Below are 56,923 nucleotides of genomic sequence, written 5' to 3' on the forward strand. Positions count from 1 at the left end.
TGAAGGACAATGAGTTCAAGTTCTACACTGCTATTATACTTATAGCGACAGTTATTTTGACCTTCTCTCTTTGGAAAGATATGGGTCAGTCTGTCGGGACCGCATTCAGGTATGCTGTATTCCAGGTCGTCTCCATTATCACCACTACAGGCTACGCTTCTGCGGACTTTGATATATGGAGTGACTCTGCGAGGATCGTGCTGCTGGCTGTCATGTTCATAGGCGGATGTGCAGGATCCACAGCAGGCGGGATAAAAGTTGTCAGGGTCCTGCTCTTATTGAAATATGGAAGAAACGTCCTTTTTAAATCCCTGCATCCCAAGGCTATAAAGCCTGTGAAATATAATGGGAAAGCCGTCCCTGAGGATATCATGCATTCCATAGTATCCTTTGTTGTCCTCTACATGATGATATTTGCAATATCTACAGGAATCCTGGCTCTTATGGGAATGGACCTGATAAGCTCCATCACTGCATCCATTACAACATTGGGAAACATCGGTCCCGGGTTCAATGCTGTCGGCCCGATGGCTAACTTTGATGTAGTTCCGGATCTCGGCAAACTCCTGCTGATAGCTAACATGTGGATAGGCAGGCTTGAGGTATTCACAGTAATAGTGATGCTGACGCCTGAGTTCTGGAAAGACTGAACTTTATATATAATTTTAATCAAAAAATACATAAAAATGTGTGATCGGCATTAATTGCCGGTCAGCGTTCAAAGTCCAATTCGTATTTGACCACATTCTTGAACAGCACTCTCAGATCCCACAGAAGCTTCTTGTTCGCCTTGAAAAGAGCGTAAAGCAAATCAAGCAGGCTCATGCTCGAGAAATTCACACCTTCCAGTGAGTGAGCAAGAGAGTCAATCTCCTTGTCCGTAAAACCGGTGAAAATGTCCTTAACTATCAGGCTGTTATCGATATCCATGCCTATTTTCTGGCGCCACTTTTTTTCATAAAGTCCAAGTGTTGCTGTTGAGACATCGTTCTTTGAAATGGCCTCAAATGCAACCTCACCTGCCATCTTGCCGGCTTCCATGGCGTTAATTATACCGCCTCCGGTAATGGGGTCTGACTGCCTCGCTGCGTCTCCCACAAGCATCAGTCCGTTAGCGATTGTCTTGTCGATACTGCCACTAACTGGTACTCCGCCTACATCTATCTCAAGTACTTTCGCATCAGGGAACTTTTTTGCCACAAATTCCTTCAGGTAATCAATTGCATGCTTCTTTCCAGATTTGCTTCCGAGAATGCCGATACCTACGTTGGCGAGACCTTGTCCCTTTGGGAACACCCAGATGTATCCGCTGGGCGCTATCTCGTTTCCCAGATAGAAATAGCAGTAGTTCTGGTCGATACCTGTGCCGCTCATCAGGAACTGGGCGCATGTTTCGATATCTTTTGGCTTTAGTGAGGTGTCGATGCCTGCCCATCTTCCTACTTTTGACTCAACACCATCTGCACCGATGACCACCTTTGAACGAATCTCCCTCTCTTCTCCGAGGTGCATCAGTTTGACACCTCTGACAAAATGATCTTCTATGATGAGGCCTGTTGCTCTTGTCTTGACCATTACATCTGCGCCTGCTTTTGCGCTTTCACAGGCAAGTGCCCGGTCAAAGATCTTGCGCTCCAAAACGTAGCCGACCTCTCCTCCTGCGATTTCCTCTGCCATCTCGATCATGGAGCCGTCAGGTGAAAAAATACGTGATCCCTTTACGTCGGCACATATCCAGCGGTGGTCAGGTTCAATATGCTTCCGCAGCCACACCTTGCTGACTCCCTCTGCACACCTGACAGGGTCTCCAATTTCCTGCCTTTTCTCGATCATCAGTACACTAAGACCTTTCTCAGCTGCAGCTTTAGCAGCACTCGATCCTCCAGGTCCTGCCCCTATCACAATGACATCGTACTGGTCTTTCATCTGGACACCTCAATGGCTCCTACCGGACAGATCTTGGCGCATATCCCGCAACTTGTGCAGCTGTCATCCACCTCGATCCAAGTTTCGACCAATTCAAGCGCACCGGGGAGGCACACACTTACACATGCACCACAGTATCCGCATTTGAATTTATTCACCTTGATGGTCATTTATTATCACCTGTGTTAATGTAATGTTTTTCATAATGGGAATTATATATAAGCTCTCTTCCGGCAGAAAACCGGATATGGCATGAGGTTATCCTATATGGTGGAAGGGTTACAAATACTTTACATCACTGTAGGAGTTCAAGCCTGGCCCTGGATTTGCCGTTCCCTTCAATTCCGAATTTGCTGTCGACATAGACTTTTGACAGGCCATGTCCGTGAAGCATGACCTCTACAAGGTCATTAGGTTCATCTATATCGGTGCTCAGCAGGAATGAATCATATATGTGGACAGACTGTTTCATATCTTTTGCTATCATGCAGTGTCTAAGAAAGCTGGAATCATAATAGCTGACATAGAATTTACGGGGATTCCTGATAAAGAGAACATTAGTACCTCCTCCTTTCCCAGGGACGATCACCAGGTCCTTGTCTATTGATGCTATCTCTTTTATGTGCATGGGGGATACCAGTGGAAGATCTGCCATTATGATAAGGACCGGCTCACTGATGGTCTCAAGGTATTGGTTGATAGCCTCATTAAGATCGTGTTCACTGAAAAGAATGTTCGCTCCAAGGTCATTCGGGACGCCGTTGCTGGGGGTTGTGAGTATGTCGATATTACTGACACCTGCCTCCCTCAGGCTACCGACGACATCCCTAAGCATTAATTCCACAAAATGTTCCCGTTCCCTGATGGATAATGCGGGGGAGAGCCTTGATTTTGCATTTTGCTTTTTGTAGGGGATGAGTGCTTTCATCTGCATTCCTCATAGATGGCGTTCCTTCTTTTTGGTATCCTTCCGCTTTCCCTGATAATCCATTCAAGTTCACTTGCAGGAGTATATTCTCCGTTGCTGCCCCCGGAAGCGGTAGTTATGTGATCTTCCATGAGGGTTCCACCAAGGTCGTTGGCACCACTGAACAACGCAACCTGTGCAAGCTTTGTGCCCAGTTTCACCCACGGAGCCTGTATATTGTCAATATGGTTGTTGAGGATGATCCTGGAAATGGCAAACAGTTGAAGGTCTTCAATACCGCCGGTCATGTACTGCCCTCTTTCCATCATACTCTCTCCTATCCTGTTGTTATAAGGCATGAAGGGCATGGGTATGAACTCTGTAAATTCTCCGGTCTGCTCCTGTATGCCACGTATCAGGAAAATATGCTCCAGCCTTTCCTTAATGCTCTCTACATGCCCATACATTATGGTCGCGTTGGTGCGCAGGCCGATTCCATGTGCCGCCATTATGGTCTCAACCCACTGGCTTGTGCTTAGCTTTTTAGGGCATATTATATTACGCACTCTGTCCTCGAGAATCTCCGCAGAAGTGCCTGTAAGCGTGCCAAGTCCACTCTCCTTCAAAAGCATCATTGCCTCTTCAACAGGCATCCCTGCCTGACCGGCAGAATAGAATACTTCCATTGGTGAGAGGCCATGAATGGTCATCCCTGGATACTCTGAGCTGATAGCTTCAAAAATGTCAAGGTAGTAGTCAAGTTTAATGTCCGGGTTATATCCTCCCTGCACACAAACTTCAACTGCACAGGCATCATTTGCAAGCTTGACTTCATGGAGTACCTCGTCCCTGGAAAGGATGTGGCCTTCATTCTGCTGGAATGCACAGAATCCGCAATTCCCGATGCATCGGTTTGTCAGGTAGATGTTCCTGTTAACCACATAGCTGACAGTGTCACCAACTGCATCATATCGTATGTCATTCGCAAGGCTGAAGAGATCAAAGGGATTAGCATCCAGCAGTCTCAGGGCATCCTCATACCCGACTTCTCCGCGGCGGGCATCTTCTATAATGTCATCAGGGAGCAAAGTATTCCTCAGACGGTCCTTATATTTACTTTCCCCGGGCTCGCTGCATCGAACATCTTGGTGTAGACCGTGTTCCTTTGCTTTGGCTGCCTTCCTGCTGTCCGGATGAACCATTCAAGCTCCTGGGCTGACATGAATTCTCCGTTGTTTGCTCCTGCAGAACGGGATATCTTCTCTTCCATGAGCGTTCCGCCAAGGTCATTGGCGCCGCAGAATAAGGCCACCTGGGAGAGCTTCTTGCCTAATTTCACCCAGCTTGACTGGATATTCCTTATATGGGTGTTAAGTATTATGCGTGCAAGGGCGTACATTTTCAGGTCTTCCATGCCAGGAGTGACATACCTTCCGGACCTTAACATTTCCTCGCCTATCTTATTATTGTAAGGCATGAAAGGCAAAGGTACAAATTCGGTGAATCCACCAGTCTGTCGCTGTATATCCCTGATAAGCATCATGTGCTCTATTCTTTCTTCCATGGTCTCTATATGCCCGTACATCATGGTGGCGGTAGTTGGTATGCCTGTCCTGTGAGCTTTTGTTATTACATCCGCCCACTCCGCAGTATTGAGCTTACCGGGACATATTATTTTTCTCACTCTGTCTGAAAGTATCTCTGCTGCTGTTCCGGGCATCGAGTCAAGGCCAGCTTTCTTCAGTTCAAGGAGTGCGTCATCAATTTCCATGTCGCTCTGTCTTGCGGCATGGTATACCTCCATGGGCGAAAAGGCATGAGTGCTTATGTGAGGGAATCTTTCCTTTACTGACTCAATGATACTAATATAAAATCCAAGGTCTACGTCCGGCAGCAGTCCTCCCTGGATGCACACTTCAGTGGCTCCGAGTCGGTCTGCTTCTTCAACCTTTTTCAGTATCTGTTCAGTACTGAGGATGTATCCTGAATTATCCTTAAAAGCGCAGAAACCGCAGTTACCAATGCACTTGTTAGTGAAATTAATATTACGGTTCACAATATAGGTTACAATATCCCCGACAGTCTCATAGCGTAACCTGTCAGCAAGTTCAAAGAGTTCGAAAGGGTGCGCCTGCAGAAGGGAGAGTGCTTCTTCCTTTGTAGTTCTTCCCGCAAGAGCATTTTCAATTACATCGTCACTTAAAGTCGGTTTCATGTAGTTCTCCGGTGTGTGCCATGTTCAGGTTAGACACTATTCTTCTGATTTATCCCCCTTATACATTGCAGCACCATTTCAAACTTTTCGGTATCCTTCTTCATCGGAGAGGGACAAGATAAGGTCTTTTAGCTGGTCGCTGTACCAGCCATTCTTTATATATTTAGGATATATCGGAAGCCTTTCCCTTAATGGGATGCCTCTTACCATATGCCTTAACTTTTCAATGCCAGGCCAGTTTGCTTCCGGATTTATCCAGTCGATGGTTGTAGGAGATATCCCGCCAAGATCGCGTGCTCCGCACTGTATGAGGATGTAAGGGTCAATAAGATTGGGTGCGACCTGTATTGCAACATCCTGTGGAAGTATTTCGCTTGCTATCAATACTGTCTGCATCATTTCCTCATCGTTTGGCGAGGGACAGTCTGCCATGGGGGTATCTTTTTTTGGCATGAAGTTCTGGATGATCACTTCCTGGATATGCCCGTATTTCTCGTGCAGTTCTGCTATTGATTGCAGGGAGTTTATCCTGTCATCCAGTGTTTCACCGATCCCGATAAGCATGCCTGTGGTAAAAGGGATATGAAGCTCTCCTGCATAGCTCATTGTCTTTAGCCTGGCTGCGGGTTTTTTACCCGGACTGTTGGCATGTGCACTAAGATCCGCAGTGGTTTCAAGCATGAGTCCCATGCTCGCATTTAACGGCCTGAGGGCCTCAAGCTCTGTATAGTTGAGAACTCCTGCGTTGGTATGAGGCAGAAGGCCGATGTCAATTGCAGTCCTGCATAGGTCGGATACATACTCAAGAGTAGAAGAAAACCCTGTCCCTGAGAGCAATTCCATATACCCGGGGACTTCTTCCGCGTATTCACCAAAAGTAAAGAGCACCTCTGTGCATCCTGCCTTTTTTCCTTCTGTCAGCAGGGGAATGATCTCTTCCTTGGTCATCAGCCTGGATTTCGGGTCATCCGGAGAGCGTCTGAAAGTGCAATAACCGCACTCATTTCTGCAGATATTGGTGACCGGTATGAAGACGTTGCGGCAAAAAGTTATAAATTCAGGCATCTTTAATCAATGAATACAATAACATCTACATAAGTTTAATTGAATGGGCTGTATCCATTTAACAGCCACATTCCAAATCAACTTATGCCTTGCTTAATATCTCCATCATAGTGTTTTTCACGCCCAGGGCCACACCTTCGACCTCTATGCCACCCTTGCCTTTTGCACCATCCCCGACAACAAATAGATTGGGCATGGGTGTCAGGTTCTTCAGGTCAGCCCCTGAGGGTGCCCTGTTTACCGGCCATTCGTTCGAGTATGACTGGATAAGAAGCACTTCATACTCCTTGCCGGCAAAGATGTCCTGCAGATCCTCAAGCCCAAAACTTATCTCCTCTTGCAGGTTTCCAAGGTCTTTCCAATGGACGCATTGATGGGACATTATCAGGTGCTTTCCGGGCGGTGCAAGACTGGGATCGATATTGGTGACCTCGTTTATTCCATTCACTCTCTTTGCATAGGGTGTGAGCATGACTCCACCGTGGCCTATAAGGGGTTTTTCAGATGAGAGGCATATCTTGATACCGGCAGATGGTTTCAGTTCATCTGCCATGTGGGCGTAATTCTGAAGTTCCTTGTTGGTATCACCACTATTAAGAAGGCTTGCTGTGGCTACATGCCCTATATCACTGATAATAATGTCGGCATTATGCTCTGTGCCATCAACTATCACTCCTGTTGCTTTCCCGCCGGCTGTGGTTATTGCCGTAGCTTCTGTGGATGTATTTATAACTCCGCCGTGTGCATCTATTACTGCAACAAGGGCATCTGTGATGCCTTTACATCCTCCGATAGGAACGCCTGAACCTCCATAGCGGTAAAGGTTCTCTATTATCTCAAAAGCTTCTTCGGCTGGCACATCTGCCGACCTGAGGCTCAGAGCCCATCCAAAGAAGGCATCAGAAATCCTGTGTGTCCAGTCCTGTTCTATGTGTTCTGTACACCATTGTGCAAATGATATCCCTTTAGGAGGGTTTTTCCGGGTAGTTATTACATAAAACACAAGCTTAAGGCGATTGATCAGGGAGAAGGGCACTTTAAAGTCCTCGAACAGGAGATCCCTGTGGCCGAATTTGTAGTCAGTATCTCCTCTTCTGCGAGGTACTCTTATTATAGCAGAAGGTTTTGAACGGACTATCTCCACGTCTGCACCAACTTCTTTCAATAACTTTGCGAGAGGACCGGCCGGTCCGTGCGGAATCATGTGCAGTGCACCCGTGGTCAGTTGAAATCCATGGTACGGTATGTTTGTGAACCTTCCTCCGACAATGGGGAGACGCTCAAATACCTCTACCTCGTATCCTTCTCTTGAGAGCTTCGCTGCACTCAATAGTCCTCCAAGTCCGGCACCGATAACAATTGCCTTCATTTTATCCCTCTATTGCCTTAACAGGACAGTAAGCTGCGCAAACACCGCATTCAACGCATTTTTCACCAATGCTTGCGCTACCCTTCACCAGAATAGCATCAAATTTGCAAAATGCTGCACATTGACCGCATCCTACACAGTTCTCGTTCACTTTCATGGTTTTCACCGTTTTTTCTTTTAGTAACAATCTCAACTGTAAAAATGTTATTGTCTATACTATTTATGTCCATTTTGCCTGGAATGAGCATTCTTTGTCTTTCGGGTGCAGAAAATGTCAGAATGACGTATTTACTTTTGCATCTCTTAATTTCTTTCCTTCAAAGCACAAAAACAGAAAAATATATTATTAACATTGGATATTTAATCTCTATGGATGAGGTAGACATTGCTATATTGGAACGTCTCTCCGAGAACTGCAGAATGCACAGCACTGTGATAGCGAATGATCTTGGTGTGGCTACTTCCACTGTGCATAAAAGGATAGATAAGCTTCACAGCTCAGGTATCATCAAGGAATTCACTATCAGGGTAGACCCTTCTGTAGTCGGGTTCAATATCACCACTTTCATCGGGATAAACATAGAGCCGACAAAAAGGACAAGCGTGATAGAGAGTTTAAAACTGATCGATGATGTGCTTGAAATATATGAACTGCTTGAGCCATATGATCTGCTTTTGAAAGTGCAGACCTTTGATGTGCATACTCTCAAAGAGAACGTATTGAACAATATAGCCGGCATAGACGGTATTAAAAAGTCTTACAGCATCCTGACGACCAAGTGTCATAAGGAACGCTCTCTTTCTATCCGAAAAAGAAGCACACACATGTAGATATCATGAATAATCATGATAGTTATCCGAAATGCATTTATATTATTGCATGATACTTCATTTTGGTGATCGAATGAAAGAAGAAGTTGTCCGGGTAGTGTGCAGGAATAATGGCGAACTTGTATGCAAGATGGTCAAGGCAGCAACTTACGAATTCACACTTGCCACACGTGCTAAATGGGAGATGGTCATCTGTGACGAAGACACCAGTGTCCGTGCCGGGGAGTTCAAAAGGGTGAATGTCAAGGAAATCTATCTGGAGCCGGATATGGTTGCTATGCCCTGCACCTTCACGCACCATGCTGTTGTTTCGCTGATGAAAGTGGGCACAAAAGGAGGTGCGAAGCCTGTGGATAACGAGCGTATAATCAATTATGCCTACATCTTGGGCCAGGAGACAGGCGAGGTCAGGAAAGGCGACCTGCTGGCGGTACTCAATATCTTTCCAATAATGTTCACCCGGGAAGCCATGACGCCTAAGGAAGTGCACGGACTGTAGGAGGTGGCAGAGTATGAACACCTGTCTTATATGCGGTGATATGCAGGATGCCAGGCATTATGCAGGTTACAATATATGCACTGCATGTGCCGATGTCATGGAAGATATCATGGGCGAGTATTTTGTGAGGACTATATGGAGAAGCGAACCAAAGGCTCACGAAGGTTACCTGAGTTACCTTGACCGCACGACCAGATATATATCGGATTATAAGAAACTCACAAAAAGATCCGGCCAGTACACAATGAATGTCAGTAGCAGGATCCCGGATGCCATGCAAAGCAATTCCGGCCATCCTTCCAGACAGCGCTACTTTGAGTATATGCAGAAGGTCCTTGACTGGCTTGCAAAGACACCTGAGTTCTATCATTACTATTTCAAAGAATATTATGTCTGCCCATCATGCGGGTCTTCGATATTTGAAAAATACGTCCGGCATAACATCGGGGAGTGGCTTGTGGTCTCATGTTCTAATTGTGATACTGTGATCAAAAAATACTATTCTCCAAAGCAGGCCTGAGTCGCATCCTGTATGGATTCTGGCAATAGCCCTAACTCGCCGCAAAATTGCTCTTCTTTCTTACTTTCCTCTAGGGAAATTACTGGGTGTTCCAGTCTGGTTTTGGCATTCTTCAAGGGCGACTTGACAAAGGCTATCAGAAAAGTTATGCTTTTTTCTGGAATGCTGCTCTGGAGCCCTGGAGCCTGAATTGCCACAATTTAAATATGATGAATTATTATCAAGTAGTAATCAACTCGCTCTATTGAAAAATATATCAAAAGATATGTTTTGTTTCGTCAAGGTTGTAAATGCGCGTATACGAAAAAAATTACACGGAAGGTGTTTTATACCTATAATCTCTCTACGTAATAACTATCAGGAGAATCGTTATGTCTGGAATAATCGATATAAGTAACATAATATACAGTTACATACCGGTTGCAATCATCCTTGTTGTGGCACTCATGATGCCTCCTCTGACTATGTTCCTTGTTAAATCTTTAAGCCCAAGGAACAAATCGGCGGCAAAATACGATACATACGAGGCTGGTTCCATCCCTATCGGGGATGCAAGGATACAGTTCAATGTCGAATATTATCTTTATGCCATTGCTTTTGTTCTATTTGATATCGCAGTCCTGTTCCTTTATCCGTGGGCCATGATCTTCCAGGGTCACGGGATCACTGAGATAGCAACCGTTGAAATGCTGGTCTTTGTTTTTGTTGTATTGTTTGGCTACGTGTACCTGTTGAAGAAGGAGGCCCTTAAGTGGCAGTAGAGCAATCCGATTATGAGGAAGTCCCCGGTGTAATACTGACTGACCGTAACGCGATCAGCGACTTCCTGAAGACTACTAAGGCTCAGGATGTTCTCAACTGGGGCAGGAAGAACTCGCTATGGTTCATGGTGAACGCAATGGGATGCTGTGGTGTGGAGCTGCTCTCCACGGGCATGGCACATTATGATACCGATCGCTTCGGTATTATCCCAAGGAACTCTCCAAGGCATGCAGATGTGCTCATTATCAGTGGGTATGTAACTAAGAAATATCTGCCTGCGCTCAAGAAGATATGGGACCAGATGCCTTCACCAAAATGGGTCATAGCCTTTGGGGATTGTGCCATCAGTGGAGGCCCTTTCTACGAATCTTACAGCACCCGGCAGAATGTGGATGAGATCTTCCCGGTCGATGTTTTCGTGCCAGGTTGCCCTCCAAGGTGTGAAGCCTTGATCCAGGCGTTCTTTGAGCTGCAGAAAAAGATCGAAGCAAAGCAGGATAAAGGCACGGAGTATTGAGGTGATTCAATGGATGCTAATACAATGATAGATTCACTTTCAACCCAGTTCCCGGATGCTATCTATGATACAAAAGTGGAATCCAAGATAAGGATCATTGCCAAAGTGAAGCCTGAAATCATAACGGATGTGTGCAAGTATCTCAAGGAAAACCTGTCTTTCGGGCATCTGTGCTGTGAATTCGGCGTTGATTACCCCGGCAGGAATGAGATTGAAGTGGTGTACGTTATAGGCTCTTATGACCATTCGGTAGTACTTACCCTAAAGGCTATCCTTCCAAGGGACAATCCCGAGATCGAGTCTGTTGTGCCTGTGTTCTGGAATGCCAACTGGTATGAAAGAGAGACATACGAACTGTTCGGTGTGAAGTACCTTAATCATCCGGACCTGAAGCCTCTTGTGCTTCCGGAGGATATGCTTGGCGAATGGCCTCTCAGGAAGGACTATAAAGGCTTCCCAAATAAAACAGCTAAGAACCTGGTGTGAGGATTTATTATGGACGAAAAAGTTGGACCTTCTGAAATGATAGTACACCTCGGACCGCAGCACCCTATGATGCCTGGACCATTCAGGCTTAACGCTAAACTGAGGGGTGAGACGGTTGTAGATTCCGAGGTGGAGATGGGCTGGATCCATAAAGGGATCGAAAAGATACTTGAAAATAAGACATACCTCCAGGGCATAACAATTGTTGACAGGATATGCTACCTTGCGGCACTAACTAACGAGGAAGCATACGTTGGATGTGTTGAGAAACTTGCAGGTATCGAAGTACCCCCGAGAGCACAGTACATTCGTGTTATAATGGAAGAGCTTTCCAGGATACAGAGTCATCTGCTTGGTATGGGAGAATATGCTTCCTTTGTCGGTTTTGTGAGCATGTTCATGTACACGATCAGGGACAGAGAAGATGTAATGACTCTGATGGACTCTGTTACCGGGGCACGTGTAACGCACAGTTTCCTGCGGTTTGGCGGTGTGAAGGACGACCTGCCTGAAGGGTTCAAGGATGATGTGAAGCGTGTTTTCGCGAGCCTGAGGAAAGCTGTCGATTCCTATGAAGAACTGTACAGCTCGGATGAGATCTACAAATCAAGGACAGTGGGTATCGGTGTGCTTACTGCGGAAGTGGCAAAGGATATCGGAGTTTCCGGTCCGCCGCTGAGGGCAACAGGAGTTGCTTTCGACATACGCAGGGATGAACCATATCTTGTCTATCCTGACCTGGATTTCAAGGTGTGCGTTCAGAAAGCTGGTGACGTCTACGCAAGAGTGCAGGTACGTCTCGATGAGATGCGTGAGAGCATGTACATCATTGAACAATGCCTTGACCAGATCCCCGATGGACCCTTATTCCCGGAGGGAACAGCCTATGGCCGCAGGACACCTGTTATGAGAGTGCCTGCCGGAGAGGTGTTCCACCGTGTGGAGGATCCAAGAGGCGAAATGGGATTCTACATGATATCTGACGGTTCTGACAAACCTTACCGTGTTAAGATAAGAGGTCCGGTATATCCCACCTTACAGGGACTGCCCCCTCTGATCAAGGGAGTCAGGGTCGCCGACATCGTGGCAATCGCCGGAAGTATGGATACATGTACAAGTGAGGTTGACAGGTGAGCATTATGGAATTACCGGAAATCCTATTCAATCCTCTTGTAAGAGGTATTATCGGCATTTGCCTGATGAGTGCCATATTCCTTGGTGCTATGGCCGCAGTCTGGTTTGAGCGTAAACTATCAGCCGACATCCAGCAGAGATATGGTCCGATGAGGACAGGTCCTCACGGATTACTACAACTGGTGGCAGATGCCATCAAGCTGTTCACTAAAGAAGACATTATACCCAGGAACGCTGACCGTTTGCTTTTCGTTGCAGCACCTATTATGATGATGGGTTCTGTTTTCCTTATGCTTGTTGCTATTCCTTTTGGTGCGATAATCATCAATGGTAATACTTATCCGATAGCTGCCACCGATATGGACATCAGCATACTGTACATCGAAGCTGTATCTGCTATCTCCATCATAGGTATCTTCATGGTCGCATATAGTTCCAACAATAAGTATTCCCTTCTTGGTGCGTTCAGGAATTTTGCACGTATGATCGGATACGAGGTTCCGTTGGGTATCACTATCGTCAGTGTCGCTATCATGGCAGGCTCACTGAACATCGTGGAAATAGCACAGGCTCAGCACCCTCTGTGGTTCATTTTCAAGCAGCCCATCGGATTTATCGTGTTCTTCATTGCGCTTATGGCTGACATGGGACGTCTTCCCTTTGACCAGAACGAGTCTGAGGAAGAGCTCATTGCAGGATGGATCACTGAATACACTGGTATGAGGTTCGGTCTTGGGTTCTTTGCAGAATACATCCACCTTATCCTGGGTTCAATGCTTGTTGTGCTGCTTTTCCTTGGCGGCTGGAACCTGCCTGCAGTATTGACATCCAACAATATCCTTGGAATAATCCTGCCGACAGTCTTCTTCCTGCTGAAAGTGGTTCTTGTGATGTTGTTCATCATCATGCTCAGGTGGGCTGTCCCACGGTTCAGGATCGATCAGGTAGTAGACATTAGCTGGAAAAAGCTGCTCCCCTTAGCCCTTCTCAACCTGGGCTGGGTAATTGCACTTGGACTGCTGGGAGTGTGAAAGAAATGGTTATCAAGAACATTATTAGAGCCGTTAAGAACATCTATTTCGGCCCCACGGTAACAAGGATGTGTCCGGAAGTACCCACAAGACTTTCAGACAGGTTCAGAGGTCTGCAGAAGCTTGATAAAAGCAAATGCATAGGCTGTGGAATATGTGCAAACACATGTCCGAATAATGCTATAAAAATCGTAAAGGCAAGAGTAAGTCCTACAAGTGACAAAAAGAGATGGTTCCCTTCAATAGATATCGGACACTGTCTCTTCTGTGGCCTCTGTATTGACCAGTGTCCTCAAGAGGCATTGGAAAACAGCAAGGTGTACCTGACTGGTATAATCCGCTATGATCACTGTGACCTCCTCTTTACGCCTGATATGTTGGCAAGAGAAGTTGATATCAATGCTGAGAAAGAAGCAGGCAAGGAGGTGAGCAGATGGACACCTCAATAGGCACAATACTACATCTGGCTGTCTTTGCAATACTGGCAATAGCAGCAATCATGTTCTCGTTGTTCGTAGTGACCGCAAAGGATGTTGTCAGAGCAGCGTTGTCATTAGTATTTGCTATGTTTGTCATTGCAGGTCTGTACATCCTGCTCAATGCCCAGTTCCTTGGTGTCGTCCAGGTGCTGGTCTACATAGGAGCTATTGGAGTACTCATACTGTTCGCTGTAATGCTCACGAAAAAGGAGTTTGGTACAGATGCTGAATAAACAGTTTACAATAATGCAGATCATCACTTCAGTATACAGGTACTTCAAGCCGCGTATCCTGGGAATGATTGTTGCATTCCTGTTCCTGGCTATTGTGATGGTCTCTGTCATCGGGACCAGCTGGCCCACAGTCGATCAGCTGCCGCAGAACCTGGAAGACCCGAGTAACATTGAAGGTATCGGACTGTTGATATTCACTCAGTTTGTCGTGCCTTTTGAGCTACTCTCTATCGTGCTGCTTTCAGCAATGATCGGTGCTATCTATATTGCAAAAGGGGAGGCTGGCAAATGATCCCTATCGAACTCTACATTGGACTCTCTGTTGTCATATTCTCAATAGGCCTTTACGGCTTCATGACACAGCGCAACGGAGTCAGGATGCTGATGTGTGTGGAACTCATGTTAAACTCTGCAAACATCAACCTTGTGGCGTTCTCAAGCTACCATGGGAACCTTACAGGACAGGTATTTGTTCTGTATGTGATCGCACTGGCGGCTGCAGAGGCTGTAGTAGGCTTTGCCATACTGATGTCCATCTTCAGAACGAAGGACATGATCGATCTTGATAAAATAAACATCCTGAGGTGGTAAAAAATGGCAGTAGGCGATTATGCGTTACTAATACCACTCTTACCCGCACTGGCTTTTGTGCTCACCTTCTTCCTTGGGAAGAAACTGCCAAACGGCGGTGCGATCATACCTATCGTAGCAATTGCTACATCTTTCGTTATCTCCCTATTGATCACATTAGGCCTGCTTCAGAATCCTGAACAGGTGATAAACCAGTCAGTTACCTGGTTTGCAATGCTTAACCTCGGAATACTTGTGGACCCGCTTGCTGCGGTCATGCTGACAATGGTTACATTCGTCAGCCTGCTCATCCACATCTATTCAACAGGTTACATGTCACATGACAGGGCCCAGTACAGGTACTTTGCAGTGACTTCACTGTTCACGGCTTCAATGCTGAGCCTGATCATTTCAGATAACATCCTGCAGCTCTTCGTTTCATGGGAGCTTGTGGGCCTGTGCTCATACCTGCTTATCGGGTTCTGGTATCAGAAACCTGCAGCTGCAAGTGCAGCCAAGAAGGCTTTCCTGACCACCAGGATAGGCGATGTGATGTTCCTTGCAGGTATCGTTGTGCTTTTCTCGGACCTGTTCAGGTTATACAACGGTTCCATTCCTGAAGGTGTATTCATACTGAAGTTCGATGAGATCTTCAGCCAGATCCCGCAGCTTGCTGCAATGAGCACTCCTATTCTGGGTTTCCAGGTAAACCACCTTACATTGATAACACTGCTCTTCCTGGGTGGTGCGATAGGCAAGTCCGGTCAGTTCCCTTTGCATGTGTGGCTCCCTGATGCAATGGAAGGTCCGACAACGGTTTCCGCTCTCATCCACGCTGCAACAATGGTCACAGCAGGTATCTATCTGGTAGCAAGGACATTCCCGATGTTCATTGCAGCCCCCGACTCACTCATGGTGGTTGCTTACATTGGAGCCTTTACAGCCATCTTTGCAGCAACCATGGGTATCGTGATGAATGACATGAAGCGTGTGCTTGCATACTCCACGATCAGCCAGCTCGGGTACATGATGCTTGGGCTTGGCCTGGGTGCAGTGATAGGTGCTGAGGCAGTCGGAATCTCAATGTTCCACCTCATCAACCATGCATTCTTCAAGGCTCTGCTCTTCCTGTGCGCAGGCAGTGTAATCCACGCAGTGGCCACCCACGACATGAGGCAGCTTGGAGGCGTTGCGAAAGTAATGCCGATAACAGCAGCAACAATGATAATTGGAGCCCTGGCACTCGCAGGAATTGGTATCCCCGGTACCTCTATTGGTTTCAGCGGTTTCTTCAGTAAGGATGCTATCATAGAGGCAGCATTCCTTTTCGGTGAGAACGGAGGTGGCTGGGTGTTGTATGCACTTTCAATTGCAGCAGCCCTGCTGACGTCTATCTATATATTCCGTCTGATCTTCATGACCTTCTTCGGTAAGCCACGCACTGCATACGGCGGTCATGAGGCCCATGCGTCCATGACTCTCCCTCTTTCCATACTTGCGATCCTTTCACTGGTATTCGGTGCTCTTACCATGGAAAGGTTCAACACCTTTGTCAGCGAGACGTTCGTCAACAATTTTGTACATATGGATATCCCGGCGCTTGCAGAACTTGGAGGATACCACCTTGCATCACATGCCGGACATGAGCCTCTCATAATACTCTGGATGCCTGTCATCGTCGGAATTGCAGGTTTGCTCATCGCCTACCTGATATACGGTCTCAGGGTCGTTAACATGGACAGGCTCGTCTCAAGGACCAATCCCATCTACAAACTCCTCTACAACAGGTACTACCAGAATGCTATCCTCACAAACTTCCTTTCAATTAAGGTCGTCTATGAGGGACTTGCTTTTGCAGGACGTGCCGTTGACACAGGGTTTGACTGGATCGTCAACTGGATCGGTGACGTCACTATCGATACAGGTGACGCTCTGCGCCAGCTACAGACAGGTGTTGTACAAAACTATGCAATGGTCGTAATTACAGGAGTAAGCCTCCTCGTAATACTTATTACAGTGGTCATGGAGGTACTCTGATGTTATTATCAATGATAGTGCTCATACCTCTGATATTCGCAGTATTGACACTACTCACAAAAACAAGAGAACAGGCAAGAGTAATGGCCCTGATTGCCACTGTATCCGTCCTGTTGCTCACAGTATACACGTACTTCAATTTTGACAGTACGACAGCCGCAACGCAGTTCGAGGAATTTTACTCATGGGTACCTTCCCTGGGCATAAGCTACCATCTGGGAATTGACGGAATATCTCTTCCATTGATACTTCTCAATGCAATAGTTATGCCAATGCTCATTCTCTTCACATGGAATGACGACAGGAAAGCACCCAACAGGTTCTATTCCCTCATACTGATAACACAGGGTGCTGTCCTTGGTGTGTTCTGTGCACTGGACTTCTTCCTGTTCTACGTGTTCTGGGAACTGACACTTATACCGCTCTTCTTCATGGTGAGTATATGGGGCGGTCCAAAGAAACACTACGCATCGATCAAGTTCTTTATCTACACCCATGTAGCATCACTTGTAATGCTTCTGGGCATATTCGGTCTGTACTTTGCAGCATGGGAAACAACCGGAACCCCGAGCCTTAGCATCCCGCACCTGCTCGCCCAGTTCCAGTTCATAGAATCCGGGATTACAAGGGACCTGATATTCCTTGCACTGCTGTTTGGTTTCATAGTCAAGCTGCCAGTGTTCCCGTTCCACTCCTGGCTACCGGATGCATACACAGAAGCGCCTACCGCAGGAAGCGTGCTCTTTGTACTGCTCAAGATCGGAGGATACGGTATCTTCAAGATAATGCTCCCGATGCTGCCATTCACAGCATCACCAAACCTGATGATAACTATAATGGGAGCTCTTGGTGCAGTCAGCATCCTTTATGGCGCTTTCCTTGCGCTAGCGCAGAAGGATCTCAAGAGAATGGTCGCTTACTCAAGCCTTAGCCACATGGGCTATGTAACATTGGGTGCAGCCGGTCTTGTATCCCTCTCCGTTTCAGGTGCGATGTTCCAGCAGTTCTCCCACGGACTGATCATGAGCATAATGTTCATGTCATGCGGTGTTATCAATAAGGCTACAGGCACAAGGATTATCAACGAGCTTGGAGGCCTTGCGCAGAGAATGCCGAAACTGGCTGTCATCATGGTGCTTGCATTCATGGCTTCACTGGGACTTCCGGGACTAACCGGCTTCATCGCCGAGTTCTCTGTGCTTGCAGGCAGCTTTGTGAACCTGCAGGGTTATGTGGTGATCGCATTGATGGCAATAGTCATAACTGCAGCATACCACCTGTGGGCTCTTCAAAGGGCTATGTTTGGTGTCTATAAAGAAAAACTGGGTAACGTGGTCGATATCAATGGGTACCAGACACTCGCAATGGGTGTTATTGCCATACTGATCTTGTACTTCGGACTCAATCCAAGCCCGGTGCTTGATATGATGTTAACGAATTCAGAACATATAATTGGCCTGATGGCCGGCATGGGGGTGTAAAAAATGGATCTTATGCTTTTTGCACCTGAAATAACGATGGTTGTCACAGGCCTGGCTGTACTGCTTATAGGCCTGTTCCTTCCTGTAGAATCCAAGAAAGTACTGGGTTACCTTGCAAGCCTTGGTATCATTGCAGCGCTATACTTAACTATAGCAAGCCTTGGAACAAATGCACTGGCCTTCTACGATACCTTATCTGTTGACGCTCTTTCGCAGTTCTTCAAGATAGTGTTCCTTGTAGTGGCTCTGCTCTTTTCCATAGCATCCATCAAGTATACCGAAGGTAGTGCTCATGTAGAGGAATTCTATGTGCTGGCTATATTTGCCACTATAGGGATGATGTTCGTGGCATCCGCCAACGACCTTATGGTGCTTTTCGTGGCATTTGAGCTTGCAAGTATCTCGACCTACGTACTCGCAGGTTTTGAGAAGAAGAACCCGCAGTCTCTTGAAGCTGCAATGAAATACTTCCTTATAGGTTCCCTCTCAGGTGCATTGATGCTCTTTGGTATCACCTTCCTTTATGGTGTTACGGGAACAACAAGCATACCTGGTATCGCAGCCAGTGGAGCAGCTATTGCAGCAAGCCCCATCGGGATCATCTCTGTGGTGCTTCTGATCGCGGGTATGGGTTTCAAGATAGCTCTTGTGCCTTTCCACATGTGGGCACCTGACACATATCAGGGTGCACCTCCGCTTGTATCTGCCCTGCTCGCAGCGGGATCCAAGAAGATGGGTATTGTGGCAGCCTTCAAGGTTTTCATAGTTGCCCTTATAGCACTCCAGGTACAATGGCAGATAGCATTCGCCGTCCTTGCAGTCATAACAATGACACTCGGAAACGTAGCGGCCCTTTCCCAGACAAGTGTCAAGAGAATGCTTGCATACTCTTCACTTGCACAGGCCGGTTACATCACAATGGCATTTGTTGTTCTCACACCAATGGCACTTGGCGGTGGCATACTCTATGCGCTGTCCCACGGCTTCATGAAGGCCGGAGCTTTCATAGCAACAGCTGCTGTCGTCTACATGGTACTCTCCGGGAACAAGGATGCAAAGGATCCGGACCATATTGACAACTTCAAAGGCCTTGGGCAGAGAATGCCTGTCACTGCGCTCTCAATGACGATATTTGTGTTTGCACTGGCAGGCATACCGCTCACAGCAGGTTACATGAGCAAGTTCGTATTGTTCTCCTCGACCATCCAGGCAGGGTTTGCATGGCTTGCGGTCATAGCTATAATTAACAGTGCAATCTCACTGTTCTATTATGCAAAGATCGTGAAATACATGTACTTCCTGCCTACCGAGGGAACAAAGGTATCAGAACCGCTTCCATACACCATTGCCCTTGTTGTGGCTGTAATTGGTGTGCTTGCGATTGGCTTCTGGCCTGAGCCCTTCATCTACTGGGCAATGGAAGCTGGGAAAGTATTACTTGCAGGAGGAATTTAAATGGCAGACTGTGATCTTTGCGGAGTAGCCCTCCCGACACTTATCCCTGTTAAGGTGTACAAACCTAAGTTCGTTCAGTCCTATCCTCAGGGTATGTGGCAGGGTCTTTGCGACCAATGCGTAGGTGCCGCAATAATAGCAAGCGAGGAGCATGCCAGGACCGGCACATGCGGAACTGCCGGTACATGTCAATTGTGTGGCTCCATTGAGCGCCTGTATGATGTGCCTATCATCAGGCCATCTTTTTCCAAGGGTTCAGAAAAAGATACTGCTTATCTCTGTAAGAGATGCCTCACTTCCATAGGGCAGGCCAAAGCAGAATGGGACCATGATAAGGCTACACACTCGCATGAACATATAACACACTGAGTCAAGTGGCCAGTTAGTGATCCGGTATAAGCCGGATCTTCTTTTTTATTGTAGAACTTCACGTTCAGTATATTAAATGATGGGAAATAAATATGTTAAAATTAGAAGACCTTTTATCTCTCTTCCCTTTCCATACAAAAATAGTCATTGCCTCTGGTCACAGCATCTTCTTTTAAATTTGCTGGTAATTCTTCCTTTGATGCTTTAGGGTATTGACTGCTTCCTGATGTGAACTCCTGCTTTAGGTCCCTTACGGTGATGTAACGTCTGTCTGAGATGTCCTGCAGGTCAGATATGACAGTTTCAGGAGCATTATGCTTCCTGGCATAATCAAGTATTTCCTGTTTCTTCTTAGGATAATCCATTCCCTGTAACGCTTCCTCAACAGCAGCAGCATTGCTTCTCATAAGCTCACCTCCAAACTTAAAGGGTGGGCTATAAAGAATAACAACGATTTTCCCATATCTGTTCTATTTCTCATTCTTTCCCCCCGATGAATCATCATCCTCCACAGATTGCCTGACTGCGCCTGATCGTCTCCCCTCCTGGAACTGATCTCTGATGTCAGATGGGCTATCATACACTCGATCCGATATATCCTGGAGATCTTCCATAATGTCCTCTGGAAGATTATGGCTTTTGGCGTAGTCGGGTATTTCTTCTTTCCTTCGCGGATAGTCGACGTCTTCCAATGCTGCCTGTATTGCAGCTGCATTGCTCCTCATAGTTTCACTTCCCCTTTGTTAAAGGTATTTCCCCATGTACTATATTCTATGTAGTATAGATAAATGCTTTTACAATACTGTCATACGGAATAAAGCAGCGTCTAAATCAATCGAAAGTCATGCCGGTATTTATGGTGCTTATAGTCTCCAAGGAATCCTGTTAGTTGCCTGAATGTCTTTGTTATTATCTGGCATGGCTCTTCAATGTAGTTTGATTCCGTTCCTAAGTTCTCATATTTCGCAATACTTAAATAAACTCCAGTCCCATATTACTTGGGGTAGGCAATACATTGCATCATATTGAAAATTAAAGGGGAGTGATAACTGTGGCTGTACCAGAGATGTTGTCAGTTAGTTCTATGGAAGGAGACAAAATCGTAAACGAAAAGGGTGAAAACCTTGGAGATATAAAAGATGTAATGATAGACATGCAGACAGGGTCTGTTGCTTATGTCGTGCTATCTTTTGGCGGTTTCTTAGGCATGGGGAACAAGTTATTTGGCGTTCCGCTTGAGACTATGACAAAGAAACCGGATGAACATGCTTTCATTCTGAATATTGATAAAGAAAGGCTTGAAAATGCTCCCGGATTTGATAAAGACCACTGGCCTGGAACCGAAGCTGGAGGGTCCTATGGGGAATACGTTACAAATGTGTACGATTATTATGGATATGAATGTCCCTACAAGGAAAATATCTACGGAGCGGGAAGAGGGGACCAGGAATTTGAAGAACCAGGCGGAAGAACATTAATAGACCCTCTGGGAAAAGCCAAAGCAGAGAGGGTCCATGCTCGCGATACGGCAGAATGCACTGTTGCAGGCGAGCCTGGTGATATATACAGTATACTCAAGAACGAGCATGACCGGGTACTGAACCTGTTCGATGAAGCCATTAATAATCGCTCAAAGGACACTTTTATGCAGATAAGGGACGAACTTAACTCTCACATGAGTGGGGAGGAAGAAGTCCTTTATCCTGTATTAAGAGACAGGGACAGGACTCATGATGTTGCTATGGAAGGCTACCAGGAACATCATGTTGCAAAGCTGCTGCTCTCGGAACTTGAAGTCATGGATGAGAAAAGTGACATGTGGGTACCGAAGATGAAGGTGCTGAAAGAAACTGTCAGGCATCATGTAAAAGAAGAAGAGAAGCAGATGTTCCCTGGTGCACAGAGAGAGATGAGCAAAAGTGAATCTCAGGAAGTTGCACGAAAATACTTGGACTTCAAGAACCATTACAGGGTATGATCACATACCCTTTGTATTTAGTTCATGATGTTTAAGATTATTTTTTAAAGGCATGATCATATAGATGAACTATCTTTTAGGAACAATTTCCCGGCACTATGATTCACAGTTCTTATATAAAGTCGGGTCCCATGTTATACTGGTGAGGTTAAATCAATTGCCTCATATCGAAAATTAAATGGGAGTGTTATGCGTGGCTGTACCAGAAGTACTATCTGCTACTACAATTGAAGGGGATAAGGTTGTAAACGAAAAAGGTGAAGATCTTGGGAACATAAAAGATATAATGATCAATTTGGAGGATGGATCAGTATCTTATGTTGTACTGTCATTCGGAGGGTTCTTAGGACTTGGGGATAAATACTTCGGAGTGCCCTGGAAGGCAATCCACAAGGATCCGGGCTCGCACAATTTCATATTGAATGTTGAAAAAGAAAGACTTGAGAATGCTCCCGGATTCGACAAGGATCGCTGGCCAGGAACGACGGATGAAGCTCACCGTGAATACGTAACAAGCATTTATGACTATTACGGATATGAGCAGCCCATGATCAGAAGAGGCACAGTTAATGAGGAAACAAGGGCACGGACTCATCTTGAGGAACCTGTGGTCATGTCCGGCAACGAATATGAGGAGACTTGGAAACGGAGCGAAAAGCGTGAGCCGGCAACTATGGGCGCAGAAGAAACAATGGCTGCATCACGCCAAGGAGAGATCATCGGTGCTGACACTACTGCCGGTATGGCTTCTTCAAGGACCACTGTCGTGAAAGAAGGCAGTATGACCCGTGAAAGCTATCCGAACACACACCGGGAGATATACCAGATACTCAAGGATGAACATGACAAAGTATTGAGCCTGTTCGATGAGGCTATCCGGAATGGTTCAAGAGATACCTTTATGCAGATAAAGGATGAACTTGACACACATCTAAACGGAGAGGAAGAACTCCTGTACCCGGTGCTTAAAAAAGAGAACAGGACTCATGATATCACCATGGAAGGCTATCAGGAACACCATGTTGCGAAAGTTCTGTTATCAGAACTGGATTCAATGAGTGAGAAAGATGAGATGTGGACTTCCAAGCTCAAGGTCCTGAGGGAGAACGTGAAGCACCACGTAGAAGAAGAAGAGAAAGAGATGTTCCCGGCTTCCCGGAAGGTTCTTAGTGAACAGAAGGCAGGAGAGCTTGCAGAACAGTATCTTGCTTTCAAGGATAAATACAGGGCTGCTCACGGCAGAAGATAAGGCCTATAAGCATAGAAAAATGCAGGGATAGTATATCCCTGATCTTTTTTACTTTTTTGTTAATAAAAATCTTCATGCTCAATAGAATGCATAGTAGATTATACTGGTTATTGCCATGCTGGCGATTCCCATAACTATTCCTCCCATGGTGTACGTCTTCAATATTTCGGGTGTTTCCATATCGGCGAGGTCCCCTAATATCCAGAAGAAGGGATCATTAAAGTGAGAGATAAGGAACGTTCCGGAAGCCATTGAGAAAAGCACTATCTCGGCAGGCAATCCCAGTTGTGGCATAATAGGTATCACTAATGCTGAAGCAACGAATAATGTTACCATTCTTGAGCCCTGCACGGTCTGGATAGCTGCTCCTATAAGGAATGGTATGAACAAGACAGGTACGCTTGAAGTGATCAACATATTGCCAAGTGCTTCGCCAACACCTGCCAGTACGAGGGTTGCTCCAAGAGCCCCTCCTCCACATATATCCAGCATTACCAGCCCACTCCTCCTGATGCCCTTCTCGATCCATGCCCGCACATCAGCAGCGGCGAATTTCCTTGTTGGCAATATCATTGCAACCACAGCCCCGGACATCAGTGCCATGCCAGGGTTCCCTATAAAATAGAACACATCTGCATGTGTGGTGATGCGCATAAGGATAAGTACGACCGGGATGATGATAGGTGCATAGCATGCTACCCTGGTGGGAAGAAGACTCACAACAGCAGGGTCTTTTGCAGGAGTTGTGTATCGGAAATAATCTCCCTTTATATTCATTTTGAATACTTTCATTATGTAAAGATACCCTACCAGTGACACAAACACAGCAATAAGGGTCCCGGTGACCAATACTCTTAATGCACTAATTTCAGTTGTGGGCCCTACGTCCCTTACAAAGGCGTAAATGCCGGGTGAAGGATATACCAGCCCGAAGGAGACCATGGTCCCCAACGCCAAAGCACCTTCCGTCACACCTTTCTTCAGGTTGAGCTTCTCGCTCAGGTCTTTGGCAACAGGGAGGAATATGATGAAGGCCAGTATCAGGCACATCATAGGCACTGCAAACATGAATCCCAACAGGAAGAGTGCCAGTACAGGTTTTTTGAATATCTTTATAATATCATCTGCGATTATCGAGGTGGCACCGCTTCTTTGCAGTATGATCCCGATTATGCTTCCGGCAGTAACGACAATTGCAAATTCCGCAAATATGCTGCTCATGCCTGCTGTAATCGCATCCATTGTTCCTTCGGCCTCACCTGCAAGCAGGCCCACCAGCATAGATGCAGCAATCAGACTCAGGAAGGGATGCACTCTCAAACGTGCGGTAAGGATTAAAATAAAAATCAAAGCTACTATGAAGATAGTTATTGGCCCCATTGATACCCCATCTATTCTAACTTACGCTATGTTATTTAAACCAGATGGCTATCCAAAAAACGTTGCTATTATTTTTGCACTAATACAAACCTTCCCATGGTATAGCATCAGTAGAACAGGAAGTATATCGTGGCTGTCATAAACAGACTGCTGATTCCCATTATTATGCCTCCGGCAGTGTAGGTTTTCAGTATTTCTAAAGTTTCCATTTCAGCGAGATCCCCGAATATCCAGAAGAAAGGATCATTAAAGTGGGAGATAAGCAGCGTCCCCGAGGCCATTGAGAAAAGCACTATTTCGGCAGGCAGCCCCAGTTGTGGCATCACTGGCATTACCAGTGCCAGGCTGACAAGCATCGTCACGACCCTTGAGCCCTGTACACTCTGGATCGCAGCTGCAATAAGGAACGGGATAAACAAGACCGGCATGTTCACTCCAAGCAGGAGGTTCCCTATTGCCTGTCCGGCCCCTGTCAAGGCAAGCGTTGCTCCAAGAGCCCCTCCACCGCACATGTCCAGAAGCACCACTCCTCCTCTTCGGATGCCTTTCTCTATCCATTCCCTGACCTGCACAGAGGCAATTCCCCTTGTCGGGAGCACCATTGAAAGTATAACACCAATCAGAAGGGCAACATTAGGAGTACCTATGAAGTCAAGAGGAGGAATCGCTATAAAAATTCCAGCAAGAATGAGTATTATCGGAACAACAAGAGGTGCATATGAAGCTATCCTGCCGGGTGAATGTTTCATGCTCTCCTGTTCCTTCTCTTGAGGTGTATTCATCTTTTTATTGTTGTTGCTTTCCTTGTTCTCTTCAAGTCTGCAGAACCTGATTGCATAAAGGTAACCGATAATTGAAACTGTAAAGGCGATGATAAATCCCGTAAGCAGTACTTCCGTACGTACTATACCCAGCTCGACCATGGCCGGATAGACCACAGGTGAAGGATATACCAGACTAAAGGATGCCAATGTTCCAAGCCCAAGAGATGTTGCAGCAACTCCACGCGGCGAACTCAGCTTGGTGCTTATTTCCCTGGCAACCGGGATGAATATCACATACGCAAGTATGCAGCACATAAGAGGTACTGAGAATATGAAACCCAGCATGTTGAGCGAGAGGAATGGCTTTTTTGACAAACTGATGATATCCTCTGCTATAAGTGCAGTCCCGCCTGTCCTGTGAAGTATGGTTCCAATGATACTGCCTGCAGTTATCACAATAGCAAACTGGGCGAAGACCCTGCCCATTCCTGTGGAAATAGCATCCATTGTCCCTTTAGCTTCGCCTGCAAGCAGACCTACCAGTAGCGAGCCGGCAATCAGGCTAAGGAAGGGATGTATCCTCAATCGTGCAGTAAGTATAAGGATGAATGCCAGTGCAATAAAAAAAATTATAAGCGGGTTCATTGTTCGGAATAGCCTTAAGTATTTTGTTTACTTAAAGCCAGCCCTTAAAAAAGTTAACGTGAACTTCGCTCTTCCACGTACAACAGGTAAAGGCAACTGTTTTCTCTCATCTCCATGAACCCCTGGGTCTCGGAGATGCCTGCCTTTTCAAGTAAGACCTTCTTCCAGGATTCTGGAGGAAGTGCAATCTCTCCTGTATACGCTTTGGCGCCTATCTGGGCATATTGCAGGGGTTTGCCATCTATCTTGATTCTTTTTGCCACTTCTTTCCTGTAGGTCTGATGCATCATGCATGCGCTGTGAGCTGCTGATGGCTGTATCGTGTGATTGTAGTGGTCTGTGGCCTCAACATGCACAGGATTGAAGTTGCCTATGCGTTTGATATACTCCCTTATAGCTTTGGAGAACGGGCATATATTGGTGACGAACCCGTATTTGCTTATCTGCTCTATGCTCTCAAAGGACGAGAATACAGATTCACCGCTGGCGACAGCTTTTGCAAAATCGTCCCAGGTCTCGTATTCTTCCTCAGGTACGGATTTGGCAAGTGATTCAGCCTGGCCGACCATATAATTAGTAAATCCTTCCACGCCCTGTTTATCTGAGATATCCTCAAAGAACAGGAAGACGGAAACATCAACAAAAGGATTGGATTCAATATTCTCTGCCATATTATCACCCTTAATCGACTACTTCCTCACCAGCGCTCTTTCCTTTTACTATAATGGCGAATACGCATGATGCGCTGCGAAGGATACTTTTGATGTGGCGTTCATCCACATTTATCCTTGCAAGATTCTCAGGCACCATTTTCACATCTCCTGTCATGCCTTTGTTTGCAAGCTGCAGGCATTCAAGGGCCTGTTTAGCGACTGTGACATTATTGGCCGCGATCTCCCTGAATCTCTGGTGAGTGATGCAGTAATTGGAAACCGCTGAATCCCTGATGCGATTATTGTAACTATCTGCAACGTCGGTGTCTGAATCGGGAATTGGCCCTATCCTGGAGATGTATCTTCTCATTGTAGGTGCCATGGGACAGGTCTTCAGTGCATAGACATATCCAATAACATCCCCGTCCTTGTCAATAATGGCAAGATCGGTAAGTACGTTAACTTCTCCTTCTACGGTAAGGGATGTCCTTCCCTCTTTCATTGCCACGTTAAAGGCGGGCCAGCCTACATAAGCTTCTTTTCCCATCCTTTCGGCATAACTTTCACCTACACGGAGCCAGTATTCTACAACACCCTCCGTTCCTGCTTTGCTGACCATATCATCAACAAGTGAATATATTGCAATGTCCATCATGGCTATGGTTCTCCTTATTCGTCTCTCACCATTCTATCTAAATATACTATATTTATATATTAATTGCACTGATTGTTTTTATTCTTTGCTATTGAATTATGCATATTATATTAAAATCGCATTATTTTTTTGACCACTGGAATTCCGGGTTCCCCGGGTAGAGCATTGATGTTGTCATATTATCTTCTGATATCACTTTCTCAGCTTCTTCAACAGAACCCACGCCTATTTCAAAAACCTCCTCTCCCGTTACGTTATACCTGAGCATTATCTGCCCGTTCCCTGGTTTTAGCAGCTGGACAAAATCATTTCCGGGAGAATCTATGCCAGTCTCATATCCCAATTGGCTTTTCGCAGTCCATCTGCAGAGCTCAGCGCACACGTTATCCTCGTTCAGGGGCTGGTCAACGGATGACAGGCTTGCAGACAGCGTAGCAGTGCTTGTGATAATGGGATGTTCAGCATGATCTTCAGCGCAGGCTGGGATGTGTTGTTCTTTTTTCTCAGAAACCTTGCTCCTGCTAAGCTGTGAACGACACTTCATGTGGAAATGGCTATCTTTCCCCTTCCCGCCATCTCTGGACAGGACGTGCAACATTTTCACAAAAGATGTTCCACGCTCCCTTTTTTCGGGTGATGCCCTTTCAAGATGTTGTATCCATTGGTTTTTCATGCAGGATCAGTTTGTATGATTTGTTTACTTGTTCACCTGTTTATCAGATCAGGAGAGCATTTTTCCGATAGATTCCCTGAGCTTATCAAGAGAAGCCGGATCAAGCAGGAGAAACATGTCTCCATAGATGGTATTCAATCCCTTCCCGTCACCGGCGTCATGAACCATGAACATCGTTTCAATATTCAGCAACTCGTCAGGTTCATTCTCTATCAGTGAGGAAGCTCTTTTAAGAACATTCAGTATCGTTCCTATGACTATCTCCGGGGTGCTATGGCGCACTGTCATATCAAGGAAAGATGTAAGAGCCCCTATATAGGAGCCTGCAAGTATATTTCCCAGTTCGGCAAGTGCAGATTCATGCATTGTAGGATCATTGGCCTGTTCAGATTCGCCAAGCATAAGGCTGCTCAGGAGCACAGCATTGTTAAATTCGAATAGAAGCAGGGCAACGCCTCTGAGTTCTCCTTCGATCTTTAACATGACCCCTGCCATAGTGATAGATTCGGGAATCAGCATTGAGACCTTTTCATGCTGCAGCATTCCCACGTCTGAGAGGTTTAGCCTTACATTACGGCTCACGAGTTTTGAAAGGGAGGTTGTTGCATTTCCCATCCCTATGCTTCCGATCTCTTTGAGCGCGTCAGTCTCAAAACTGTTCAACATATCCATACTATACCTCACTACTTTTATTCAGGCTCAATGACTAATTTTTCATTCTCTTCGCTTTGTTCCATGTAGAACTTCTCTCCGACGTAGAAGCGAACATATTCCTCCCTGCCGCCCTTTACGATACGTATTCTGGAATGCATGATATCTGCAAGATTGAGGAAAAGCCCTTCAAATCTGGAAACAATTTTTTCTTCATGTGCTGGTTTATTGAGGAGGCCTATAAGGGTAATCTCACTGGTGCTGAACCTTTCGACCATTTTTGATACGAACTCGTAGATCTCCGTTTCTCCCTCACTGACTATAAGATGTGTAAGAGGCTCAAATATTATGGCGCAATCTTTGGGCAATTTGCTTGTGAGGTCGAAGAACTTATCGAGCTCTGTAGCCGGTAATTTAATTATTCCACCGTCTTCTGAGATCGTTTTTATAGTGGGTGAGATCTCGATGAACTTCATAGCACCGACATCCATGAGGTCGGCCAGCTTTTCCTTATAAAGATTTGTCCGTGGCTGGGTGGAAACAAGTACTGTGTTCACTGTCTCTCCATACAACCTGAGGCATATTTCGATAACTGCATCCTCATATCTCATATGAGGGGCATATTCAAGCAAAGTGGACCGTTTGAACAGATTTGCAGTCTGTTCAAACTCTGCAAAAACACCTGCCCTGTCATTCATGGGGCATTTATCGATCTCTTCTTCATACCTGATGCATGTGTCTAGTACATCACAGTCCATGCATGATGTCATGCCTTTGTCAACAACGCACTCATATATCAGGCATTTTTCTTCTGCATGCCTGTTCTTAGAAATGCATCCCGGACACTTCTCACTTTCATACATCTCACAAAGGGAACATTTCTTTGCACATGCGGATTTCACGACCTGGTTCTTCTGGAAAACCATTCCTTCAAGAAGGAAATCCCCAAGTTTCTCCCGGGGAATGGTCCTGAAAGCAGTGAACATCATAAAGCCTGCTGCTGCAAATATGCTGGTATATACCGCACTCCAGAAACCCAGATATATAAGAATGGTTTCAGAAACTGTAGGGTCAGGTATACTGACTGCCACAGAAGGGAATATGGATGTGGTTATGAGGAATATAGCTGTGAGTGCAAGAAGCAGCCATGCGATGGACCCTTTCTTAGTCTCATAATATACCCTGACCCAGAAGTAAATAGCTGCTATCCCTGCTGAAAGTGAGATAGAGATGAATAATATGTATACCAATGTGATATCCGGGGTTAACATTTTGCCGCCACCTTAATTCCTCATCAGATGCTGATATGTATTTATATTTATATGTTAATATATTTTTTGCCTTTTAAGAGCACTTTTCACTATAAGCTCGCCATTATCTGTGTCCAGGATTATCGTACGTCCATAGTTCTCGCCTGTATCTTCTGCGACCAGCGGGATCCTTAGTTTCTTCAGGATTTCCTTGGTTGCAGTGACATTCCTCTCTCCAATATTGAGCTGGGTGGTTGAGCTGAAGGAAAACATTCTAGCTCCTCCTGCGATTTTAGCTTTGATGGCACTCTTTGCGGCGCCTTCCTTTACCATACATTCTACGAGATAGGGTATACCTGTATCAGCAAACTTTGCAAGATTATCCTTTGCTCTTGCATTTTCTATACTTGGAAGCATTATATGCACCATTCCGCCGACACAGCTGCTTTTATCGTACATGGCAACACCTACGCACGACCCCAGTCCAAGAGTCGTTATTTTAGCAGGTTTTTTTGCTACCGCGCTGTCTGCCATTCCTACGATTATCATGATATTCAGGTACGCATTTTGTTGATCCTGTCAAGGATGTTCCTCATGGAGGCTGCATCCAGCAGCATGTACATGTCACCGCTCAGGCTATGGTACTCATCTTCAGCTTCTATCTCAAACAGCGCGGTCAGCCCAATGATATGATCTACTTTTCCGTTGAGGTATTTTCCGCACTTTTTCAATAGGTCTTCAGGACTGCCTTCTGCCAGTACGGGCAATGAAGGTGTTACTGACATGTCAAGGAACTTTGAAAGAGCAGTACAGTAGGTACCTGCCAGGATATTTGCCACTTCTATGACAACTGAATTCCTCATGTAAGGATCATCTTCGTATTCTGTGTGTGCAAGCATCATCTCTGATAGTACTTCCGAATGCCTTTTATTCAACATGAGTATGAAACCGCCGTTCAGGTCACCTATTACCTTGACTATGGCTCCTGTCTTGCTATGATCCTCATGATCTGAAATACTGTCTGGGTCAAGGGATGTGAGTTCAGAGGCACTGACCTTGATCGTTTTTCCAATCAGTTGAGAAAGAGCTGTTGTGGCGTTTCCCATACCAATGTTCCCTATCTCATTAAGCGCGTCATAATAGAACTGGTCAAGTATTATTTTCATATTCTACCTCCTTCAGTTATACCATATCGTTAATTCTTGTAAGGATCCTGTCCATTGATTCAGGATCGAACAAAGTTAGTAGGATACCTTCCATCCTGTTTTTTTCCATTGTGAAGAAGGTGTCAAAGAGAAATGTGTACTCCACGTTCCTACTCATTTCAATGAGTATCTGGTCCATGATGGCACCAAGCATGTCATAGGTCTGCATCGGAGGTGAGATCTTGAAATTCAGTCCCAGGAATTCAGAGAGTGAGCTTACGTAGGAACCTGCCAGGATATGTCCCACTTCCTCTATGAGGGATTGGTTCATGGAGCTCAGGATATCCGGAGCTTCTTCGCCGGTAATTGTGGTGCATATCGTTTCGGCGGTGTCCCTGGATAGCAACATCATGATGTAACCGTTAATGTCTCCGTCCAGATGCATAATCACTCCCGAGACCACCGTATCAGCGCCGCCGGCACTCTCCGGTACTTCCTCTATCTTCTCTATCTTTAGTTCTGGAACTTCTATACTGATCTGCTTGCCTATCATCTTTGAAAGGGAGGTCACAGCATTACCCACGCCTATATTGACTATTTCCTTCAAAGCACTGGCCTGCAGCTCAGTCAATTCATCCATCCTGCCTGTCATGTTTTTTTCCTCTGTATCCGTTTTTGATTTGCCTGGTTCTGTCGGCCCTTGGTCATTTGCAGTATATTCTTTCTTTTGCATTGAAAGGTCTGAAGCGGTCTTTGGAGGGTCCAAGGAGTGTTTCCGTTTTTCCCATGACAAAGAATCCATTCTCATTCAGTCCTTCGTAAAAGTCCATGTACAATTTTTCCTGCAGTTCTTTTTCAAAATAAATAGTGACATTCCTGCAGAATATGATGTCAAATCCCTTGATCTTCGGGCCTGATATCATGTCATGGGACTTGAAGTGCGTCATCTTTTTGAGACTGTCTATTACATGGTACTGGTTTCCCTGCTGTACAAAATACTTTTTCAGGAACGTGGGCCCCACATCTTTCATTTCAATGTCGCTGTAGACACCCTGCTGGGCCTGCTGAAGGCTTGCCTTGTCTATGTCAGTGCCTGTTATCGATATATTGTATCTTTTGAGATTAACTCCCAGAATGTGGTCCAGAAGCATTGCAATGGAGTATGCTTCCACTCCTATGGAGCAACCGGCGCTCCATATCTTTATGGATTTGAGAGGACTGCTGCCTTTCGACTTGATCACGGCAGGGAGTACTTCTTTTTCCACGATGTCATATACCTCTGTGTTACGGAAGAAGTTCGTGACATTGACAGTCAGCGTATCCATGAGTACAGCACGCTCACCATCATTCTCTTTCAGGAGCTTTACATAATCCCCATAATTATTCGAGCCAGAAGCTCTCAGTCTCACATCGATTCTCCTTTTAAAATGGGAATCCTTATAGTACTCACAGTTAAACCCGAGTTTGTCTTTGATCACGTTCTTGAGCATTGCAAAATCGGCATCCTCTTTCGTAACATGTTTCTCAGCAGTCTTAAGCATTTAAACCTCTTGGAATTCTATGCTAACTTTGTTTCCGTCTCTCAATGGTGTTGTAAAACGGGCGGGGGTACCGTTAACAAAGAGCTTGATGCTTTTTCCTACAAGCTCTTCTCTGTTTATGTCCATGAACTCAAAAAGATCTGAAAGGATAGGGTTTTCATAAGCCCCTTCTTTTACTGTGATAGCATCGCCGTCAAACACTCTTTCAGAAAGTTCTGCCTTCTTTCCATTAACCGTTATAGAACTATCGTGGCCGTTGAATGTCACTTTTTCACCGTTGAGTGTCACACTGGTACTTCTCCGGTTCTCAGGCACCTCAACAATATCATCAACGGTCCAGAAGGCTTCACATTTTTCTATCTGCACCTTATCCCCGTTCTTGATGATCATGCTGGGAAGATCAACAGGTTCTACCACATTCCCGTTCAGCATGACTGATAATTTTATTCTGTCAAGGAGTTTTGGCTTCTTATTCACCGTGACCTGCATCTTGTCAGTGATATCGGCACATGCTAACTGAATAACTTCTTTCAGTGTGACGGGTTCGATAATGACTTCTGACCTGTCGGGCACATTATCCTCAGGTGAAGCTATTTTTCCATTTATATGAATAGGGGTCATCTGTCTGGCTACTTTATCATTGACAGTAATATCTGTAAACGCATTCATCTGCATTTTGGATATGAGCTCCCCGACCGTTATGCTTGCATCCCTGCCATCAGAAGGCGGTTCAAACTCTATTCTGGAACCCTTGTGAACCGGGTCCCCCAGTTTTGCTCTTTTTCCATCTAGCAGGACGCTGGCATGCTTCCCGGCATCTCCTTCAATGGTTATGAACTGAGAGTTCACTTTGAGTGTAAGGGCAAGCCCGGGGCGCGGATAAAGTCTTTTTATGTGTGTGGCCACAAGAGCGTCCATCACCGACAGGCCATTAAGTGCCATTAGATGCACGGTTGTGTTATTGACTGTCAGCTCTGTGAATTCAATGCCCGTCTTGCGGATAGCTGTCAGGGCTATGCCAAGAGGTGTTATCATATCGGCGCCAGTGACTTTGCCAGTAGTGTCCCTGAATGTATCTATCATCGCAGGAAGGCGTGCTCCTATTCGCTGCACAGGAACTCCCAGGTGCACTGAAAGCCGCTCTTTGAGCTTAACTGTCTGTGATCCTCCTCCGACAAGGACGACTGCACGTGGGGACTTTCCATTTATTGCGAGTATCTCGTTTGCTATGTGCAGAGCGAGTTTGTCCACCTCCTCGCCAATAACAGAGATCACTTCTGCAGCCTGTATCCTAATGACATTGCCAAAAAAGTCCTTAATCTCTATAATATCACATGTGGAGACTGTTTGCTTGATCTCTTCGCCCTTTTTAAAATCGAGCAGGTAATGGTCACAAATAAAATCCGTTATTTCGTCCCCTGCCTCTGCAACCATGCCATAGCCTATGACAGTTCCGTCATTGGTTACAGCAATATCTGATGTGCCTGCCCCTATATCTACAAGTGCTATGTTCAGTTTGCGCATATCCACCGGGATGGCAACACTCAGTGCAGCTATCGGCTCCAGGGTGATACTCGAAACTTCCATGTCGCACCTGGCAAGCACCGCAAACATACTGTTAATAACGGCTTCAGGCAGAAAGGTTGCAAGGACCTCTATTGAAATTGAGCTTCCACTGTGTCCTGTTATGTTCGATATCCTCTGTCCGTCAAGCTCATAGCCGATAACTGAATAACCTACACAGTTAAACCGTTCGCCAGCATCTATTTCAGTGCTGGCTCTTGCCACGGCTTCGAATTCGATCTCTGACACATCATTCTCAGTGATCTCCCTGTAAGGCAGGTCAATAGACAGTTTTGCTTTAGATGTTTTAAGGGCCCTGCCGGCAACTGCCACACAGGCCCGTGTGAGTTTATACCCTATCTCTTTTTCGAGCTCGGCTTTTACTTTTCTTACGACCTCTGCAACCTTTTCCACATCGTGGATCTGCCCGTCATGCATACTGCGCTCTTCATGTTCGCATATGCATGCGGCTTTCACTTCCAGAGGCTCTCCTTCAACAATGAGCCCCACAACAGTCCTGGTACCTATATCCAGGGCAAAGTGGGAATTGTTCATCTCATCCCATCATCTTTTTCATGATCGCAGCCATTATAACGTCGCTTGCCTCAGGTTCGAACAGCATGTTGAACTCGTTCCTTGAGTTTGTGGACGGTATATAGCATTCTCCTTTAACGACTATGAACTCGTCAGCAAGCTGCCCAATCTCCTTCTTGATAAAATCAGTCACACCTTCCATATTCACATCCATCCGGGGGTCTCCGATCGCAAGGTTGATCCCGAGGAACTCATTGACCACACGCATGTATGAGCTACAGAGCCGCACTCCCATTTCACGAAGTTTGCGGATTTCCATCTCTTCTATCTTTGTGGTCGTCCCTATAGATTTTTTTAAAAGGAGGTCGGAGAATGAAAGTGCTGAGAACTTTGGTAAAAGGATCAGAGTTCCTCCGGTCACATCTCCTGAAATACTGAGGTGAATACCTACAACGCTCTTCTGCTTTCCATTGGAGGCCCTGGAGATGATCTCATCCAGCGATAGCATCTCTACAACAGGGATGTCTATCTTTACCTCTCTGCTGACCATTTTGGAGAGAGCGGTTGCCAGATGACCCATTCCGATATTCCCTGCTTCCTGGAATGCTCCTTTTGTCATTTCGTCCATTTCAGTCATTTTATACCCTCATCATATCATATCAAAGTTGCAATGTCAAGGATCAGTGCAACGCTTCCATCTCCAAGGATGGTAGCACCTGCAAATCCCCTTGTGTTCTTCAAAAGTTTATTGTCAAGAGTCTTGATGATTACTTCCTGCTGTCCCAGAAGCTGATCAACAACAAATCCAATATTGCTGCCCATTCGTTCCACAACGACCACTATAAGGTTCTCTTTCTTCTCAGCCTCTCCCGGGCAATCAAGAACATCGCGCAGCCTCAGCAGCGGCAATACCTCTCCACGTAGCAGGATGACCTCTTTTCCCTCAATTGTCTTTATGTCCCTGGCCTTTATGCCCACGTCCCTAACAACATTTGCAAGAGGTATTGCATACGTTTCTCCTGCAATAGTCACCATCAGGGACTGGATGATCGCAACAGTCAGGGGCAGTTGCAGTTTGATGGAGCTTCCCTGGCCCGGCACCGAGCTGACCTTTACAGTACCTCCAAGTGCTTCTATCTTAGTTTTGACCGCATCCATGCCGACTCCCCTGCCGGAGACATCGGTGATGGTCTTCGCGCCGCTGAAGCCAGCCACGAATATAAGGTTAAGTGCATCCGTGTCAGAGAGCTTATCCACTTCTTCGCGGTTCATTATTCCCTTTTTAACCGCAATGTCTCTCAGATGCCCAGGATCCATACCTTTTCCGTCATCCTGCACCTCTATGATTACACTGTTCCTCTGCCTTGAAGCGGAAAGACCGACAAAACCAGCGACAGGTTTGCCGAGTTTTATGCGTTCTCCAGTAGGTTCGATACCATGGTCTACGGCATTGCGCAAAAGGTGGACAAGCGGGTCTCCGATCTCGTCAAGCACAGTTCTGTCAAGTTCTATCTCCTTCCCTTCGATGACAAGGTCCACCTGTTTACCTTCTGATTTTGCAAGATCCCTTATCATTCGCGGGAACCTGCTGAACACCTGGTCGATAGGCACCATCCTGGCTTCCATGACCTCGTTCTGTATCTCGTTGGTCAGGCGGTCCAGGTTGGCAAGAGATTCATCAAGACTCTTGGCATTGATATCGGAAGCAAGCTGGTTCAGTCTGATCTTATTGATTATCAGTTCACCCACAAGATTCATGAGATTGTCAAGGCGCTCAATGTTGACCCTGACGCTCTGGATACTTTTTACAGATTCTGATCTCTTGACACCTGAACTACATTTCTGTGACTCTCTTGTGTCTTCTTTTATCGTGGATTCGGTTTCGTCATTTTCACATGCATACAAAGCTGAGATATCAATGGCCTTGATCTCCGATATCTTTGTAATTACTTCCGTAATTCTGGCATCATCCTCTTTTGTGGCAAAGACGACAGAAAACTCAAAGCCGAACTTCTCATCCTCCAGGTCTGCTTCTGATGGCATGCACTTAATGATCTTTCCCATCTTTGACAGGTTTATGAGCACAAGCGTGGATCTTGCTGACTTCAGTACACAGGATGGATCCAGCATGACCTTTAATTCAAGTATCCTGTTCCCTTCATGGTGTGCAGTCTCAATGTCGGCATTTTCAGATTCTGACAACTGAATGTGCATTTCTGTTTCATGGGCCGGCTTTAAGTTTTCCTGTGTATTTATTGAGACTGTTCCTGCAAGGCTGCTTGCAATGTTACCTGTTGCTTCAACAGCACAAAGAGCGCCTTCCATGGCTTGCGTAAGTGTGGCCTGCAGGTGGGATATGTTAACCTCCCCTCCGGTGTCCACGCTCTCGACAAGGGCTTCAAGTGTATCCAGGCACTCAAAAAGTATATCGATAAGGGAGTCACTGACAGCCACCTGGCATTTGCGTACCATGTCCATCAGATTTTCCATCTCATGGGTAAGTTCTGCGATGGTGCTGAATCCCATGGTAGCTGACATTCCTTTGAGGGTATGTGCAGAGCGGAACATCGTGTTGATGTATTCGATCTCCAGGGGGTTCTGTTCAAGCCCGAGCAGAGACTCATTCAACTGTTGGAGATGTTCTTCAGACTCTGCCTTGAAAATATCCTTATATTCGGACATATCCATGTCTGTTCACACCCCTCTCAATTTCATTGTAATCATGTAGGTCATCATTGTAATCCCCAGCTTATCTTAGCATATGGACTATCTCGCTTGATACTCTTTCAAGGCTCACTGTACTATCTGAAAGCCCGCGCTGGACAACCGCTTTTGGCATACCATAGACCACACAGGACTTCTCATCCTCTGTTATCACCTTGCCGCCGGCTTTCTTTATCTCTTCGGCCCCATCCGCCCCGTCTGCCCCCATTCCGGTGAGCACTACCGCCAGTATGTTTTGTCCGTAGAGCGGAACCAGGGATTTGAAAAGGATGTTCGCACATGGCCTGACACCCTGCTCACGCGGATTCTGGTTAAGGGAGACAACTTCTGATGTGCGTCCGCTTATGCTCTTCTGTACTATCTCCATGTGGTAGTTTCCCGGAGCAATGTACACAACGCCTGGTTCAAGCACGTCTCCATCCTTAGCCTCACATACCGTAAGTTGTGACTGCATGTCCAGCCTCTGTGCCATGGATGCTGTAAAACCTGCTGGCATGTGCTGTACAATGACAACTGGTACCTTCAGGTCTGCGGGCAGTTTGGGAACTACCTGCTCAAGTGCCCGCGGTCCTCCGGTTGAGGAAGCTATCGCAAGTATCTTCTGGTTTGAAAAGTGCTTTTTCCTTGAGTCTTCGGGAGGCTTTGCAGGTATACTTAGCTCTTTTTTTGCATGGTTTCCTCTGGAATTCACATGTTCTTCCATAAAGCCTAGCTTTTTAAGGTCCACTTTAGATGCAATTTTGACTTTTAAGCGGATGTCATCAGCTATATCCATTATATTCAGGCTGATATTGCCGGAAGGCTTCTGGATAAAGTCTACAGCTCCATATTCAAAAGCATTCAATGTTCTTTCTGCAGACTTCGGATCAATGGCCGTGAGCATTACCACTGGAGTCGGACACTCACTCATGATATATCCGAGTGCGTGCAGCCCGTCAAGTGTTGGCATCTCTACGTCAAGAGTGACCACATCAGGCCTGAGCCTCTCAACTTTTTCTACAGCTTCGAGGCCGTTCCTTGCTGTTCCTATCACTCTGATCTCCTGATCTTCTGAAAGGATGTCAGAGATAACTTTACGCATCAGCGCCGAATCATCGACTACAAGGACATTGATCGTCATTTACATTACTTTTCCGATAACTTCCAGGACCTTTGCGGCATCAAAAGGCTTCACTATGAAATCAAGGGCGCCACTTTTGAGAGCATCAGTAACTACTGACTGCTGCCCAATGGATGAGCACATTACCACTCTTGCAGAAGGGTCCATTTGCATTATTTTCTTTAATGCGTCTGTTCCTTCCATGTTTGGCATAACGATGTCCATGAACACCAGGTCCGGTTTGAACTGGGGATATTTCTGGACAGCATCAAGTCCGTCAACACATTCAGCCACGACCTCATGACCATTCTTTTTCAGAATATCCTTGATGACCATGCGCATAAATGCGGCGTCGTCCACAATCATTATTTTTGCCATTTTGTCTGTATCTCCCTTTATATTATGTGTGTAACCATTACACAGTTATAATTATTATATGGCTTTAATTGCCATGTTAATATATAGATGATTATATAATATATTAATTTATTGATTAAACTTTATCCTTAAGGACCTCTCCTTTTAATCTGATTTTCTGTGGCAGGTTCAGTGCTTCGCTCAAAAAAGATATATCTTCAAATATCAGTGGCCGGTCCAACTTTGACCAAATGGATTAGTTCTTTTAAGGAGTCTATATGTTGTTCATAACCCTCCTGGTTTGCAATAGGTATGGGGAACAAATACTCTGATTGGGCCCTTATCCGGAACGCTTAAATGTACCATTTTCAATCTATGCAAAATCCTCATAGGAGGCATATATCAATAATTGCAACTACAGATCTCTTTCTCGTAGTTACCTTTCAAATCTGGTTGACCTATGATGATCTTTACAAGCCGCTAATTTGCTATTGATAAAAGAACAAGTAGTATAACAAATCTCACAAGTACGCTTATGCCTGTTGAAAAAGTTACTATGCCTATGCCTGTCCTTGCACCGAATATGGAAATGTACCTGGGTAGCAGGGTTCGGATACTGAAGATGGGGAGCATGAACATGCTTCCAAGCATGAGCACGATCATCGCCTGCAGGGGTGATATTCCGTTGTTGCCTAGCATCGGTCCAAGCAGCGATATCCCCAGGATGGGGCTTGCAACGAAACTTGTGAGGGGTACTATGCTTTCAGGAGGGATGCCGAATATATCTGCAAGGGGCAGAACACTGAAAACCTCAAATGCACCCCTGTCCCGGAGGTAGAATACCAGTGTTGTCATTGCAAGATAGATCACGGCAATCTTTGTGAATAGCTTCTTATTCTTGGTAAGTGACTTTTTGACAGCTTCTTTGAGGCTTACTTTCTTGTCGGTGATAGTTTCCTCGAACTTACACGGGTTCTTTTTCAGGAGCAGCTTACTGAGGACAATGACAGTGCTCACTTTAACGATCGCTGTCAGTATGAAGACCGCCACATAGAAGCCACCCACGACCGGACCGAGCGCAGGCAGTACTATCGGTATCTGGTAAGTAAAGATCTCCCTTAGGTATGCAGGAGTACTGTTCATTACAGCGCAAAGGGCTGCCTCGCGGTTGTTTATACAACCGTTATCCCGGAAATTGACCACCATGGTATTAGCTGCAACAGTAGATCCCATGGATACCACAAACGATGAAGCGCATGTGTCCGGCAGGTTAGTGAACCTGAATACAGGACTTGCAAAACGCGATAATTTCTGCATCAGGCCCAGTTCTATAAGCACAGCGGTCCCGAACAGTCCTATGAATATCACTATCAGGATGGGGATAGCAAAGTCAAGGGCACTGATAAGGACAGAGAACATGGATTATGGTAGAAGGCAGGAACTAAATTAAACTATCTCTCAAAAGAAAAGTTCATGATTGAGATGCACATTCTTTGTCCTTGATTATTATTGCAAAAACTTATATCATTGTAATATATTGGTAGGTACTGATCGAGATGAAAAAGAACCTCATGGAAATTCTTGCCTGCCCGATATGTAAGGGCGACCTGATCCTCAATATTGAAAAGGAGGATGCCAATGAGATTATTTCCGGGACTCTTTATTGTCCGAAATGCAAAGAATACTATCCCATTGAAGAGGGCATACCAAATATGCTTCCTCCTGACCTCAGGGAATAACCGACGAGGATACACAATTGCAGCAGGTGCACATCAACAGGCTTGGAGTCAACTCTATTGAATTCGATACAGGTACGGTTGAGTTGCCTTTGTCGCCGGGTGAGGAAAGAAGTTTTGAGCTGGTGATGATAAATTATGGCGCTCCCACACATGTGAATCTATCTGTAAGCGATTCTCTGCGTGAGAACATTACTATGCTTGAGGATAATCCTTATGTCCGTCATGAAGAGTACATCCCGATAATAGCCCGGATACCTTATGGGGGAAGGCTCTATACAAGAGGACAGGTATTTGTGACAGTCGGTTATGGCTCAAAAAAAGCCGGTTTTGAATTCAATGTAGGGCAGCCAGGGCCGGATGATGCAAATTTCACAGTTGATGTGGACACTTCATTATCAACTCCCCGTAAGAGTTCTTCGCATGGACGCAAGGACCGTGGGGAAAACTGGAGTTCTCAGCTTCCGGAGATATCGCTGCAGATGGTAAGGTCGGTCTTTGAGCTGGCTTCCTCCAGATCGGTTTACATGGTAGCAGTTTTTGTGTTCCTCATGTCAGTGATGATTCTGGCGATGATATTGCTGTCTGTGGACTTTGGCCCCTTCTTTGGATTCTATCCTTCTGTCTTCTATTCAATTCTTCTTACTTTTCTGATGGCTTTCTTAATGATCAGACTTCCTATATTCAAATAAAAACAAGGCGATGTGCATCATATGAAGTATATTATAGTAACTGGCGGAGTAATGAGCGGGCTTGGCAAAGGAATAACCACCGCTTCTATCGGGCGCAACCTGAAGAACAAGGGTTATAAGGTAACGGCCATCAAGATAGACCCGTACATCAATATCGATGCAGGCACAATGAGCCCTTTCCAGCACGGAGAGGTTTTTGTACTGAAGGATGGTGGCGAAGTAGACCTTGACCTTGGTAATTACGAACGTTTTCTTGACACCGAACTTACAAGGGAGCACAACCTCACAACCGGAAAAGTTTACCAGTCTGTGATCTTAAAGGAGCGTCGTGGGGAGTACCTGGGCAAGACCGTGCAGATAATCCCTCACATTACAAATGAGATCAAGGATCGCATAAGGAAAGTCGCTGCAAAGAGCGGTGCCGATGTATGTCTTGTGGAAGTTGGAGGTACTGTGGGTGATATTGAGAGTATGCCTTTCCTGGAGGCTGTCAGGCAGATGCACAGGGAAGAGCCCAAGGGTGACCTGGCATTTGTGCATGTTACCTTGGTACCCATGGACCCTCAGGGAGACCAGAAGACCAAACCCACCCAGCACTCAGTGAAGGAACTGCGGGAACTTGGGTTAACTCCGCATGTCATTGTTACAAGATGCAAGGAACCGTTGCTTGATAGCACTATATCGAAGATCTCTCTCTTCTGCGATGTTCCGGAAGAGGCTGTTATAAGTGCTCATGATGCAAAAGATATCTATGAAGTTCCCATCATGATGGAAAAGGAGGGTCTGACCGATTACCTAATGAAGCTAATGAACCTCCAGTCGGACAGTGTGGACACGGCCTGGGCTCAAATGGTTGACAGGATGCATAATCTCAAAGGCAAGGTCAACATAGGCATCGTGGGGAAATACACTCATCTTGAAGACTCCTATCTCAGCATAAGCGCTTCCATCAAGCATGCAGCTATTGACTGTGGAGTTAATTATTGCACAACGTGGATCAATGCGGAGTCCTTCGAAAAGGACCCCTCTTTGGTGGCGACCCTGTCAAAGTATGATGGAATACTTGTTCCCGGAGGTTTCGGGGAAAGGGGTGTTGAAGGCAAGATCATGGCCATAAGATATGCCCGTGAGAACGACATCCCATACCTTGGACTCTGCCTGGGTATGCAGCTTTCTGTTATTGAGTTTGCAAGACATGTCTCTGGGCTGGAGAATGCGAACAGCACTGAATTCGATGAGAACACACCTTATCCGGTAATCGATATACTTCCAGAGCAGGAGAACGTGGTTGACATGGGTGCCACAATGAGACTTGGTGACTATGAAGCAGACCTGAAGTCCGGCTCCCTTGCAGAATGCGTTTATGGCTGCCCTAAAATAATCGAGCGCCACAGGCACAGGTATGAGGTCAATCCCAACTTTGTTGATCGTATAGAGGAAAAGGGCATGGTGTTCTCAGGCAAGAACAGGAACCGGATGGAGATAGCAGAGATTCCCGGAAAGAAATTCTTTTTCGGTTCCCAGTTCCATCCGGAGTTCAAGTCCAGGCCCGGGAGGCCCTCTCCACCTTTCAGGGCATTCGTAGAGGCCATGATGTCCTCAGAGCGAAGTAATTCTTAAAATATAAACATGAGGGAATTACACCCTCAGCTCATTTTTATTGGCTCTACTTTCATGTATTCACGAAGGACTGTTGTGGCATAGCTCCCCTTTGGAAGCATGAACCTCAGGACAGCCTTAGATCTTCCGGGGTTGAGCTCATCCTCTGATACCTCAAAGGAAGGCTTGCTGTGGAGCAATATCTCCCTGCGCAGCCCGGCTGAAGATAATTCCGGCAGTCCGGGAACCCTGAAGTTCTCTGCAGGGATGCCTGCCTCTTCAAAGATATCCCTTTCTATCTTCCCGGGAGCACCGGATGCAAGGGGTGTGTCGTATCCTATGAGGGGTGCGGTCACAAAAGCCCTGTTCCTTTTTACCAGGTTATTCATGCCCTCCAGATTCTCCTCAGTGACCTGCTGCGTCTTTGTGACATCAGGCAGCCCCTCCTTGTTCTTGAAACATACGATGTCTCCAGGCACTGCAGCATCAAGGGGAATTCCCTCTTCTATACGCGTGCAGATCATCCGGTTGAACATATATGACTGATAAGCATGCACGAACATCTTGCTGATGTTGTGGGCAAGCACGCGGAAGGACCCTGCATAGTCTCCGGGATTCTCCACAAGGTAGTGCATCATAGCTCTCTCGTACCTGAGGCGCAAGGGATATATCTTTAGCCCCTGTGCAAAATCCCGGGTATTCCATACCAGATCACGCACTTCCCTCACATCGTCCGGTTCATCAGGGAACGATCTGGCAATGTATGTCATAGCTGCCTTTTCAAGGTCGTCCAGCAGTATCTCCCTTCCAACGAGATGTGTAACAGGCCGGATGGCCCCAAAGCGCTGTATCCCAAAGAAGTTAGGCACTCCTCCAAAAGCGTTGAGCTCTGCAGTGATCCCGTCAAGGATGCCTCTGAGTTCATGTGGACCGTACACGATATCCCTTATAGTTATCACGAACTCGTTTCCGAAAAGGTCCCCAAGCTCAACAGACCGCTCAGACCTGCCAATGACCTTCAGCTCTACGTCCTTGAGGTAGAAGTTCTCGATCTCCTCCTCTTTTCCATCATATATGCTGATCTTCTGTGTGGTCTTTGCCCTCTTGTCCTTTGTGCCTGCAAAACCAATACGCTTCTGGCTGATACCCAGCTTCCTGGATATGTCCCTGGCCACATGATGCATATCCCAGTTGCTCTTGGTAAGTTCCAGGATCAGCTGTTTCCCGGAATCCCCTTCCTCGCGATTGCTGATCTCTTTTACAATGAAGTCTTCTATTTCCTGCCTTAGTTTCCCGCCAATTCCTGGCAGGGAAGTGCAATATATTTCAATGCCTATCTGTTTTTCCACAGGTGGTATGTTCATGATTCACTCCTGATCCTTGGGTGCGATGTCTATAACGATGACTTGCGATGTGTTCTGGAAGGTCCATCCGCCTTTAACAGGCGCCGCACCCGCGGGAAGCCCTCCCGCATAAACGCTTGATGTCGGGTCCATTAGAAGCCAGGACCCATATTCATCTGTAGTATAATACACAGGCAGATCGCCATAATACTGGCGTATCGCTTCAACTATTAATGCAGTATTGTCCGCATCTCCAATATAAACAGATGCAAATGCATGTGTGTCAGTAAGGTATATCCTGGAAGTGCCTCCAATGGCTTCGACAAGGGATGCCAGTAGTATGGCGTAATCTTCGCAGTCCCCCGCACCTATTTCCAGTGTATCGGCCGGTGGAGACCAGAGGTCTCTGCCCCGGGGATCGCTTATGTAATCTATCCTGCTCTTCGTATCATCGAAAAGGGAGCACAACTGGTAGATATTATACTGCCCCGGATATTTCTTTGCAGATACGGCCGCTATTTTCCGTACTCCTGTATCATAAGGGTCTATTTTACTATTCATTAAGGAAAAAACGCTCCGGGGATTTGAGATGTATTCCGGACTTTCTGCTTGTGGCTCTTTTTCCACATCAATTGTGAATTCCTCAAAGTACTGCCTGTCACAATCATACCACTGCCCGGACTGTGTACTGACAAGGAGCGACATGCCAAGCTTGAGCTTAAGATTCTCTGCTCCTTCCGGCACCTGCACTGATACATACCCTATTCTCTTTTTCTCACCCGGGATTATGGTAATGCCGGTATCATGTCCGTACCAGCTACCAGTATCCACGTCAAGTAAGCCGAACTCATAAGCGAAGATCGTGTAGTCTCCCAAATTCTCAACATAGATACCGGTCACTCCATCGCTGCCTTCATAGAATGTTGTATAGTAATAACTGCTGGCAAGCTGATACCCCGGAGAGCTCCTTGTTTCATAAGCAAATGGTCTGTTCTCGTACCTGAAAGGGGCCTGCGCCGGTACGACAGGCACTGTCAGCCTTAGAGGATCGATATCATATGCCTTCTCATTATGCAGATAGGCAGTTGAGGGCGGGGCAATGTATTCGCCCAGCTTTTGCATAGGTTCGGAAACACACCCCAGAGAAATGACCGAGCATGTGGTGAGTATAAAGATTATCAATACGGAATACTTTTTTTCAAACGATCTCATTCCATCCCTCTTACAATGGAGTTCCAGATATTATGCTCACAGCAGTTTCAGGTTGCCAGTGATCTTGTTCAGTTCTTCCTCTTTGGCAGGTCCGATGCCAAGGACAGTGATGGTGCCTGGCTTGATCTCCGTGAGTCCGGCATCCTGGATAAGAGCAGTGGGTATGTTCTGCCTTCTTGCCAGCTCCTTAAGCTCAAAGAGGCCCTGGGTGTTGGGCACACGTAAAACTACCTTCTTCTGCCCTCCCTCCTTCCACTTCTCCAGTGTGGACCTGTCAGCCCACTCTGCGGACGATACTGCTGCATGAGCCACCTGGACAGCAAGCTTTCCGGGAGACAATTTGAGGTCATCCCGAACTATAATGCACTGTTTATATTCTGTCATCTGTATCAACCTTTTTTACAATCAGGCTTTATAAGGTATTTGCTTCTTTCCACCTGATTTGCATTTTACAGGCGTCTCATCACCGCTTCTACAATATGGTCAGCCACATTGATACCCCATGCTTTGTATATGCCTGCTCCTGAAGGGGTGCCATTTATTTCCAGCAGAATGCTGCCCGTGGGACCTTCTATGATATCTACTCCTGCATAGATCGCACCGACAGCATGTGCAGCCTTTTCGCAGATGGTGTGCTGCTCCGGAGTAAGCATGCACCTCTGGGCATTGCCTCCCTGGCTGAGGTTATTCAGCCACCAGCCCTGCGGAGCCTTCCGGTAGATAGCACCGATGACCTTTCCGTCAACAACGAAAGCTCTCGTATCCCTGCCGGAATTCTCCACGAATTCCTGGATGTACAGCATTCCCTTCTCCTGGAGGAGAGATGATACCAGCTCCTCAGGGCAGGCAGGGTCCATTGTGCCGTCAGGTTTGATGAGTTCCATGTTCTTTATGCGGTGTATTCCGATGCCCTTGTATCCGAAAACTGGCTTCACTAATGCATCTTTGAAGGATCCCAGTATTTTCATTGCCGCGTCTGTATCCTGAACGACCTTTGTCCGGGGGGCAGGCAATCCTGCCTTTGAAAAAAGATAAGATGAGTGATACTTGTTTGCAGCATTCTGTATCGCAGAGGTGGGGTTGGCGATCAGCAGGCCGTCCTTCTCAAGTTGCCTCAATATATCAAAACGGAAAGTAACTGCGTCATTCTTTCCCCCTCCCATGTCACGCACGATTATAGCATCAAGTCCGCTAAGGTCTGTACCATTTACCTTGTAGTCCATTCCTGCATCGATACTGATCTCTGCACTCCGCAGGTCAAATATATGGGGTTCTATCCCCTTCTTTCTTACGCTATCAATAATGGCTTTCGTGGTCCAGTCATCAGCGTCAGTTATTGCAATTCCTAGCTTTTTCATTTTATGCGCATTACCCTTTTGTTATCTGGTCTGTACTGGGGCTCAATGAATAAAGCAATTTCCGGCTATGTGGATCTCCTTTCATCACACAGTACGGAATATCGACAACCATTTCCACAGCATCGATAACCACTCCGTCAGCAGTCGCCACTATGGTATTGCCTCCGGCTATTTTAAGGTCGTGATCAGTGCTTGCTGATGTGAGCACTCTCCCATTTACGCCTGCTTCAGCCATCTTTTGCCTGATGGCCAGTGCAAGTTGCCCGCTCATGCTCATCTGCTCATCCAGCAATACAGTTATCGCTCCCGCGGCACTTCTCCGGAGCACAAACAGCATGAGCTCTACGGATCGGAGTGTTGCTGCATCATTGACATGGTTCCTGAACACTCCTCTGTTGTCCCGGATGAAGCCATCGTCTCCTATCCACATATCCTCACCTTTCAGGTAACTCTCAATGGTTATCAGTACATTGTATCCATCTATTAGGATGTGCCGTTCTCTTATTTCGCTGCATGGTACATTCTTAATTCGGCGGGCAGAGGCTATTTCCGGTGCGAGCACATTTCGTGAAAGTATGTACCTGCGGCTTTTTTCAAGGCCGTAGTGATCGCCTACAAACCTCACTGCGCTGCCCTGAGGATACCTTTTCCCAAGCAGGTACCGTATGTCTGTGGCAGCCCTGATCAGCTTCTCTTCAGGATGATTCATTCCATGCATTCCTGGTGCGCTCCTGTAAATGTCCGATAAGTTCAGCTTAGAATACTTATTCTCGTATCAGGGTATCTGAGTTTGTATTTGACCGGATACAGGAACTAGTATTCTTATATTTCCCCCACTATAATATTTATATGCTTATAATATATATCTTATCTTCTAACATGTATGGACCGTGAATGAAAAGTCTCCCGGTTCCGGAGAGGATGGCTCTATATTCCTGCAGAGATAATACTATCTTACTGAATGAGTGATTACATATGGGTGAAGTAAAAAAGGGGAAGGTGCTCATAGTCGACGATGAGCAGGTGAACATAGCGTTACTGACAGCTTATCTGAAAGACAGCTATGACCTAATCTCCGCGCAATGTGGCAAAGAAGCACTTCATATGGCCCGGGAACATGAGCCTGACATCGTCCTCCTCGATATAATGATGCCTGATATTACGGGGTATGAAGTTTGTAGAATATTGAAAGGTTCTGAAAAAACCAGGTTCATACCTGTGGTGATGGTAACTGCCCTGTCCGGTGCCGAAGACCGTATAAGGGGATTGCAGGCAGGTGCAGATGACTTCCTGATAAAACCTCTTGACAGGATTGAGATAGTTGCTAGGGTGAGTTCTCTTCTCCGTATAAAACACCTGCATGACGAACTAATAAACGAACGTGACCAGGCTAATCTCTACCTTGAACTTGCTGCAGTTATGTTACTTGTAATGGACGAAAAAGGCACCGTAAAACTCCTTAGCAAAAAGGGGTATGATGTGCTGGGTTATTCTGAAGGGCAGCTGACAGGGACCAATTGGTTTGACAATTGTGTTCCTGAGTCTGCAAGGGAGCTATCCAGGAAAATGCTCACGGATTTCTTTTCAGGAGTGATGTCCTTTGAAGGTTATTTTGAGACCCCTGTGCTGACAAAGGGTGGTAAAGAAAGAATAATCGGCTGGAACAATGTTGTTCTCATGAAAGACTACGGGAATGATAGCAGCCTGCTTATCTCAGGGACGGACATTACAGAAAAAAAGGATGCAGACGAGAAAATAAAGCGCGCTAATGAGTATCTCGGTAATCTTCTGGAAGCTTCTCCCATTGCAACTCTTTCAATTGACATCGACACGAATATTACCACTGCTAATAAGAATGCTGCCAACCTGCTTCGTATGCATGTGGACGACCTTCTGGGCAGACCTATCTCATCTCTTGTGGAGGGAGATGCATTTTCCGATTTTAAAGATATCAGGGATAGTGAAGTCACTTTTCTCAGGGGGAAAGGAGAAAAGGTTCCCATGAATGTTTCAACTTCCTTGATAAAGAATAGCGAAGGGACTACGGGCCTTATCATCGCTTTGCAGGAACTGTCAAAACTTAGAGGTTTGTTCATCACCCCGCTGACGGAGGATATGCAGTATACCGGGGACGATTTGCAACATGAGCTTGAGCCGGGTTCTATATATCTGGCAGACTGCAACAGGAAAGATGAGGGATACTTACTTTTCTCGAAACTTGTGAAACAGGGAAAACCAGGGTTATGTATAACAAGAAAGAATCCCGAGAAGATTCGCCTGCTTTATGGGCTCTCAAAGACCCCTCTGGTATGGATGACCCGGAACAAAAGCACTGGCCAGCAAGCTCTGGACCCTTCTGAATTATTCAAGATACATCCGACCATACATGATTTCATTCACAAGGTCAGTGACGGCATAATACTAGTGGATGGCCTGGAATATCTGCTTCTTGATAATGATTTCATTTCCGTTATCAAACTTATCGAGCAAACAAATGACACTGTTATGGCATCGGATTCCAGACTTATAGTGCAGGTTGACCCCGGTACACTTGATAAGAAGGATTTCCACTTGCTTAAAAGATGGATGAAGCCATTAAAAGTTCTGAAGGACATCTAGAACATCACTGAATTACTATATTAATATATTACTATATCACTAACTGAGGGCAAGAACCAATGAGATTCATAGATACTATACAGGGCCTGAACGAAGTATTCGGAACCGATATTCCCAGAGGCAGTGTCGTGATGGTGACAGGAGCTGCAGGCACATTAAAATCCGGATTTACATTCCAGCTTATCTCCAGCTATCTGGAGGGAACGGATGAATCCGGACTTTATATCACACTTGAGCAGAGCAGGGAAAATCACCTGCAGAACATGCACAGTATGGGTATGAGTGTTTCAAGTAAACTCCATATATCTGATTTCAGCGATTACAGGGTCCTCTATGGTGACCTTCCCGGGGACCCGCTAGAGATACTTGAGAAGAACATCCTTGATTTCAGGAAAGATACAACAGGCACCTGCACCTGCCTTGCTATAGATTCCCTTGGAGCTTTGTATTCTCTGCTGGATATGGAAGCAAAGGACCTGCGCAAAAGAGTATACAGGATGCTTGAGACTTTCCGGCGCGAGGGGCTAACAACTTTCATCATACTTGAAGACGACAGATACACAGGTATCAACGACTCTTCCACGGGCGTTGAAGGCTACCTGGCAGACGGTATAATAGAACTGGGTTTGCATCTCAAGGGTAATGTGGCTAACAGGTACATGCGTGTGCGTAAGATGCGGGCTGCATCTCATAGCATGGAACCATGGATCCTGTCAGTATCGGATAATGGGCTGCAAGTGTATAAGGGCACTTTCTGAGAGTTTTTTCCTATCTTACAATTTGCAGTCATTTTATACCAGATTATCTTCTATCGACAATCCTCTTCGGACGACCTTTGATGTGATAGAACTCAAGCTGCCCTGGTCCGACATAGTTGAAAATGATATCCAGACTGCCTTGTATGTAGGCATCCTCCAGAGCTCTTTTATACTTAAGGAAAGAGCCCAGGAAGTTGGCTTCTATCACTTGCCTGTTGCAATTCTGCGCATCTTCACACTCAAGGCTTACTCTCAGGGTAACCTCTCCCTCATCCTCGCCTCCGTAAAGGAACGCTTCGTATTCTCCTGTAAGGTACTCCATATTCTCTCTCTGGAAAACCCCTTTCTCGATGTCGACCCTGTTGAAAGGGGTTTCAAAGATCCAGAAAGTTTCCGCCTCTCTTTGAGGGTTAAGGACTCTCATATGTGTTCTTCCACATGAACATTTCTCGCGGTCCATCACCACGGTCGTATCTTCAGTGTCATAATTGAGGAGCACGTTGCCACACTTGGCGCCGACCGGAAGCAGGGTTGTGAGCACTATCCTGCCGCACTCGCCATCCTTTACAAAACCGTCCATCCGGGGGTCATAGACATCCATATGGACAAGATCTTCGGGTACATGAAGCCCTTTAAGATGGGAGCATTCCCCGCACATGGTGCCTTCGGTACTGCCGTAGGTGTTGAACACATCGCACCCCCATACCTCAGCAACATAATTGCGTGATTCATCCGGGAAACTCTCGCCTCCCACTATAAGTCGCTCAATGCTGGATTCTGTTGGGTCCATTCCCTGAACCTTCATTCTCTTAGCCAGGCTTATGAGCTTGAACACACTTCCCACTATGGATGTGGGTTTATAGGAAGTCATGACCCGCGGCGGGAAATTGCATTTCCCTATGGGGATTATTGTCATTCCTATGTTCCTGGCTGCAAGTGTCATGGTATTGGCACCTACGTTCATGCCATAGGAAGCGCATACAATAACCCTGTCACCAGGACCAAATCCCTGTGAAACGAAACTCCTCGCGTATTTCTCGGCGTATCTCTCCCAATCCTCCCATGTGAGGAAGAACGATTTGGGTGTGCCGCTAGTGCCGCTTGTCTCATGTATGGTGAAAACGTCTTTCCAGTCAACGGCCCTGAAACCAAAATCCACGGTTTCCGGAGGCTGGTTCTCCCGAATGGTCTTACCGGATATGATCGGAAGTTCCAGGAGATCTTCGTGTGATTGTATATCAGAAGGCTTGATGTTATGTTCCAGGAACCACTTTTTGTAGAACAGGGAGTTCTCAGCAGCGTAGTTAACAGTGTACTTTATTCTCTCTTCCACTAAAGCATCGAGTTCTCCTCTTTCCATAGTTTCAATATCCGGATTATAGTACTTCGTTTTCAGGTTCATCTTTGGTTCACCATTTGTGTTTTGACTATTATTCTTTAACTTGTCCCGAAATCAGTCTTTAAGTTGCCTGAGTATCTCTTTCCTGTCAGTTGAGGGCAGATTGCAGTTATAGTTCTGACAGATATGCACTGTCGTCCTGCCATCCTTCATGCTCATGTCGGATACGTACTCTGCAATTGCGGAAATCTCCGTTTCCCTGCCCTCATGTTTCAGGAGTATCACTTTGTTGGGCACAAATTCCCTGTTGATGTCTGATATTATTCCCTGTGTTTCCTCACTTTCAGGGTCACCTGCCACAACTATCTCCCGGGAAGGGCCTGCTGCAAAATCAAGGGCGCACATGAGCTGTGTGTAACCGATAGGCATTTTTGACACCTGTCCGGAGAAAAGCTGCATTATCTCGTATGCTTTGTTCTCAAAGTCGGTGTTCCCTGTGATCCGCCCAAGATGCAGCAGGTTCAACGCACAAACCGAATTGCCGGAAGGAATGGCTCCGTCGTATATCTCCTTACTCCGCATGATGAGCTTTTCTGAGTCATCCGCAGTATGGAAGAATCCTCCGTGCATGCTGTCCCGGAAATGTAAAATCAGCTGGTCATTGAATAGCAGTGCGTTTCTAAGGTATTCCGTGTTGAAGGTAGCCTGGTAAAGTTCGATAAGTCCCCATATAAAAAATGCATAGTCGTCAAGGAAACCCTCAACAGCCACCTCTCCATCGCGGTACCTGTGGAATAATCTCCCCCGGGGGCTGACCATCTTTGACAGGATGAAATCTGCGGTCAAGGCTGCTTCCCGGGCGTAAGCCGGCTCATCAAAGGCTCTGGCAGCTTTGCTTAGGGCGACTATCATAAGACTGTTCCAGTCAGTCATTATCTTATCATCTTTGGACGGATGCACGCGCATTTCCCTGTGCTCGAACAGTTTCCGGCGTGAACTTTCGAAAGACTGCCTGAACCTGTCATAGTCCTCACCTCTTCTTTCTGCAGTCTCGCGGAGGCTTTCTTCCAGATGAAGGATATTCCTGCCTGTATGTGTCCTGCTTGCTTCATCAAGGAAATTACCTCCGGGACTTGTATGGAACACTTCCTTGAACATCCCGGCGTCCATTTCACCGAGCATATCCTCTAATTCCTGCTCTGTCCAGAGGTAGAACCTGCCCTCCTCGCCCTCACTGTCAGCGTCCTCGGCAGAATAGAAGCCACCTTCAGGGGAATGCATATCCCTGAGCACGTAGCTGAACACTTCCTCCGCGTTCTCTCTGTATTCGGGGTTTTGTGTAGCCTGGTAGGTTTCTATAAGAGCTATCGATATCAATGCCTGGTCATAGAGCATCTTCTCAAAGTGAGGTACCAGCCACCTGGAATCCGTGGAATAGCGGTGAAAGCCAAAGCCGATGTGGTCATAGATGCCTCCCTTACGCATTGCCTTAAGTGTTTCCTCTGCCATTTCCAGTGCTTTATCCTCTTTTGACCTCTTCCAGTATCGCAGCAGAAACGTAAGATGGTGAGGAGTGGGGAACTTTGGCGCGTTACCAAAACCTGCGCTGGAAGGGTCGAAACTGCTTCGTAGGAGTTGGTAGGTCCTGTCAAGAGCGCTCTCATCCAGCCCGGGACCTTCTGTGCCATCGCGCACACCGCCTGATATTGCAGATACGATCTCCTCGGCATTAGATATGAGCTCTTCTCTCTGTCGGGTCCACATATTGCTGACTGCAGGAACAATGTCAAGCATGCCTGCCATTCCATACCTGCTTTCCCTGGGTATGTAGGTTGCTGCCATGAAGGGTTTTTTGTCCGGGGTCATTATTATGGAAAGGGGCCATCCTCCCCTTCCGGTCAGTGCCTGGCAGACAGACATGTATATAGTATCGATGTCCGGTCTTTCCTCCCTGTCCACCTTTATGGATACGAATGCCTCGTTCATCAGTTCCGCAACCTGCGGGTCCTCGAAGGATTCCCTCTCCATCACATGACACCAATGGCATGTAGAGTATCCGATGGATAGGAATATCGGTTTATCATCCTGCTTTGCCTTATCGAAAGCCTCTTCCCCCCAGGGATACCAGTCAACAGGATTATGCGCATGCTGAAGAAGGTATGGACTTTTCTCTCCTGCCAGCCGGTTAACATTATATTCATTGTCATCGGGCTTATTTTCCTGCAATTGTTTCACCTCTTGTGCGAGTGAACAGGATAATCATAAAAGCCAACCTCTCATAGATGCTTCTTCAGTTAGTTGATGTATCCCACTCATGTTAACTATCGAATTTGCTATTATTTATATGTGCCTGGGTATCATTTTCCATTTCCTCTCTCTACATCATTATAATGATGAAATTTTAAAGTATCACTAAGTTTAAATAGTTGTGAGCATGCAATAGTCAATTAGACCTCAAGATGAAGGCCAGATATATGACAACGATATGTGGGGTAAAAAAATGGATAAGCGTTTATTGATAATACCTGTTATTCTTGTGATCGGATTTGCAATCATGCTCAGCGGTGTACTGAACATTTCTAACGACGATGTCCCGGCTGAGGCTGAAGATATAATAATTACAGAAGAACCTGAAACTATCTTCCAGTCGACAGACATTAATGATTCGGAAATGAACGAAACTCTCGAAGAGGCACCTTCAACTCCAAATATGGGAGGTATGGGGGGCATGGGAGGAGGTTTACCGCCAGCCACTCCGATAACTACCACGCCAGCAACAGATACCGATGACGAAACTGAAGAATCAACTGCATCAACTACTACCTACACCTTTTATATAAAGGTGGCAGAATAAATCTAATACGCCTGTAAGCCGGGTTTCAGCAGGCAGGCGGATATGATGCCCGGCTGAAATAGTTTTTTTATTTTTCAGTACATCACTTTTGCGAATCCCTGAGTCTGCTTCTTGCAGATGTTGGTATGCTTTTCTTCGTCTGCTATGAGTTTTTCCATATCCAGCATGAAATCTGCCCTGTCTTTCTGATCAGGGAGCAGTTCTTCTATGACAGCAGCCTCAGCGTTCCTGATATCCTTATATGCATTCATGGCAAGTATCTCATACTTCTGTATGCTTCCAAAAATCTCTGGCGCCGATAATCCGTCAAAATCGAATATGTGTTTTGGGAGCCCCTTTGGTATCGTCTGCGGGACTTCTATATTTGCTTTGATCATCCATTTCTCGACTATCGATCCGTGAAGGTCCGAGTCATGGGATAATACCTCCAATGCTTCGAGGTTTTCGTCCATCATCTCAATGCGTGCTTCCCATGTGCCCAGTTGTTCCATCTCGGATTCTATCCAGTACATACGCTGAAGTAGAGAAACAAGGACTTTTTTTTCTTTGATAACTGGCATTTAACATCCTCTTACAATATTATAATTAATTATATATTAATATCTGCTGGTATTACCAGCGATATTTTCTTATAGGAAAAATCTATTCTCCTAGTATTACTCGGGGAATACTTTTCCCGGATGCTTTCATTTATCTTTACATGTATCTTTGGAGGATATCATCATTAATGCTTCAATAGCCCTGTTAAGCAGCGGACTGGACTCGGTGACAGCTGTTTCATTAGCAAGAGAACACACAGAAGTGAAACTTGCACTTGTATTCGATTATGGCCAGCGTTCCGCAAAACGAGAGATAGAGTGCTCGAAAAAGATATGTGAGCATTTCGGAATCGGGCTTCAGGTAATTGAGCTTGGCTGGCTTGCGGGTATCACAAAAACATCCCTTGTGAACACTGACAGCGATGTACCTGCAATGTCCCTTGAGAAGATAGCCGGAGATGCGGACCCTTCTATCACTATTGAATCTGCAAAGAGTGTATGGGTGCCTAACCGTAATGGTGTGCTTATAAACATTGCAGCAAGCTTCGCAGAGAGTATGGGATATGAGAATGTCATTGTGGGTTTTAACAGGGAGGAAGCTGTGACATTCCCGGACAATTCTTCGGATTTCATCGGGGCAATCAACGGCTCCCTTTCATATTCAACACTTAATGGAGTTAAAGTACTGGCTCCACTCATCGGTCTTGATAAAAAAAACATAGTTCTTAAGGCAATGGAATCCAAGGCTCCTCTGGAGTACAGCTGGAGTTGTTACCAGGGAGGAGAGCTGCCCTGCGGTGTATGTGAGAGCTGCGTGAGAAGGAAACGTGCTTTCGATGAGGCGGGCATTGCAGACCCGCTTTTTGTAAGGCTTGGGGTCACACAGGGATAAATGCAACAAAAGTGGCTGCATAATAATGATTGTGTGACAGGGAATCGAGTGATAACATGGAATGCATAATTATTGACAAGAGGATCGATTACGACGGGAGCCAGATATCTTCCCTGTGGGCCTACAACATGGCAGACGTACAGGCTGATTCGATCATAGGTTTCAGGGGAGCGTGCGATGTCAGGATCGAACACATGATCGACCTTGAGGATAAGAAACAGGGTGACATCATATTCTCCACTGACATGCTCCACTTCGTTATAGAGCATTTCGACTCAACCGACCTGAAACTGGTGTATGCAAGACAGAGACTGTTCACATCTATAGTTCGCGAGGTGCTCTCTCTAAGATACTCCGATATCACGCGCAACGGGGATGATCTTTTCATCGGTGAGAAAAAGCTTACAATATCCATTGCCAGCACTTCGGCGGTATCCCAGAAGATCCATTTCGGGATAAACGTTTTCCACGATTACTATGGAAGTCTTGAAGACCTGGGCATACAGGGGGATGAAGTGGCGGTGGTGCTGCAGGAAATAGCAGAAGCTTATGTGCGTGAGTTCGATGATATCGAGAAGGACCTGCGCAAGTCCAGGCCATTGGATGTGATATGATGGCTGCTGACCAGATGACCGCCAATGTCAGCGAGGTGTTCTGTTCGGTGCAGGGTGAGGGTCCCTATGTCGGTTCAAGACAGGCTTTCGTACGCTTTACCGGATGTAACCTCGACTGCTCTTATTGTGATACATCCGTTGGGAGCTCAAACATATGCAGGTTTGAGAAAGTCCCGGGTTCGGGTGTGTTCAAACTGGTAGAAAATCCCCTGTCCGCTGAGGATATAGGGAAGATGGCAGGCTCTTATGGGAAGATCCATTCTGTATCACTTACAGGAGGAGAGCCTTTGATGCATGCTGATTTTATTTGCCAGCTTGACATTGCAAGTCCTCTTTACCTGGAATCGAACATGACATTACCCCATATGGCTAAAAAGATAAGGGACAAGTTGTCCTATGTAGCAGGGGATATCAAACTGCTGCCTTCGTCACCCGTGGATGATGTGGACCAGCATTTTGATAGGACCATAGAATGTTTCAGGACACTGAAGACAACCAAAGACAGGGAATGCTTCTGCAAGGTGGTCGTGACAAAGGATACTGACGCCGATGATGTGGAAGGCATGATTGGCGCGATCGCCGGCTATGTATCGTGTGTGGTACTTCAGCCCGTCTCACAAA

Annotated in this window: 63 protein-coding genes (1 of these 63 cut by a window edge); 28 read left to right on the forward strand and 35 right to left on the reverse strand. The window is 46.1% G+C overall.

Annotated elements, in window-relative coordinates:
- Positions 1 to 650: TrkH family potassium uptake protein (locus Q8J68_RS08100; RefSeq protein ID WP_305311020.1), on the forward strand; the 650-nt coding region annotated here is incomplete at its 5' end.
- Positions 651 to 711: 61 nt separating this feature from the next.
- Here Q8J68_RS08100 and Q8J68_RS08105 read toward each other — a convergent pair.
- The 8 genes from Q8J68_RS08105 to Q8J68_RS08140 all read right to left on the reverse strand — a co-directional run bounded on the left by Q8J68_RS08105 (position 712) and on the right by Q8J68_RS08140 (position 7,639).
- Positions 712 to 1,926, reverse strand: a complete 1,215-nt coding sequence (locus Q8J68_RS08105) for an NAD(P)/FAD-dependent oxidoreductase (protein WP_305311021.1) — start codon at positions 1,924 to 1,926, stop codon at positions 712 to 714.
- Positions 1,923 to 2,096, reverse strand: coding sequence for a 4Fe-4S binding protein (locus tag Q8J68_RS08110; RefSeq protein WP_305311022.1), 174 nt, complete (start codon positions 2,094 to 2,096; stop codon positions 1,923 to 1,925). Before Q8J68_RS08110 ends, Q8J68_RS08105 begins: the two co-directional genes overlap by 4 nt.
- Before the next feature lie 125 nt (positions 2,097 to 2,221).
- Positions 2,222 to 2,854: a 2-phospho-L-lactate guanylyltransferase gene (gene cofC / locus Q8J68_RS08115; protein ID WP_305311023.1), complete on the reverse strand. Its 633-nt coding sequence runs from the start codon at positions 2,852 to 2,854 to the stop codon at positions 2,222 to 2,224.
- Entirely contained in the window at positions 2,851 to 3,921 is a 1,071-nt protein-coding gene (gene cofH, locus Q8J68_RS08120) for a 5-amino-6-(D-ribitylamino)uracil--L-tyrosine 4-hydroxyphenyl transferase CofH (RefSeq protein WP_305311077.1), read from the reverse strand. Before cofH (Q8J68_RS08120) ends, cofC begins: the two co-directional genes overlap by 4 nt.
- 8 nt (positions 3,922 to 3,929) lie before the next feature.
- Entirely contained in the window at positions 3,930 to 5,048 is a 1,119-nt protein-coding gene (cofH, locus tag Q8J68_RS08125) for a 5-amino-6-(D-ribitylamino)uracil--L-tyrosine 4-hydroxyphenyl transferase CofH (protein WP_305311024.1), read from the reverse strand.
- Positions 5,049 to 5,126: 78 nt separating this feature from the next.
- Entirely contained in the window at positions 5,127 to 6,113 is a 987-nt protein-coding gene (cofG, locus tag Q8J68_RS08130) for a 7,8-didemethyl-8-hydroxy-5-deazariboflavin synthase subunit CofG (protein ID WP_305311025.1), read from the reverse strand.
- An 82-nt stretch (positions 6,114 to 6,195) separates the two neighbouring features.
- A complete protein-coding gene (locus Q8J68_RS08135) occupies positions 6,196 to 7,482 on the reverse strand; it encodes an NAD(P)/FAD-dependent oxidoreductase (RefSeq protein ID WP_305311026.1) in 1,287 nt (428 codons plus the stop codon).
- 1 nt (position 7,483) lies between these two features.
- Complete coding sequence (locus Q8J68_RS08140) at positions 7,484 to 7,639, reverse strand: DUF362 domain-containing protein (protein WP_015054470.1); 156 nt, start codon at positions 7,637 to 7,639, stop codon at positions 7,484 to 7,486.
- A 212-nt stretch (positions 7,640 to 7,851) separates the two neighbouring features.
- Here Q8J68_RS08140 and Q8J68_RS08145 point away from each other — a divergent pair, with 212 nt between their 5' ends.
- From Q8J68_RS08145 to fpoO, 16 genes are all read left to right on the forward strand, one after another.
- Positions 7,852 to 8,313 (forward strand): Lrp/AsnC family transcriptional regulator, encoded by a 462-nt coding sequence (locus Q8J68_RS08145; RefSeq protein WP_305311027.1) that lies wholly within the window; start codon positions 7,852 to 7,854, stop codon positions 8,311 to 8,313.
- A 73-nt stretch (positions 8,314 to 8,386) separates the two neighbouring features.
- On the forward strand, positions 8,387 to 8,812 hold the full coding sequence (locus Q8J68_RS08150; protein ID WP_305311028.1) for a DUF22 domain-containing protein: 426 nt from the start codon (positions 8,387 to 8,389) through the stop codon (positions 8,810 to 8,812).
- Between the two features lie 13 nt (positions 8,813 to 8,825).
- A complete protein-coding gene (locus tag Q8J68_RS08155; RefSeq protein WP_305311029.1) occupies positions 8,826 to 9,332 on the forward strand; it encodes a hypothetical protein in 507 nt (168 codons plus the stop codon).
- 371 nt (positions 9,333 to 9,703) lie between these two features.
- Positions 9,704 to 10,093: a F420H2 dehydrogenase subunit FpoA gene (fpoA, locus tag Q8J68_RS08160; protein ID WP_305311030.1), complete on the forward strand. Its 390-nt coding sequence runs from the start codon at positions 9,704 to 9,706 to the stop codon at positions 10,091 to 10,093.
- On the forward strand, positions 10,084 to 10,611 hold the full coding sequence (fpoB, locus tag Q8J68_RS08165; RefSeq protein ID WP_305311031.1) for a F(420)H(2) dehydrogenase subunit B: 528 nt from the start codon (positions 10,084 to 10,086) through the stop codon (positions 10,609 to 10,611). The genes fpoA and fpoB overlap by 10 nt, the downstream gene beginning before the upstream one ends.
- Before the next feature lie 9 nt (positions 10,612 to 10,620).
- A complete protein-coding gene (gene fpoC, locus Q8J68_RS08170) occupies positions 10,621 to 11,097 on the forward strand; it encodes a F420H2 dehydrogenase subunit FpoC (RefSeq protein ID WP_305311032.1) in 477 nt (158 codons plus the stop codon).
- 9 nt (positions 11,098 to 11,106) lie between these two features.
- Positions 11,107 to 12,231: a F420H2 dehydrogenase subunit FpoD gene (gene fpoD / locus Q8J68_RS08175; RefSeq protein ID WP_305311033.1), complete on the forward strand. Its 1,125-nt coding sequence runs from the start codon at positions 11,107 to 11,109 to the stop codon at positions 12,229 to 12,231.
- Between the two features lie 5 nt (positions 12,232 to 12,236).
- Positions 12,237 to 13,262 (forward strand): F420H2 dehydrogenase subunit FpoH, encoded by a 1,026-nt coding sequence (gene fpoH, locus Q8J68_RS08180; protein WP_305311034.1) that lies wholly within the window; start codon positions 12,237 to 12,239, stop codon positions 13,260 to 13,262.
- A 5-nt stretch (positions 13,263 to 13,267) separates the two neighbouring features.
- Complete coding sequence (fpoI, locus tag Q8J68_RS08185; RefSeq protein WP_015054480.1) at positions 13,268 to 13,711, forward strand: F420H2 dehydrogenase subunit FpoI; 444 nt, start codon at positions 13,268 to 13,270, stop codon at positions 13,709 to 13,711.
- Complete coding sequence (locus Q8J68_RS08190; RefSeq protein ID WP_015054481.1) at positions 13,696 to 13,974, forward strand: NADH-quinone oxidoreductase subunit J; 279 nt, start codon at positions 13,696 to 13,698, stop codon at positions 13,972 to 13,974. The genes fpoI and Q8J68_RS08190 overlap by 16 nt, the downstream gene beginning before the upstream one ends.
- Positions 13,964 to 14,266 (forward strand): F420H2 dehydrogenase subunit FpoJ, encoded by a 303-nt coding sequence (gene fpoJ / locus Q8J68_RS08195; RefSeq protein ID WP_305311035.1) that lies wholly within the window; start codon positions 13,964 to 13,966, stop codon positions 14,264 to 14,266. Before Q8J68_RS08190 ends, fpoJ begins: the two co-directional genes overlap by 11 nt.
- Positions 14,263 to 14,565: a F420H2 dehydrogenase subunit FpoK gene (gene fpoK, locus Q8J68_RS08200; protein WP_305311036.1), complete on the forward strand. Its 303-nt coding sequence runs from the start codon at positions 14,263 to 14,265 to the stop codon at positions 14,563 to 14,565. The genes fpoJ and fpoK overlap by 4 nt, the downstream gene beginning before the upstream one ends.
- A 3-nt stretch (positions 14,566 to 14,568) precedes the next feature.
- A complete protein-coding gene (gene fpoL, locus Q8J68_RS08205; RefSeq protein ID WP_305311037.1) occupies positions 14,569 to 16,581 on the forward strand; it encodes a F420H2 dehydrogenase subunit FpoL in 2,013 nt (670 codons plus the stop codon).
- Positions 16,581 to 18,062 (forward strand): F(420)H(2) dehydrogenase subunit M, encoded by a 1,482-nt coding sequence (gene fpoM, locus Q8J68_RS08210; protein WP_305311038.1) that lies wholly within the window; start codon positions 16,581 to 16,583, stop codon positions 18,060 to 18,062. The genes fpoL and fpoM overlap by 1 nt, the downstream gene beginning before the upstream one ends.
- 3 nt (positions 18,063 to 18,065) lie before the next feature.
- On the forward strand, positions 18,066 to 19,517 hold the full coding sequence (fpoN, locus tag Q8J68_RS08215; protein WP_305311039.1) for a F(420)H(2) dehydrogenase subunit N: 1,452 nt from the start codon (positions 18,066 to 18,068) through the stop codon (positions 19,515 to 19,517).
- On the forward strand, positions 19,518 to 19,886 hold the full coding sequence (gene fpoO / locus Q8J68_RS08220; RefSeq protein WP_305311040.1) for a F420H2 dehydrogenase subunit FpoO: 369 nt from the start codon (positions 19,518 to 19,520) through the stop codon (positions 19,884 to 19,886).
- Between the two features lie 113 nt (positions 19,887 to 19,999).
- Here the strand turns inward: fpoO and Q8J68_RS08225 are convergent, their stop codons facing one another.
- Both Q8J68_RS08225 and Q8J68_RS08230 read right to left on the reverse strand, forming a co-directional pair.
- The gene (locus Q8J68_RS08225; protein WP_305311041.1) at positions 20,000 to 20,293 is read right to left on the reverse strand and encodes a DUF2795 domain-containing protein; all 294 of its coding nucleotides are present in this window, start codon (positions 20,291 to 20,293) and stop codon (positions 20,000 to 20,002) included.
- A gap of 63 nt (positions 20,294 to 20,356) precedes the next feature.
- The gene (locus Q8J68_RS08230) at positions 20,357 to 20,611 is read right to left on the reverse strand and encodes a DUF2795 domain-containing protein (RefSeq protein ID WP_305311042.1); all 255 of its coding nucleotides are present in this window, start codon (positions 20,609 to 20,611) and stop codon (positions 20,357 to 20,359) included.
- A gap of 326 nt (positions 20,612 to 20,937) precedes the next feature.
- Between Q8J68_RS08230 and Q8J68_RS08235 the strand changes: the two genes are divergently transcribed.
- Both Q8J68_RS08235 and Q8J68_RS08240 read left to right on the forward strand, forming a co-directional pair.
- Entirely contained in the window at positions 20,938 to 21,864 is a 927-nt protein-coding gene (locus tag Q8J68_RS08235; RefSeq protein WP_305311043.1) for a hemerythrin domain-containing protein, read from the forward strand.
- A gap of 193 nt (positions 21,865 to 22,057) precedes the next feature.
- Positions 22,058 to 23,113 carry a PRC-barrel domain-containing protein gene (locus tag Q8J68_RS08240; protein WP_305311044.1) on the forward strand — a complete coding sequence of 352 codons (1,056 nt, stop codon included), beginning with the start codon at positions 22,058 to 22,060 and terminating at the stop codon, positions 23,111 to 23,113.
- A 78-nt stretch (positions 23,114 to 23,191) separates the two neighbouring features.
- On the opposite strand, the gene Q8J68_RS08245 is transcribed toward Q8J68_RS08240, so the two are convergent.
- From Q8J68_RS08245 to Q8J68_RS08325, 17 genes are all read right to left on the reverse strand, one after another.
- Entirely contained in the window at positions 23,192 to 24,493 is a 1,302-nt protein-coding gene (locus tag Q8J68_RS08245; RefSeq protein WP_305311045.1) for a GntP family permease, read from the reverse strand.
- A gap of 107 nt (positions 24,494 to 24,600) precedes the next feature.
- A complete protein-coding gene (locus Q8J68_RS08250; RefSeq protein WP_305311046.1) occupies positions 24,601 to 25,902 on the reverse strand; it encodes a GntP family permease in 1,302 nt (433 codons plus the stop codon).
- 53 nt (positions 25,903 to 25,955) lie between these two features.
- Complete coding sequence (locus Q8J68_RS08255) at positions 25,956 to 26,573, reverse strand: hypothetical protein (RefSeq protein WP_015054496.1); 618 nt, start codon at positions 26,571 to 26,573, stop codon at positions 25,956 to 25,958.
- 10 nt (positions 26,574 to 26,583) lie between these two features.
- Entirely contained in the window at positions 26,584 to 27,210 is a 627-nt protein-coding gene (locus tag Q8J68_RS08260; RefSeq protein WP_292462474.1) for a hypothetical protein, read from the reverse strand.
- A gap of 121 nt (positions 27,211 to 27,331) precedes the next feature.
- A complete protein-coding gene (locus Q8J68_RS08265; RefSeq protein ID WP_305311047.1) occupies positions 27,332 to 27,883 on the reverse strand; it encodes a hypothetical protein in 552 nt (183 codons plus the stop codon).
- A gap of 48 nt (positions 27,884 to 27,931) precedes the next feature.
- Complete coding sequence (locus Q8J68_RS08270) at positions 27,932 to 28,555, reverse strand: chemotaxis protein CheC (protein ID WP_305311048.1); 624 nt, start codon at positions 28,553 to 28,555, stop codon at positions 27,932 to 27,934.
- A 17-nt stretch (positions 28,556 to 28,572) separates the two neighbouring features.
- On the reverse strand, positions 28,573 to 29,805 hold the full coding sequence (locus tag Q8J68_RS08275) for a DUF3795 domain-containing protein (protein ID WP_305311049.1): 1,233 nt from the start codon (positions 29,803 to 29,805) through the stop codon (positions 28,573 to 28,575).
- A gap of 54 nt (positions 29,806 to 29,859) precedes the next feature.
- Entirely contained in the window at positions 29,860 to 30,318 is a 459-nt protein-coding gene (locus tag Q8J68_RS08280) for a chemotaxis protein CheD (protein WP_305311050.1), read from the reverse strand.
- Positions 30,319 to 30,338: 20 nt separating this feature from the next.
- Positions 30,339 to 30,950 carry a chemotaxis protein CheC gene (locus Q8J68_RS08285; protein WP_305311051.1) on the reverse strand — a complete coding sequence of 204 codons (612 nt, stop codon included), beginning with the start codon at positions 30,948 to 30,950 and terminating at the stop codon, positions 30,339 to 30,341.
- Between the two features lie 16 nt (positions 30,951 to 30,966).
- Positions 30,967 to 31,581 carry a chemotaxis protein CheC gene (locus Q8J68_RS08290; protein WP_305311052.1) on the reverse strand — a complete coding sequence of 205 codons (615 nt, stop codon included), beginning with the start codon at positions 31,579 to 31,581 and terminating at the stop codon, positions 30,967 to 30,969.
- Positions 31,582 to 31,633: 52 nt separating this feature from the next.
- Complete coding sequence (locus Q8J68_RS08295) at positions 31,634 to 32,470, reverse strand: protein-glutamate O-methyltransferase CheR (protein WP_305311053.1); 837 nt, start codon at positions 32,468 to 32,470, stop codon at positions 31,634 to 31,636.
- A complete protein-coding gene (gene pilM / locus Q8J68_RS08300; RefSeq protein WP_305311054.1) occupies positions 32,471 to 34,588 on the reverse strand; it encodes a pilus assembly protein PilM in 2,118 nt (705 codons plus the stop codon).
- Position 34,589: 1 nt separating this feature from the next.
- A complete protein-coding gene (locus Q8J68_RS08305; protein WP_015054506.1) occupies positions 34,590 to 35,204 on the reverse strand; it encodes a chemotaxis protein CheC in 615 nt (204 codons plus the stop codon).
- Between the two features lie 17 nt (positions 35,205 to 35,221).
- Entirely contained in the window at positions 35,222 to 37,249 is a 2,028-nt protein-coding gene (locus tag Q8J68_RS08310; protein ID WP_370867620.1) for a chemotaxis protein CheW, read from the reverse strand.
- A gap of 67 nt (positions 37,250 to 37,316) precedes the next feature.
- Entirely contained in the window at positions 37,317 to 38,411 is a 1,095-nt protein-coding gene (locus Q8J68_RS08315; RefSeq protein WP_305311056.1) for a chemotaxis response regulator protein-glutamate methylesterase, read from the reverse strand.
- Positions 38,412 to 38,768 carry a response regulator gene (locus Q8J68_RS08320; RefSeq protein WP_305311057.1) on the reverse strand — a complete coding sequence of 119 codons (357 nt, stop codon included), beginning with the start codon at positions 38,766 to 38,768 and terminating at the stop codon, positions 38,412 to 38,414.
- Positions 38,769 to 39,227: 459 nt separating this feature from the next.
- Positions 39,228 to 40,166, reverse strand: a complete 939-nt coding sequence (locus Q8J68_RS08325; protein ID WP_305311058.1) for a nucleoside recognition domain-containing protein — start codon at positions 40,164 to 40,166, stop codon at positions 39,228 to 39,230.
- Positions 40,167 to 40,303: 137 nt separating this feature from the next.
- On the opposite strand from Q8J68_RS08325, the gene Q8J68_RS08330 reads away from it, so the two are divergent.
- Genes Q8J68_RS08330 through pyrG form a run of 3 tightly spaced genes read left to right on the forward strand, consistent with a single transcriptional unit; the run spans position 40,304 to position 42,795 of the window.
- Complete coding sequence (locus Q8J68_RS08330; protein WP_305311059.1) at positions 40,304 to 40,486, forward strand: methytransferase partner Trm112; 183 nt, start codon at positions 40,304 to 40,306, stop codon at positions 40,484 to 40,486.
- A gap of 17 nt (positions 40,487 to 40,503) precedes the next feature.
- On the forward strand, positions 40,504 to 41,175 hold the full coding sequence (locus tag Q8J68_RS08335; protein ID WP_305311060.1) for a hypothetical protein: 672 nt from the start codon (positions 40,504 to 40,506) through the stop codon (positions 41,173 to 41,175).
- 21 nt (positions 41,176 to 41,196) lie between these two features.
- Positions 41,197 to 42,795, forward strand: a complete 1,599-nt coding sequence (gene pyrG, locus Q8J68_RS08340) for a glutamine hydrolyzing CTP synthase (RefSeq protein WP_305311061.1) — start codon at positions 41,197 to 41,199, stop codon at positions 42,793 to 42,795.
- A gap of 26 nt (positions 42,796 to 42,821) precedes the next feature.
- Here the strand turns inward: pyrG and truD are convergent, their stop codons facing one another.
- The 5 genes from truD to Q8J68_RS08365 form a co-directional block, all read right to left on the reverse strand.
- Positions 42,822 to 44,138: a tRNA pseudouridine(13) synthase TruD gene (truD, locus tag Q8J68_RS08345; RefSeq protein WP_305311062.1), complete on the reverse strand. Its 1,317-nt coding sequence runs from the start codon at positions 44,136 to 44,138 to the stop codon at positions 42,822 to 42,824.
- 3 nt (positions 44,139 to 44,141) lie between these two features.
- Positions 44,142 to 45,329, reverse strand: coding sequence for a transglutaminase family protein (locus Q8J68_RS08350; RefSeq protein ID WP_305311063.1), 1,188 nt, complete (start codon positions 45,327 to 45,329; stop codon positions 44,142 to 44,144).
- 36 nt (positions 45,330 to 45,365) lie between these two features.
- Complete coding sequence (pth2, locus tag Q8J68_RS08355; protein WP_015054517.1) at positions 45,366 to 45,713, reverse strand: peptidyl-tRNA hydrolase Pth2; 348 nt, start codon at positions 45,711 to 45,713, stop codon at positions 45,366 to 45,368.
- Positions 45,714 to 45,778: 65 nt separating this feature from the next.
- Entirely contained in the window at positions 45,779 to 46,687 is a 909-nt protein-coding gene (gene mptN, locus Q8J68_RS08360; RefSeq protein WP_305311064.1) for a tetrahydromethanopterin:alpha-L-glutamate ligase, read from the reverse strand.
- 10 nt (positions 46,688 to 46,697) lie between these two features.
- Positions 46,698 to 47,405, reverse strand: a complete 708-nt coding sequence (locus Q8J68_RS08365) for a DUF434 domain-containing protein (RefSeq protein WP_305311065.1) — start codon at positions 47,403 to 47,405, stop codon at positions 46,698 to 46,700.
- A 257-nt stretch (positions 47,406 to 47,662) separates the two neighbouring features.
- On the opposite strand from Q8J68_RS08365, the gene Q8J68_RS08370 reads away from it, so the two are divergent.
- Both Q8J68_RS08370 and Q8J68_RS08375 read left to right on the forward strand, forming a co-directional pair.
- A complete protein-coding gene (locus Q8J68_RS08370) occupies positions 47,663 to 49,306 on the forward strand; it encodes a DUF835 domain-containing protein (RefSeq protein ID WP_305311066.1) in 1,644 nt (547 codons plus the stop codon).
- A gap of 59 nt (positions 49,307 to 49,365) precedes the next feature.
- On the forward strand, positions 49,366 to 50,064 hold the full coding sequence (locus Q8J68_RS08375; RefSeq protein ID WP_305311067.1) for a gas vesicle protein GvpD: 699 nt from the start codon (positions 49,366 to 49,368) through the stop codon (positions 50,062 to 50,064).
- 43 nt (positions 50,065 to 50,107) lie between these two features.
- Here Q8J68_RS08375 and ftsA read toward each other — a convergent pair whose 3' ends face one another.
- Together ftsA and Q8J68_RS08385 are read right to left on the reverse strand one after the other, a co-directional pair.
- A complete protein-coding gene (ftsA, locus tag Q8J68_RS08380) occupies positions 50,108 to 51,466 on the reverse strand; it encodes a coenzyme F390 synthetase (protein ID WP_305311068.1) in 1,359 nt (452 codons plus the stop codon).
- Positions 51,467 to 51,517: 51 nt separating this feature from the next.
- Positions 51,518 to 53,629, reverse strand: coding sequence for a thioredoxin domain-containing protein (locus Q8J68_RS08385; protein WP_305311069.1), 2,112 nt, complete (start codon positions 53,627 to 53,629; stop codon positions 51,518 to 51,520).
- A gap of 274 nt (positions 53,630 to 53,903) precedes the next feature.
- Between Q8J68_RS08385 and Q8J68_RS08390 the strand changes: the two genes are divergently transcribed.
- Complete coding sequence (locus tag Q8J68_RS08390) at positions 53,904 to 54,257, forward strand: hypothetical protein (RefSeq protein ID WP_305311070.1); 354 nt, start codon at positions 53,904 to 53,906, stop codon at positions 54,255 to 54,257.
- A gap of 74 nt (positions 54,258 to 54,331) precedes the next feature.
- Here the strand turns inward: Q8J68_RS08390 and Q8J68_RS08395 are convergent, their stop codons facing one another.
- The gene (locus Q8J68_RS08395; RefSeq protein WP_305311071.1) at positions 54,332 to 54,817 is read right to left on the reverse strand and encodes a hypothetical protein; all 486 of its coding nucleotides are present in this window, start codon (positions 54,815 to 54,817) and stop codon (positions 54,332 to 54,334) included.
- A gap of 148 nt (positions 54,818 to 54,965) precedes the next feature.
- Here Q8J68_RS08395 and queC point away from each other — a divergent pair, with 148 nt between their 5' ends.
- The 3 genes in view from queC to Q8J68_RS08410 are tightly spaced (at most 56 nt apart) and all read left to right on the forward strand, a layout consistent with a single transcriptional unit that may run on beyond the window.
- Positions 54,966 to 55,688 (forward strand): 7-cyano-7-deazaguanine synthase QueC, encoded by a 723-nt coding sequence (gene queC, locus Q8J68_RS08400; protein WP_305311072.1) that lies wholly within the window; start codon positions 54,966 to 54,968, stop codon positions 55,686 to 55,688.
- A 56-nt stretch (positions 55,689 to 55,744) separates the two neighbouring features.
- A complete protein-coding gene (locus Q8J68_RS08405) occupies positions 55,745 to 56,302 on the forward strand; it encodes a DUF366 family protein (protein WP_305311073.1) in 558 nt (185 codons plus the stop codon).
- Positions 56,299 to 56,923, forward strand: partial view of a 7-carboxy-7-deazaguanine synthase QueE gene (locus Q8J68_RS08410; protein WP_305311074.1) — the 5' portion only. Its footprint extends 110 nt past the window's final position; the window shows 625 of its 735 coding nt (coding positions 1-625); it begins with the start codon at positions 56,299 to 56,301; the stop codon falls past the right edge of the window. Before Q8J68_RS08405 ends, Q8J68_RS08410 begins: the two co-directional genes overlap by 4 nt.

Origin of the sequence: Methanolobus sp., assembly GCF_030682845.1 — an archaeon.
Classification (GTDB): domain Archaea; phylum Halobacteriota; class Methanosarcinia; order Methanosarcinales; family Methanosarcinaceae; genus Methanolobus.

Bases quoted from the DNA above. Each gene is read 5' to 3' on its own strand.
- Q8J68_RS08375 (WP_305311067.1), top strand. From the start codon at position 49,366: ATGAGATTCATAGATACTATACAGGGCCTGAACGAAGTATTCGGAACC.
- Q8J68_RS08260 (WP_292462474.1), bottom strand. From the start codon at position 27,210: ATGATGGACATTGCAATATATTCACTTGTTGATGATATGGTCAGCAAA.
- Q8J68_RS08290 (WP_305311052.1), bottom strand. From the start codon at position 31,581: ATGACAGGCAGGATGGATGAATTGACTGAGCTGCAGGCCAGTGCTTTG.
- Q8J68_RS08255 (WP_015054496.1), bottom strand. From the start codon at position 26,573: ATGGCAGAGAATATTGAATCCAATCCTTTTGTTGATGTTTCCGTCTTC.
- fpoN (WP_305311039.1), top strand. From the start codon at position 18,066: ATGGATCTTATGCTTTTTGCACCTGAAATAACGATGGTTGTCACAGGC.
- Q8J68_RS08155 (WP_305311029.1), top strand. From the start codon at position 8,826: ATGAACACCTGTCTTATATGCGGTGATATGCAGGATGCCAGGCATTAT.
- Q8J68_RS08320 (WP_305311057.1), bottom strand. From the start codon at position 38,768: ATGGCAAAAATAATGATTGTGGACGACGCCGCATTTATGCGCATGGTC.
- Q8J68_RS08395 (WP_305311071.1), bottom strand. From the start codon at position 54,817: ATGCCAGTTATCAAAGAAAAAAAAGTCCTTGTTTCTCTACTTCAGCGT.
- Q8J68_RS08250 (WP_305311046.1), bottom strand. From the start codon at position 25,902: ATGAACCCGCTTATAATTTTTTTTATTGCACTGGCATTCATCCTTATA.
- fpoK (WP_305311036.1), top strand. From the start codon at position 14,263: ATGATCCCTATCGAACTCTACATTGGACTCTCTGTTGTCATATTCTCA.
- Q8J68_RS08145 (WP_305311027.1), top strand. From the start codon at position 7,852: ATGGATGAGGTAGACATTGCTATATTGGAACGTCTCTCCGAGAACTGC.
- Q8J68_RS08230 (WP_305311042.1), bottom strand. From the start codon at position 20,611: ATGAGGAGCAATGCAGCTGCAATACAGGCAGCATTGGAAGACGTCGAC.
- Q8J68_RS08405 (WP_305311073.1), top strand. From the start codon at position 55,745: ATGGAATGCATAATTATTGACAAGAGGATCGATTACGACGGGAGCCAG.
- cofH (WP_305311024.1), bottom strand. From the start codon at position 5,048: ATGAAACCGACTTTAAGTGACGATGTAATTGAAAATGCTCTTGCGGGA.
- Q8J68_RS08325 (WP_305311058.1), bottom strand. From the start codon at position 40,166: ATGTTCTCTGTCCTTATCAGTGCCCTTGACTTTGCTATCCCCATCCTG.
- fpoJ (WP_305311035.1), top strand. From the start codon at position 13,964: ATGCTGAATAAACAGTTTACAATAATGCAGATCATCACTTCAGTATAC.
- Q8J68_RS08350 (WP_305311063.1), bottom strand. From the start codon at position 45,329: ATGAGATCGTTTGAAAAAAAGTATTCCGTATTGATAATCTTTATACTC.
- Q8J68_RS08245 (WP_305311045.1), bottom strand. From the start codon at position 24,493: ATGGGGCCAATAACTATCTTCATAGTAGCTTTGATTTTTATTTTAATC.
- Q8J68_RS08150 (WP_305311028.1), top strand. From the start codon at position 8,387: ATGAAAGAAGAAGTTGTCCGGGTAGTGTGCAGGAATAATGGCGAACTT.
- Q8J68_RS08265 (WP_305311047.1), bottom strand. From the start codon at position 27,883: ATGAAAAACCAATGGATACAACATCTTGAAAGGGCATCACCCGAAAAA.
- Q8J68_RS08280 (WP_305311050.1), bottom strand. From the start codon at position 30,318: ATGGCAGACAGCGCGGTAGCAAAAAAACCTGCTAAAATAACGACTCTT.
- fpoC (WP_305311032.1), top strand. From the start codon at position 10,621: ATGGATGCTAATACAATGATAGATTCACTTTCAACCCAGTTCCCGGAT.
- fpoO (WP_305311040.1), top strand. From the start codon at position 19,518: ATGGCAGACTGTGATCTTTGCGGAGTAGCCCTCCCGACACTTATCCCT.
- fpoD (WP_305311033.1), top strand. From the start codon at position 11,107: ATGGACGAAAAAGTTGGACCTTCTGAAATGATAGTACACCTCGGACCG.
- fpoI (WP_015054480.1), top strand. From the start codon at position 13,268: ATGGTTATCAAGAACATTATTAGAGCCGTTAAGAACATCTATTTCGGC.
- Q8J68_RS08365 (WP_305311065.1), bottom strand. From the start codon at position 47,405: ATGCATGGAATGAATCATCCTGAAGAGAAGCTGATCAGGGCTGCCACA.
- Q8J68_RS08190 (WP_015054481.1), top strand. From the start codon at position 13,696: ATGGACACCTCAATAGGCACAATACTACATCTGGCTGTCTTTGCAATA.
- Q8J68_RS08110 (WP_305311022.1), bottom strand. From the start codon at position 2,096: ATGACCATCAAGGTGAATAAATTCAAATGCGGATACTGTGGTGCATGT.
- cofG (WP_305311025.1), bottom strand. From the start codon at position 6,113: ATGCCTGAATTTATAACTTTTTGCCGCAACGTCTTCATACCGGTCACC.
- Q8J68_RS08135 (WP_305311026.1), bottom strand. From the start codon at position 7,482: ATGAAGGCAATTGTTATCGGTGCCGGACTTGGAGGACTATTGAGTGCA.
- Q8J68_RS08390 (WP_305311070.1), top strand. From the start codon at position 53,904: ATGGATAAGCGTTTATTGATAATACCTGTTATTCTTGTGATCGGATTT.
- pilM (WP_305311054.1), bottom strand. From the start codon at position 34,588: ATGAACAATTCCCACTTTGCCCTGGATATAGGTACCAGGACTGTTGTG.
- cofC (WP_305311023.1), bottom strand. From the start codon at position 2,854: ATGAAAGCACTCATCCCCTACAAAAAGCAAAATGCAAAATCAAGGCTC.
- pth2 (WP_015054517.1), bottom strand. From the start codon at position 45,713: ATGACAGAATATAAACAGTGCATTATAGTTCGGGATGACCTCAAATTG.
- fpoH (WP_305311034.1), top strand. From the start codon at position 12,237: ATGGAATTACCGGAAATCCTATTCAATCCTCTTGTAAGAGGTATTATC.
- Q8J68_RS08310 (WP_370867620.1), bottom strand. From the start codon at position 37,249: ATGTCCGAATATAAGGATATTTTCAAGGCAGAGTCTGAAGAACATCTC.
- Q8J68_RS08270 (WP_305311048.1), bottom strand. From the start codon at position 28,555: ATGGATATGTTGAACAGTTTTGAGACTGACGCGCTCAAAGAGATCGGA.
- fpoM (WP_305311038.1), top strand. From the start codon at position 16,581: ATGTTATTATCAATGATAGTGCTCATACCTCTGATATTCGCAGTATTG.
- Q8J68_RS08140 (WP_015054470.1), bottom strand. From the start codon at position 7,639: ATGAAAGTGAACGAGAACTGTGTAGGATGCGGTCAATGTGCAGCATTT.
- Q8J68_RS08370 (WP_305311066.1), top strand. From the start codon at position 47,663: ATGGGTGAAGTAAAAAAGGGGAAGGTGCTCATAGTCGACGATGAGCAG.
- pyrG (WP_305311061.1), top strand. From the start codon at position 41,197: ATGAAGTATATTATAGTAACTGGCGGAGTAATGAGCGGGCTTGGCAAA.
- Q8J68_RS08225 (WP_305311041.1), bottom strand. From the start codon at position 20,293: ATGAGAAGCAATGCTGCTGCTGTTGAGGAAGCGTTACAGGGAATGGAT.
- Q8J68_RS08275 (WP_305311049.1), bottom strand. From the start codon at position 29,805: ATGTTAACCCCGGATATCACATTGGTATACATATTATTCATCTCTATC.
- mptN (WP_305311064.1), bottom strand. From the start codon at position 46,687: ATGAAAAAGCTAGGAATTGCAATAACTGACGCTGATGACTGGACCACG.
- Q8J68_RS08295 (WP_305311053.1), bottom strand. From the start codon at position 32,470: ATGCTTAAGACTGCTGAGAAACATGTTACGAAAGAGGATGCCGATTTT.
- Q8J68_RS08315 (WP_305311056.1), bottom strand. From the start codon at position 38,411: ATGACGATCAATGTCCTTGTAGTCGATGATTCGGCGCTGATGCGTAAA.
- truD (WP_305311062.1), bottom strand. From the start codon at position 44,138: ATGAACATACCACCTGTGGAAAAACAGATAGGCATTGAAATATATTGC.
- fpoA (WP_305311030.1), top strand. From the start codon at position 9,704: ATGTCTGGAATAATCGATATAAGTAACATAATATACAGTTACATACCG.
- Q8J68_RS08105 (WP_305311021.1), bottom strand. From the start codon at position 1,926: ATGAAAGACCAGTACGATGTCATTGTGATAGGGGCAGGACCTGGAGGA.
- Q8J68_RS08305 (WP_015054506.1), bottom strand. From the start codon at position 35,204: ATGACTGAAATGGACGAAATGACAAAAGGAGCATTCCAGGAAGCAGGG.
- fpoL (WP_305311037.1), top strand. From the start codon at position 14,569: ATGGCAGTAGGCGATTATGCGTTACTAATACCACTCTTACCCGCACTG.
- ftsA (WP_305311068.1), bottom strand. From the start codon at position 51,466: ATGAACCTGAAAACGAAGTACTATAATCCGGATATTGAAACTATGGAA.
- Q8J68_RS08285 (WP_305311051.1), bottom strand. From the start codon at position 30,950: ATGAAAATAATACTTGACCAGTTCTATTATGACGCGCTTAATGAGATA.
- Q8J68_RS08330 (WP_305311059.1), top strand. From the start codon at position 40,304: ATGAAAAAGAACCTCATGGAAATTCTTGCCTGCCCGATATGTAAGGGC.